This window comes from Duganella sp. CF458 (genome assembly GCF_900113115.1).
Lineage (GTDB): Bacteria > Pseudomonadota > Gammaproteobacteria > Burkholderiales > Burkholderiaceae_D > Rugamonas.
The window spans coordinates 227,051-282,874 of sequence record NZ_FOOF01000003.1 but is presented as its reverse complement, the minus strand read 5'-3'; the positions used below and the strand labels follow the sequence as shown (position 1 = coordinate 282,874).

Below are 55,824 nucleotides of genomic sequence, written 5' to 3'. Positions count from 1 at the left end.
GCCTGAAGGTCTTCTTCAGCGGCGATACCGGCTACTTCAAGGGCTTCAAGGAAATTGGCGACCGCTTCGGCCCCTTCGACCTGACCCTGATGGAAACCGGCGCCTATGACCCGAACTGGCCCGACATCCACATGCAGCCGAGGGAAACCATGCAGGCCCACATCGACCTGCGCGGCAAAGTCATGCTGCCGATCCATAACGGCACTTTCGACCTGGCCATGCATAGCTGGGACGATCCGTTCGAACAGATCAGCGCCCTGGCCGCCGCGCGTGGCCAAACCCTCGCGACGCCGATGATCGGCGAAGCACTTGATATCGCCCAGCCGCAGGCCACCAGTGCCTGGTGGAGGATGCCATGAAACCGTATCAGCAATTCTTGAAAATGTGGTCCCTGCCGCGTCCGGTGTCCTTGGCGCAGCCCGTCGATGGTGATACAGTCGGGAAATATTTACTTCCTGATAATTGGCCCGATGCGCCTATCGACCTTCCTGCCAGCCGCAGTAGCATGCCTGCTCAGTCTGCCCACACTTGCTGAGGCAGCCACCGACAAGAACCAGACTCCTCTTGGAAAGCTGACTGCCAAGCTGCAGTCTTGCCCCAAGCCGGAGTGGCCGGCCGAGTCCTTGCGGAATGGTGAGGAAGGCGCAGTGGTGCTGGCCTACCTGATCGGGATGGATGGCCGTGTCATCGAGTCCAGGGTGGAGAAATCCAGTGGCCACCCGCTGCTGGACCTGGCGGCGCAGGACGGACTCGCGAAATGCCTGTTCATGTCGCCCGAAACGATCGGCTGGCATGAACCGACATGGACCAAGATGAGCTACGTTTGGACCCTGGAAGGCGGTGAAACACCCGCTGAAGCCAAGGCTCGCCTTGAACAAACCAAGGCGCTTGCAGCGGCAGGAAATGCCGAGGCAATGTACCAGATGAGCTGGCGTTATTTTGCAGGTGATCCGGAAGTCGACAAGAATGTCCCCGAGTCGCTTCGATTGCTGCGCAAGTCCGCCGAATCGGGCTATGTGCACGCGCAAGTGGCCCTGTCGATGGTGCTGGCTGCCGGCCGGGCCGCCGACAAGGATGTGGTGCAGGCGATCGACTGGGCGAAAAAAGCAGCGGACCAGGGTAACGCAAGCGCACAACTGAACCTGGCCAAAATACTGCTTGCTGCACCGGAGGAAGCGCAGGATTACAATCTGATGTTCGACATGTTGGAACGGGCTGTCGACCAAGGTGATCCAGAAGCCAAGACCACGCTTGGAATGCTGTTGATTCATGTCCAGGAAGGTGACAAACAGCGCGGCCTGCAACTTGTGGTTGATGCAGCAGAGGCACAGAACCGCGCTGCGCAATACGACCTGGCGTATCTCTACGAGAACGGTGAGGTCTTGCAGCAGGATATGGGTAAAGCGCGAGCGTTGTATGAGCGCTCGGCCGCCGGCGGCTACGAACCGGCAAAGGATGCGCTGCTCAAGCTTCCACGTTGATCAGCTTGCCGATCGTCTGGCCGAGGCTATTCAGTGTCGGCGGCTTGGGCAGGGCGCTGGACGGGACGCGTTGTTCGATGGCGTTATCAAGGCGCGGCGCGCTCAGGGTTGGCGTGGCGGCGGCTTGGGCGCGCGCGCTGTCCTGCTGAGTCTTCAAGAGGGATTGGGTGTCGAGTTGCAATTGTGAGCGGCTGGCGTCCAGCCTGTCTTCATCCTGCGCCACCTGGTCGCGATCCTGCTGCACCTTGCGCTCGGCAAAGGCCACGGCAGTCTGCAGTGAGTTGACGGAATTCAGCGCGACCACGAATCTACCCTTGATAGTAACCTTTCACTCAGGCACCTTTGTCAGCTTAGGCGAAAAAGACGGTGAATGCTAGAGCTCCGTGCAGGCGAAAAAAAGGGCGCCGCAGCCTTGGAAAATCCTGCGACGCCCGGAGGGGAACTGCTAAGGGACTAAGGGAGGGTTACACCAATCAGAAGCGGTAGGCCAGCGACAGCTCCCAGCTGCGGCCAAACAGCGGACGGGCGTTGATCGGACCGCTGCCGCCGGTGGTCAGGCGCGAGTTGCCTTCGGTCAGGCCGAGCTCGTTGGTGATGTTGTTGCCGCTCAGGCGAATCTCGATCTTGTCGCCGATGGTATACAGCGCGCCCAGGTCCACGGTTTTATATGAAGGCAGGTATTGCAGGTTGGATTGGTCGGCCCAGCGGTCGCCCACATAGGTGTAGGTGCCGTACAGCTTGAGCGCATTGTTTTCACCCAGCGGGATGCGGTAGGTCGGCGTGAAGCGGTATTGCAGCTTTGGCTGGCGCTGCACCAGCTTGCCTTCGGTCAGCGGGTTGTCCTTGTACTTCGAATCCTGCCAGTTGCCGGACAGGCTCAGCGACAGGTCGCGGATCGGGCGCACCGCCAGTTCCACTTCCACGCCATCGCCTTTGGAACCGGATACCGAATTCAGGATGGTGCCGTTCGACAGGATCTGCTGGAAGGCGATGCCTTCAAAGTCGGTGTGGAAGTAGTTGATGTAGGCGCTGTACAACTGGCCGGCGGTCTTGAAGCCCAGTTCGTACTGCTTGATCTTTGGCGTCGGCAGGAAGCTGCGGTCGTCCACCTTGGCCTGGGTGCCGGCGTTGCGCAGGTCGTCGAAGGCGACGAAAGTGTGGCCCATATTGGCGCGCGCGAACACGCTCATGTCCTTGGCCAGCTTGTAGTTGCCGCCGATGGTAAAGCTGTTGGCCGAATCGGTGCGCTTGAGCGCCGTGTTGGATCCGGTCGGCATCGAGGTATTGTTGTTGTAGACCGTCAGCGGGTTATTGTCCGTATCGCCGCTGCTCAGGTTGGAAATTGTCGCATCGAGCTTCTGGCGCTCACGGCGAATGCCGCCGTCGATCTTGATCTTGTCGTTGACCTTCCATTCGTTGGCGAGGAACAGCGCGGTGTTGCTGCCATCGTAGGACGCGACCGGGGCATAGAACACGCTGCCATCCTTGCCGTTGTTGGAAACGATGACGCCGTTGTCCAGCTTGACGTTGATCAGGCGTGCGTTCGGCACGGCCGTCATCAGGTGGCTGCTGCCCAGGTACCACACGTCATCCGAGGAGTAGTTGGCAAAATAGCCGCCCACGGTCAGGGTGTTGTCCTTGATCCACTCCTTGCTGACGCGGATCTCGTCGGTGAAGGACTTCAGTTTCTTCTCAACCGCCCACAAGCCGGCCTGCACTACTTGCTGGTTGCCGGAGACCGGCGTGCCATCCAGGTAGGTCGCCGTGGCAGTGGTGCCGCCGTTGGCTGCCAGCGCGGCGGTGTTATAAGCGGACATGGCCAGCGGGTTGTTACCGGTGAACATGGCGATGGTGTTCAGCTCGCCATCGAAATGGTTGAACTTGTTGGAGACGTTCCAGCCATCGATGTTCTGGTCAAACTCCATGCCCAGCACGGTGGACTTCAGGCCGCGGCCATCGCCCAGGTCGTAATTCAGGGTCTTGCCTGGCGCGGCGTCCACGGTGAAGCGGCGCATCTCGTTGCTCATCAGCGTGCCCTTGAGCGGGTCGAAGCCCGGGAATTCGGTGATGGTGCGTCCTTCATTGCTGGAAACCAGCGGCACGCCGGTGTAGAAGGCGTTCTTGTCGTCGGTTCGGCGTACATAGAAGGTCGCCTCGCCCTGGTCCAGCTTGCGGGTCAGGGTCGCGGTGACCTGGCCGCCGTCATCGGAAGGGAAGCCGGAATCGCGTACGCCATGGGTGTTGCGGTAGAAACCGCCAATGGTGCCGTACCAGCCATCGGAAATCTTGCCGCCGTAGAAGACATCAATGCGGCGCAGTTCGCCGGTGCCGGTGGTGAAACGCACCGAACCCTCCGGCGTGTCGGCGCCCTTTTTCAAGATGAAGTTCATGGTGGCGCCCGGCTGGCCGCTGGAGAAGATGGTGCTCGGGCCGCCGCGCAGCACTTCCACGCGTTCAATGGTGTCGTCCAGGCGGAAGGCCGAAGAGCCCTCGAAGAAGGACAAGGTGGAAACCGGGTACAGCGGATTGCCCTGCATCTGCACCGACACGAACGGCGAATCGGAGCCGGACGGGAAGCCGCGCACCTGGATGTTGGCGCCCGACTGGCCGCCGGTCGACTCGGCAAAGGCGCCCGGCACCAGCTTCATGACGTCGGCGGTGCTGATCGGGGCGGCTTGTTTGAGTTGTTCTTCCGATGCGGTGGTGATGGAGAAGGCGGAGTCCAGCTTGCGCACGCCGCGGGCCGAGGCCACGCCGGTCACCACGACTTGCTGGATTTCTTTCTGGACGGCGGCATCTGCCGCAGCCGGGGCTGGCGCGGCTTCCGCCGTGGCTTGCTGGCCTTCCTGTTCCGCGGCCCGGGCCTGGCCGATCAAGGCCAGTACAGCGATGGAAATGGACGACAACAGGAACTTCCGATGATTTTTCATACGTGTCTCTTCTTTCGTTTTATGTGATTCGGCTTCCAAGGCCTGACCATTGAAACAAGAAATGATATCGATGTCAAACGAAATGTTATCGATGTCATTTTGTTGTTGCGTGGTTTCGAAATCTGTCATAATGCCCCGCATGGCAGTCAATAAAACTATGGAAGACCTCGCCAAGCTGGCAGGGGTTTCGAAAATTACCGTGTCGCGCGCCCTGCGTGGCAGTCCCCTCGTAACGGAAGAAACGCGGGAGAAAGTGCGCCAGATCGCGGAAGCCCAGGGCTATCGCCTGAACGTGAGCGCACGCAACCTGCGCATGGGGCGTTCGTATTCGGTGGCAGTTGTGGTGGAAATGACACCCGAGAAGGGCCGGCCGATGTCCGACCCCTACCCGCTGGAACTGCTGGGCGGGATCACGCAGGAGCTGACGACCGCCGGCTACAGCGTGGTGCTGACCTCGCGCCAGTTGCTGGATACCGCCCCGGTGCAAGGCGCCGACGGCTTGATCCTGCTGGGCCAGGGTTCGCATGGCGAAGCGGTGACCGCGCTCAAAAAGCGCAGCCAGCCGCTGGTGGTGTGGGGCGCGCCGGAGGCGGGCTCGGACACCGTGGTGGTCGGCAGCGACAACCGCAAGGGCGGTGGCAGTGTCGCCCAGCGCTTCATCGAACTGGGACGCAAGAAGGTGTTGTTCCTGGGCGACGTGGACCATGCCGAGGTGCAGGAACGCTGCGCGGGCTTCATCGACGCGCTGGGCGGGCAGGGTAGCGTGCACATCATGCGGCCGAAGGCATTTACTTTTGAAGCCGGCTTTGATTGCCTCGATTCCCTGCTGAAGAAGAAAGGCTTGTCGTTCGACGGCGTGTTTGCCGCCAGCGACTTGCTGGCGATGGGTGCGATCCGTGCATTGGCCGAGCGCGATGTGCGCGTGCCGGAACAGGTCTCGGTCATCGGTTATGACGATACGCCGGGCGCCGCGAGCTTCGTGCCGCCGCTGTCCAGCGTGCACCAATACCTGCGCGATGCGGGCGTATTGTTGGCCAAGAAGATGCTGGACTCGCTGGAGGGGCGTCCCGTGGCTTCCGAGACCCTGCCCACCGCGCTCATCGTGCGCAGTACGTAAAAATTTTTTATGCCGTATCCAAACCGGTTTGAATGAAAAAGAAGGATGAAGATGCTGCACACTTACCCCCTCGATGCCTGGTGTATCCGCGAAACGTCCTTCGATGCGGCGTCAAATTTCCTGGATGAGACCCTGTTCGCGCTGGGCAATGGCTATATCGGCCTGCGCGGAACGGCGGAAGAAGGCTACGCCGGCCCGGCCGGCACTTCCCTGGACGGTACTTACCTGAACGGCTTCTTTGAGTCGGAACCGATCCAGTACCCCGAAAATGCCTACGGCCTGGCACGCAACAACCAGTTTATGTTGAACGTGCCGAATGCCAAGGGGATCGCGCTGTGGGTTGGCGAGGAGCGTTTTGACTTGCTGCAGGGCCGGGTTGAAAGCTACGAGCGCCGCCTCGACTTGCGCACCGGGCTTCTGGAGCGCGATATCGTCTGGCAGGCGCCGTCCGGTCGCCGCGTGCAGGTGCGCAGCCGGCGCCTGGTCAGCTTCGCCAGCAAGCATCTGTTTGCGATCGAATTCACGGTGACGCCGCTTGGTTTCGATGGCGCCTTGCGGCTGGAATGCACGGTCGATGGCGTGGTGCGCAACCTGGAAGCCGGCGACGACCCGCGTGTCGGTTCCGCCACATCCGGCCCGGCGCTGGCGCTGCTTGGCACCGAATTGGCGCCGCACTTCGCCGCCCTGCAGCAGCGCACCCATAACAGCGGCTTCACGCTGGTAACAGCCGCCGCGCAGGTGATCGATGCGCAGCATATCTTTGCGCAGCGCGCTGAAGGCTCGCGCCTGGCGCAGTCATACGCTGTCGATGCGCGCGATGGCCAGGCGGTGCGCCTGGTGAAATACGGCTGCTATTACAGCTCGCGCGATTATGCCGACGACGAGCTGCTGGCGCGTTCGCGCGCCGAACTGGAAGCGGCGCGCGGTCTCGGTTTCGACAAGCTGGCCGCGCAGCAGGAAGCCTACCTGGCCGACTTCTGGGCGCAAGCCGACGTGGAAGTAGCTGGCGACGACGCGCTCCAGCAGGGCATCCGTTTCAACCAGTTCCACCTGCTGCAGTCGGTGGGCCGCGACGGCAAGACCAATATCTCCGCCAAGGGGGTGACGGGCGAGGGCTACGAAGGCCACTACTTCTGGGATACGGAGATCTACATCTTCCCGTTCTTCCTGTACAACAAGCCCGAGATTGCGCGCAAGCTGCTGGAATACCGTTACGCCGGCCTGCCAGCCGCACGCGAACGTGCACGCCAGATGTCGCATGCCAAAGGCGCCTTGTACCCCTGGCGTACCATCGCAGGCGAGGAATGCTCGGCCTATTTCCCGGCCGGCACCGCGCAGTATCACATCAACGCGGACGTGGCTTACTCCATCAAGCAGTACATGGACGCCACCGGCGACGACGCCTACCTGCTGCAATACGGCGCCGAAATCCTGCTCGAGACCGCGCGCATCTGGCTCGGCATCGGTAGCTACAACCGCGCAGGCGCATTCGTGATCAACGAAGTGACAGGACCGGACGAATACACCGCGCTGGTGAACAACAATTACTACACCAACGCGATGGCCAAGCTGCACATGCAGTTTGCCGCCACCGTGGCCGAACGTATCGCGCGCGAATACCCGCAGGACTGGGCGCGCATTGCCGCCGCCGTTGCGTGGAGCGAGGGCGAGCTGGAAGAATTCCGCCGCGCTGCTGCAGCCATGTTGCTGCCCTACGACGCTGCACTCGGCATCCACCCGCAAGACGACAGTTTCCTCGACAAGAAAGTGTGGGACTTCGCAGGAACTCCCGCCGACAAATACCCGCTGTTGCTGAACTACCATCCGATGGTGATTTACCGCCACCAGGTCTGCAAACAGGCCGACGTGGTGCTGGCCCTGATGCTGTTGAGCGAGCAGTTCACGCTGGAAGACAAGAAACGCGACTTCGATTACTACGAAGCAGTGACCACGCACGATTCCTCGCTGTCGTCCTGCATCTTCAGCATCATCGCCTCCGAAGTGGGCTACGAGGGCAAGGCCTACGACTACTTCATGGAGACCGCCCGCCTCGACCTGGATAACACCCACGGCAACACGCACTACGGCGTGCATACCGCCGCCATGGCCGGCACCTGGCTCGGGGTGGCTTACGGCTTCGGCGGCATGCGCGTGGTGGACGGCGAGGTACGCTTCACGCCGACGCTGCCGAAGCAATGGCAGCACTACCAATTCCGCATCCACCTGCATGGCAGCCTGCTGCAGGTGCGCGTGAGCCCGGGCGGCACGCAATACACCTTGCTGCGCGGCGAAACGCTGGCTTTCCAGCATCGCGGCTTGCCCGTCACCGTTACGCCGGCCGCGCCGGTCCAGGAGCTCGCATGAAAGCCGTTATCTTCGACCTCGATGGCGTGATCACCGATACCGCCCACTATCACTTCCTGGCGTGGCAAGCGCTGGCGCAGTCGCAACAGGTGCACTTCGACGAAGCCTTCAACGAAAACCTGAAGGGCATCGACCGCATGGGCTCACTGGAGCTGATACTGGCCGGGGCGCCGCGCACCTACAGCGACGCCGAGAAGCTGGCGCTGGCCGACTCCAAGAACGAGCATTACAAGACACTGATCGCCGAAATGTCGCCCGCCGACTTGCTGCCCGGCGCAGTGGCAGCACTCGACTGGTGTCGCGCGCAAGGCTTGAAGGTGGGCCTTGCGTCAGTCAGCAAAAACGCCTTCACGGTGCTGGAAAGCCTCGGCATCACTGAGAAGTTCGACTATGTCGTAGACGCGGCGACGATCGCGCGCGGCAAACCCGATCCCGAAATCTTCCTGCGCGCTGCGTCGGAACTGGGCGTAGACCCGGCCGATTGCGTTGGCGTGGAGGACGCCGTTGCCGGCGTGAGCGCCATCAAGGCGGCCGGCATGTACGCCATCGGCGTTGGCCATGCGGCCACGCTGTGGCAAGCAGACACGGTGATCCCGGGATTGGAACAATTCAAAAATATAATGGAGACACTATGCAAAACCGGCGCATCATCTGGGTCCTGTTCCTGATCTATTTCACCTTCGCCATCCTGTTGAACAGCGTTGGCACGGTGATCCTGCAGGTCATCGGCAACTACGGCGTCAGCAAATCCTCCGCCAGCGTACTGGAAGGTTTCAAGGACTTGCCGATTGCCGTGGTGTCCTTCCTGGTGGCGAGCTTCCTGCCTCGCATCGGGTACAAGAAGGCGATGCTGACCGGGCTGGTCATTGTTACGGCGGCCTGCCTGTCCATGCCGCTGCTGCCTTCCTTCCTCACTACCAAGATGTTGTTCCTGTGCGTTGGCGTGTCCTTCGCGCTGGTCAAGGTGTCGGTCTATTCCACGCTCGGCCTGGTCGCCGCCGATCGCCGCCAGCATGCAGGCATCATGAACACGCTGGAGGGCTTCTTCATGGTGGGCGTGCTGTGCGCCTACTGGGTGTTCAGCTTCTTCATCGATTCCACCAACCCGCGCTCGCAAAGCTGGCTGCATGTTTACTGGGTGCTGGCCGGCCTGTGCGCGCTGACCTTTGCGCTGCTGCTGGCAACGCCATTCGATGAACGGCTGGCGGCACCGCCGGAAGCGCGCAGCTTGGCGCAGGAATTCACCGCCATGCTCAAGCTGTTCTTCAAGCCGCTGGTATGCGTGTTCGTGCTGACCGCTTTCCTGTATGTGCTGATCGAGCAAAGTGTGGGCACCTGGCTGCCGACCTTCAATAACGAAATCTTGCACCTGCCGGCTGCCATGAGCGTGCAGGTCACCAGTATTTTCGCCGCATGCCTCGCAGTCGGCCGCCTGTCGGCCGGGGTCCTGATGCGGCGCATCAATTGGTACCCTGTGATGAACGGCTGCCTGCTCGGTATGGGCGCTGTGGTGCTGGTCGCATTACCGATGACGCATGACGTTGCGGTCCCGGTCGACGCGGGCTGGGGCGATGCACCGCTGGCTGCTTTCGTATTCCCGCTGATTGGGCTATTCATGGCACCGGTGTACCCTGGCATCAATTCGGTCATGCTCAGTTCCTTGCCCAAGCACCAGCACTCGGCGATGACCGGCCTGCTGGTGATCTTCTCGGCGCTGGGCGGCACCACGGGATCGCTGATTACCGGTTATGTGTTCGGCGCCTTCAGCGGGCATTTCGCGTTTTACCTGACGCTGGTGCCGATCGCGATCGTGCTGGTCACACTTTACTTCTTCAAGCGCGCGGTGGACGGCAGTGACGACGGGCTCGATGCACCCGCTATAATTTCGCCATGAATCTGAAGAACCTCGCCGACACACTCGGCATGTCGAAGACAACCGTCAGCCGCGCGCTGAACGGCTATCCCGAGGTCAGCGAGTTGACGCGCGAGCGCGTGTTGCGTGCCGCCCGCGAATCCGGCTATGAAGCCAATCCCATGGCGCGCAGCCTGGCCGTTGGACGCAGCAATGTGCTCGGCACCATCTACCCGCTCTTGCCGGCCGACCTGGGCGACGCCATGTTCCTGGAAGTGGTGGGCGGCATGTCGGAAGCGTTGGAGCAGAAGCGCATGAACTTCATCATCGCCCCGGTGTCGCCGTCCAACGAAATGCCATCTTATGAGCAGATGGTGCGCGGCCGCCGCGTTGATGGCCTGGTGGTGAGCCGCACGCTGGTGCAGGATGAACGCATCGCCTACCTGGCGCGCGTCGGCTTCCCCTTCATCGCCCATGGCCGCACCCAGCTCGACGCGCCCTACGCCTGGTTCGACTACGACAATGAAGCCGGGATCCGCATGGCGTCGGAGCGCTTGCTGTCGCTAGGCCACCAGCGCATCGCTATGATCAGCGCGCCGCTGGCGATGAACTTTGCCGCGCAGCGCCGCGCCAGCTTCCTCGCGACGATGTCCAGCGCAGGCCTGGCGGTCGATCCGCGCCATCTGGTCGACGACTGCATCGACCGCCGCGCCGGGCACGCCGCAGTGCAGGCGCTCCTGGCGACGACCCCGCGCCCGACTGCGATCGTGGTCGATAACCACCTGGCCGGTGTGGGCGCGGTGCGAGCCCTGCTCGACGCCGGAGTCGCGATCGGCAAGGACCTGTCCCTGATCGTATGGGGCAGCATGGCCGACACCCTGGCCGACATCGACGTCACCACGATCGACCAGCCCAACGCCCGCGCTGCCGGCGCCAAGATGGCCGACATGCTGCTGGCCCTCATCAACGGCAAACCGGCAGCAAGCCTGCAGGAGCTGTGGCAACCAGAATTGACGGCAGGTGCGACCGTTTCAGTGCCTGGAGTGCGCTCATGAGTTGGTCGATGGCAGATCGTCGGCCGGTAAATGCTGGCGTACCGTCGCCTTCAACTTTTCTGCCATCTCGTACAGGTCGTCAAGGTGGGCGAGAGGAATTTTCTCTTCCTCTCGTTTATCGTTGAATATCCCGACTGCCAGTTTTTCAGTGTTGTTGAAGCGGAGGCGGCATATTGGCTTTCGATTATTATCGTCGAGAAGAATTGCGCAATAGCTTTGCGCATCGCGCATGAAAACGCGCCGAGTGTTGACGACATCTCGCAGGATCGACCGAACGATGTGAAAACCTTCAATTTCCTCGGCTGTAGTTACGATTGTTTGATCGTTTGTGTCCTCGAATTTAAGCTCCACAGGGCTGGCTATCGATTCCGGTTCGTTAACCAATGCGCCTTTCAAACGCTCGTTAATTCTTTCTGTTAGCAACTGCTCAAAGGCGCGCTTCGTTATGCCAGTAAACTGGTCGCGAACAGCCTGCGTAAAACGCCTTCCTCCCAATAGCTCGCCAGAAAGAATCTTCACGAAATCTTCAGTTGGATTGTTGAGTAGATCGGCAATCTTATTTTGAATCGCCCGTGTATATTTAAGCTCGCTGGCAGTTGTCAGGATCGTATCGACGTCAAAAGTGGTTTTCGCAAACTTCTTTAATTCTTCTACATCGCGTTCTTTAAAATCCAGAAGATCGAACTCGAAGAACGGCTTTTCGTCCATCTTGTTCGGCTGCTCGAGGTCGGTGAAAAATCGATATACGGAACCGTTCGTGAGAACGCCGAAGCGCGCCGCGGTAACGTGAAAATATCGAAACAACTGGCCAGCATGGTTGATGCTGAGATCTCCACCAAACTTTTTGCATTCGAAGAGCATGATGGGGTGCCCGTCACGTAAAATCGCGTAGTCGACTTTTTCACCTTTTTTGGTACCAATATCGGCAACCAGTTCCGGAGTGACTTCAGTCGGGTCGAAGACGTTATAGCCTAGAAGCTGAATGAACGGCATCACCATCGCATTCTTTGTCGCTTCCTCTGTTCTAATCAGGTCTTGTGTGGAATTGATACGAGCCGCGAGTGCACGAAGATGATCGATAAAGTCCATGAACCATTCTCCTGCTAGTTAGTAGGAAAAAAACATTCACTTTTGCTTACGTGGACTTGGAATTTTGCTCCCTATCGGAAGATGGTGCCAATGGGAATAAAGTATTTACACTCGTCAGATGTTGTATTTTTGCGCTCCGCTGAACTTGCGAACCAAAAGCAAGCATTTGATTCGCATGTGGCTTTCAGAGCGTTCATTCGAGCGGCAGGATCGCCTGGCGATAAGGCTGTGCTTCATTCTCGACATACCAGTTGGCCCACAGGCGGTTGCGCGAGCGGCCGTCCACGATGCGGTCCGGCTCGAGGCTCAGGTAATTGCGCGCGCCGATGTAGCGGTGCGAGGTGCCGGGGAATTTGTACATCGCGGTCGTGATGCCGCCTTCCAGTTGTTCCACCTTGTCGCCGACGTGTTCGAGGTAGAACAGCGCCATCGCTGGCGGCGGCGGGTGGACCACGCCGGACGAAGTCAATTGGTGGATCGTGATCGGCTTGCCCTGGTACTGCTTCTGGCTCGATTCGATGGCGCCGATCGCACCCACGTGCACGTCGCCGGAGAGGATGGTGACGCGGCCGCCGCTACTTTGCGACCATTCCTGCAGGCGGTGAATCAGGCGCAGGCGCTCCCATTGGTGGGTGCGGCTTAGCCAATGGTCTTTCAGGTCGTCTTCCAGTTCCTGCTGGCCAGGCAAGGCGCACAGCAGCATTTCCAGCGTGCTGAAGTCAGGGTGCACGACGGGGATGCTGGACATGATTAGCAAGTGTTTGCAGTCCTGCTGCGCTTCCAGCCAGGTATAGGCGGCTTGCCACGATTGATCGCCCATGACGACGTCCGGCGTGCGCTCGCTGCGCAAATCCAGCACCAGCAGCCCGTATTCACCGACGCGCAATGCCTGGGTGAAGCCTGGCTGCAATGGCAGCCGCAGCGGCACATCGGCTTCCGTTGTGCTGTGCTGCTGGAACAGCAGGAAGTAGTCGCGCGCGATGTTGTAGATCGCCTTGAATACGGGCGACTGTTGGAACTTGTCCGGGTAAGAACCCCAACCATCGATGATGTCGTGATCGTCCCACATCATCACCGTCGGAACGGTGGCGAACATGCGGGCGACATGCGGATAGGCCCACACCTTAAGGTAATTCCCGAAGAAGAAATCGTCGATTTCGGTTTGCAGTGATTTGCTGACCGGCTTGTTGGCGAGTTTTTTGTCGTTCGGCGCGGCAGCCCAGTCGTTGAGGGAGGTCGTGGTCCACATCGCGTCGCTGTAGACCTGGTCGCCGCCCATCAACAGCAGGTGGTATGGACGCTGCACGTGGTTGTCGTGCATCTTGTTCCAGACCGGGTCCTGCGGGATGTCCTTCATTTTCTTGTAGTCGGAGAAGCCGTTGCAAGAGGTGTAGGCGCAGGTGGGGGCGTTGTCGCGCGCCGGCACGGTGAAAGTGAAGGCTTGGCCGTCGACGATGTATTGGACTTGCTGCTCGCGCGTGGCGTGCTGCTCGATGGTGAATCGCCAGCTTTCGACGGTATGCACGGTGCGCCTGTGCAAACGGGTGCGCAAGCGGCGGGAGGCGGTGGCCAGGGGGCGCACTGCGGCAGCCGTGCCGGGCAGCACGGCTGCGGTGACGGCGGGCGGCACGTCGCCCATCCACACTACCAGCGCGCTGACAGTCCACATGCCGTCGTCACAGCCGCAGAACTTCAAGATTGGTCCCAACACTACTGCCATTGCCGTCCTCGCATCATTATCAAATCGTTAAATGATAACTTGTTCGTCGGGCTGCGTGTGTTCCAGCTAACTGACGGCCTACGGTGCGAGTCGTAGCCTGTGACTATTGTTTAACGTCACAAGGAGGCGATCATGGGGAAGTATTTCTTGGCTTGGCTGCTGGGGGTGCCGGGGATTGTGCTGTTGCTGGTGTGGTTGTTCTTCCACTAAAACCGGTAAAGCGGTGTCAGACCCCTGGGGTCTGACACCTTCCTTCGGTTACATGTTGCGGCGATATTGGCCGCCGACTTCGAACAGCGCGGTCGTGATCTGGCCCAGCGAACAGACGCGGGCTGCGTCCATCAGCTTGGCGAACACGTTTTCGTTGTCGATGGCGGCTTTTTGCAGCGCAGCCAGGGCGGCTGGTGCCGCGTCCGCATTGCGGGCGTGGAAGTCCGCCAGGCGGGTCAGCTGCGATTGCTTTTCATCGTCGGTGGAACGGGCCAGTTCGATGGTGGCCGGGGCTTCCGAACCTTTTGGGTTGCGGAAGGTGTTCACGCCGATGATAGGCAGCGAGCCGTCGTGTTTCTTGTGCTCGTACAGCAGCGACTCTTCCTGGATCTTGCCGCGCTGGTAGCCGGTTTCCATTGCGCCCAGCACGCCGCCGCGTTCGGCGATGCGCTCGAATTCCTGCAGAACCGCTTCTTCCACCAGGTCGGTCAGTTCTTCGATGATGAAGGCGCCCTGGTTCGGGTTTTCGTTCTTCGCCAGGCCCCATTCGCGGTTGATGATCAGCTGGATCGCCAATGCGCGGCGGACGGATTCGTCGGTTGGCGTGGTGATCGCTTCATCGTAGGCGTTGGTGTGCAGCGAGTTGCAATTGTCGTAGATTGCGATCAGCGCCTGCAGCGTGGTGCGGATGTCGTTGAAGTCGATCTCCTGTGCGTGCAGCGAGCGGCCCGAAGTCTGGATGTGGTACTTCAGCTTCTGCGAGCGGTCGTTGGCACCGTATTTCTCTTTCATTGCGACGGCCCACAGGCGGCGCGCAACGCGGCCCAGCACCGTGTATTCCGGGTCCATGCCGTTGGAGAAGAAGAATGACAGGTTCGGCGCGAAATCGTCGATATGCATGCCGCGCGCCAGGTAGGCTTCCACGAAGGTGAAGCCGTTGGACAGCGTGAAGGCCAATTGTGAGATCGGGTTCGCGCCGGCTTCCGCGATGTGGTAGCCGGAGATCGACACCGAGTAGAAGTTGCGTACCTGGTGGTGCACGAAGTATTCCTGGATGTCGCCCATCACCTTCAGCGAGAACTCGGTCGAGAAGATGCAGGTGTTCTGGCCCTGGTCTTCCTTCAGGATGTCGGCCTGCACGGTGCCGCGCACGTTCATCAACACCCAGTCCTTGATCTTCTGGAATTCGTCTTCCGAAGGCTGGCGCTTGTTCTCGGCGACGAACTTCTCGACCTGCTGGTCGATGGCGGTGTTCATGAACATCGCCAGGATCGCCGGGGCAGGGCCGTTGATGGTCATCGACACCGAGGTGCTTGGGTTGCACAGGTCGAAGCCGTCGTACAGCACCTTCATGTCGTCCAGGGTCGCGATGGACACGCCGGAGTTACCGATCTTGCCGTAGATGTCAGGACGGATCGCAGGGTCGGCGCCGTACAGGGTGACGGAGTCGAATGCGGTCGACAGGCGCTTCGCATCCATGCCGGTGGACACCAGCTTGAAGCGGCGATTGGTACGGAACGCATCGCCTTCGCCCGCGAACATGCGGGTTGGGTCTTCGCCTTCACGCTTGAAGGCGAACACGCCGGCGGTGAACGGGTAGGAGCCTGGAACATTCTCCAGCATCAGCCAGCGCAGCAGCTCGCCGTGGTCTTCATACTTCGGCAGCGATACCTTGCGGATCTTGGTGCCGGACAGGGTGTGCTGCACCAGGCCGGTGCGGATTTCCTTGTCGCGGATTTTTACGACGTATTCGTCGCCGGCGTAGGCCGCCTGCATGTCCGGCCATTGGGCCAGCAGCTTCTTGGCCGCGCCGTCCATGGCGTGATCGCGTTCGATGATCAGGTCGTCGAAGTCGGCCACCGATTTGCCGGCGACAGCCATCATGCGCTTGGATTCCTGCAGCTGTTGGCGTTCGCGTGCCAGCTTGGCTTGCGCTTGCGTCTTTTTATGATAGCCGCGCACGGTGTCGGAGATCTCGGCCAGGTAGCGCGCGCGTGCCGGAGGAACGATCACGTTCTTGCCGGAGCTGAAACGCACGTCCATCGGAGCCAGCACGCCCTTGGTGGTCTTCAGGCCTTTGCCCGCCAGTACCGGCAGCAGGCCCTGGTACAGGGCTGTCACGCCGTCGTCGTTGAAGCGGGAGGCCTGGGTGCCGAATACCGGCATTTCTTCCGGACGCTTGGTCCACATTTCGCGGTTGCGCTGGTACTGCTTGGCCACGTCGCGCAGTGCATCCTGCGCGCCCTTGCGGTCGAATTTGTTGATCGCGATGAAATCGGCGAAGTCGAGCATGTCGATCTTTTCCAGCTGCGATGCGGCGCCGAATTCCGGCGTCATCACGTACATGGACACGTCGACGTGCGGCACGATCGCGGCATCGCCCTGGCCGATGCCGGAGGTTTCCACGATCACCAGGTCGAAACCGGCGACTTTGCAGGCTGCGACCACGTCAGGCAGGGCCTGGGAGATTTCGGAACCGGCTTCGCGGGTCGCCAGGGAACGCATGAAGACACGGGTCTTGCCGTTCCAAGGGTTGATCGCATTCATGCGGATACGGTCGCCCAGCAGCGCGCCGCCCGATTTGCGGCGCGACGGGTCGATCGAGATCACGGCGATGTTCAGCGCGTCGGCCTGGTCCAGGCGCACGCGGCGGATCAGTTCATCGGTCAGCGAGGATTTACCTGCGCCGCCGGTGCCGGTGATGCCCAGGGTTGGCGCGGTGACGGCCTTGGCTGCCTCCGTCAGTTCGGCGCGCAGCTTGTCGGATGCCTTGCCGTTTTCCAGTGCGGTGATCAACTGGGCCAGGGGGCGGTGGCGCTGTTCGATATCGCCGCTGCGGATGGCATCCAGCTGGGTCGGGGAGTAGGTGGACAGGTCGACGTCGCATTGCTGCACCATCCACTGGATCATGCCGACCAGGCCCATGCGCTGGCCGTCTTCCGGCGAGAAGATGCGGGTCACGCCGTAGTCGTGCAAGTCCTTGATTTCGCTTGGAACGATCACGCCGCCGCCGCCGCCGAACACCTTGATGTGCGAACCGCCGCGCTGGCGCAGCAGGTCGATCATGTACTTGAAGTATTCGACGTGGCCGCCCTGGTAGGAGGAGATGGCGATGCCTTGCACATCTTCGGTCAGCGCCGCGGTGACCACTTCGTCCACCGAGCGGTTGTGGCCCAGGTGGATCACTTCGGCGCCCTGCGATTGCAGGATGCGGCGCATGATGTTGATCGAGGCGTCGTGGCCGTCGAACAGGGACGCGGCGGTGACAAAGCGGACTTTGTTCGCGGTCTTGGCCTGCTCTGGCTCAGCGGACAGTTTCTTGGCGTTGGCGAGGTCGTTCATGTTTTGTGTTCCTTGGAACGGGGAATGTTGATTATATGACGTTTACGTTAACGTCAAGTCAAGCAAAACCGGCAGATCGGTGTCAGACCCTGCGGGTCTGACACCGGTTTACCGGTTTTCAGGCAGCGTGTGCGTGAGAGCCGTCTTTGAACACAGCCATCAACTTCGCCTTATTCACCTGATACTCGGCCACAGCCTTTTCCTTCACATGGCCAAAGCCACGAATCTTCTCCGGCAAATTGGCGAGCGCCACCGCCTGTTCATGGTTCGCAGCAGACAGCCCACCCAGCAGCTCAGCAATAACGCCGCGGAACTCGGTGATCAGCGCGCGTTCCATCTTACGCTCCTCGGTATAGCCGAAGATATCGAAAGTGCCGCCACGCAGGCCCTTGAACCTGGCCAGCAGGGTGAACGCCTTCCACATCCACGAACCATATTCCGCCTTGACCAGGTGGCCCTTGGCATCCTTCTTCGCGAACAGCGGCGGCGCCAGGTTGAATTTCAGCGAGAAATCGCCTTCAAACTGGGTCTTCAGCTGCTCGACGAAGCGGCCATCGGTGTACAGGCGCGCCACCTCATATTCATCTTTATAGGACATCAGCTTGAACAGCGACTTGGCCACCGCGGTCGACAGCTTGTTGCCCAGGCCCAGCAGGGTCTCTTTCGAACGCACTTGCTGCACCAGGTCTTCATAAGTCGCGGCGTAAGCAGCGTCCTGGTAAGCGGTCAGGAACTCAACGCGCTTCTTGATCACGTTTTCCAACGACTGTGGCATCTGCACCACGACGGCCTGGGTCGGGGTTGCGATCTTTTCCACGCGCTTGAAGTCGACAGCGGCGCGACGGCCCCACAGGAAGCTCTTCTTGTTCGACTCAACGGCCACGCCATTCAGCTCGATGGCACGCAGCAGGGCGGCTTCGCTCAGCGGAATGCGGCCCTTCTGGAAGGCGTAGCCCATCATGAACAGGTTGGACGCAATCGAGTCGCCCATCAGTGCAGTCGCCAGCTTGGTGGCGTTGATGAAGTCCACAGACTGCGCGCCGCCGACGGATTCGGTGATCAGCGCTTCCACGCTTTCAGCCGGATACTGCCAGTCGGCGTTCTGCGCGAAGGTGCCTGGCGGCTGCTCATGCTGGTTGACGATGGCGAAGGTGCGGCCCGGGCGCATCTTCGATACGGCGTCGTAGGCGCCGGAGGTCAGCATGTCGCAGCCCAGGATCAGGTCCGCTTCGCCGGTGGCGATGCGTTGCGCGCGCAGGTGGGCCGGGGTCTTCGCCACTTTGACGTGGGAAGTCACGGAGCCGTTCTTCTGCGACATGCCGGTCATGTCCAGCACCGAGGCGCCTTTACCTTCCAGGTGCGCGGCCATGCCCATCAGCGCGCCGACGGTAATCACGCCGGTACCGCCGATACCGTTGATCAGGATGTTGTATGGCTGCTCGATACTTGGCAGTACTGGTGGCGGGACATCGCCCCAGTCGTCGGTCTTCGCGGTGCCGGTCTTGGTCTTCTTCAGCGTGCCGCCTTCGACGGTGACGAAGGATGGGCAGAAGCCCTTGGTGCACGAGTAGTCCTTGTTGCAGCTCGACTGGTCGATGGTGCGCTTGCGGCCGAATTCAGTTTCCTTCGGCAGGATCGACACACAGTTGGACTGGATGCCGCAATCGCCGCAGCCTTCGCATACGGCTTCGTTGATGACCATGCGCTTGTTCGGGTCAGCGAACTCGCCCTTCTTGCGGCGGCGGCGCTTCTCGGCGGCGCAAGTCTGGTCGTAGATGATGACGGTGCAGCCAGGCAGCTCACGCAGTTCGCGCTGCACGGCATCCATCTCCTTGCGGTCATGCAGGGAAACGATGGAAGGCAGGGCGGAACGGTCGGTGTAGCGCGACAGGTCTTCAGTCACCAGCGCGATGCGTTTGATGCCTTCGGCCGCCATCTGCTGCGCGATCATCGGCACCGACACGGTGCCGTCGACCGGCTGGCCGCCGGTCATGGCCACGGCGTCGTTGTACAGGATCTTATAGGTGATGTTGACTTTCGCAGCAACGGCGGCGCGGATCGCCAGATAGCCGGAGTGGAAGTAAGTGCCGTCGCCCAGGTTCTGGAATACGTGCGGCACTTTGCTGAATGCCGCCTGGCCGATCCACGGCGTGCCTTCGCCGCCCATATGCGTGGTCAGCTTGTTCATCTCAGGGTAGATCGAAGTTGCCATCACGTGGCAGCCGATGCCGGCCAGCGCGAAGGAACCTTCCGGTACCTTGGTCGAAGTGTTGTGCGGGCAGCCGGAGCAGTAGAAAGCCGGGCGGAACGGCGTCTCGATCGCCTTCTTCAGCACGGCGTCTTTCGCTTCCAGGAAGGACAGGCGGGCCTTGATCTGGTCCTGGATCGAAGCGTCGGCGATGTAGCGCGCCACGCGGCTCGCAATCACGCGCGCCACTTGCGATACCGAGAAGTCCGCTTTCGGCGGCAACAGCCATTCGCCGCGCGGGGCAACCCACTCGCCCTTGTCGTCGAACTTGCCGATGATGTGCGGACGCACGTCGTCGCGCCAGTTGTACAGCTGTTCCTTCAGCTGGTATTCGACGAACTGGCGCTTCTCTTCCACCACCAGGATTTCGTCCAGGCCCTGTGCGAATTCACGCACCGAGTCCGGCTCCAGCGGCCATGGCATGGAGACCTTGAACAGGCGCAGGCCAACCTTGGCGGCCATGGCTTCGTCGATGCCCAGTTCTTCCAGCGCTTCCAGCACGTCCAGGTAGGACTTGCCGGAGGCGATGATGCCCAGCTTGGCGTCCTTGGAATCGATGGTGGTGTGATTCAGCTTGTTCTCGCGAGCGTAAGCCAGGGCCGCGTAGATTTTGTAGTCCTGCATCAGCGCTTCCTGGTTGCGCGCTTGCTGGCCCAGCGGGATCGAGGACAGGCGGGCATTCAGGCCGCCTTCCGGCATCACGAAGTCTTTCGGGATCTTCACCTCAACGCGGAACGGATCGGCATCGATCGAAGCGCTCGACTCCACGGTGTCCGCCAGCGCCTTGAAGGCGACGGCGCAACCGGAGAAGCGCGACATGGCCCAGCCGTGGATACCGAGGTCGATGTATTCCTGCACATTGCATGGATACAGTACCGGGATCATGCAGGCGGAAAAGATGTGGTCCGACTGGTGCGGCAGGGTGGACGAGTAAGCACCGTGGTCGTCGCCGGCCACCAGCAGGATGCCGCCGTTCTTGGACGTACCGGCATGGTTCATGTGCTTGAAGACGTCGCCGCAGCGGTCCACGCCCGGGCCCTTGCCGTACCACATCGCGAACACGCCGTCGTACTTGGCCGGGCCAATCAGGTCAACCTGCTGCGAGCCCCAGACGGCAGTCGCCGCCAGGTCCTCATTCACGCCTGGGACGAATTGCACATTGTGCTGTTCCAGGTGCTTTTGCGCCTTCCACAACGTCTCATCCAGGCCGCCCAGCGGAGAGCCGCGGTAGCCGGAGATGAAACCGCCGGTGCTCAAGCCGTCGCGCGCATCGCGCAATTGCTGCATCATTGGCAGGCGCACCAGCGCCTGGATGCCGGACAGGAAGACTTTACCGGTGGTGGAAGTGAATTTGTCGTCGAGGGTGACGTCGTTTAGTACAGGCGAGTTGCTGCCGTCTGGCATGGTGGCTGTCTCCAAAATCATGATTCGGTGCGTGCCTGGCATTGGTCGGCGCCGGGTAAGCGCGTCCTTGCCTAAGTCACAATGCCTGCGGGTGTGCAAGCCTTTTCAACTTTTAAGTTTACGGGTTACTTTACGTATACGGAAATACGGTTTGGGGATGGGGGTATAAGAAAAAATGATGGCTCGACGAACAATTCTGGTGGCGGCAGCAGTGTGCTTAGCCAGCCCGGCGCTGGCCTTGGCCGGCGTGGCGCGCAAGATGCAATTGGTAACCAGCCACTTGCCCTCGCTGGTACATGAAAGCGGCGATCAGGGCGCCTTGCAGGAGATCGTGGCGGAGTTGTGCCAGCGGGCCGGCCTGAAGCCTGCGACCCAGTTCGTACCCTGGCGCCGCGCGCAGTTCCTGGCCACCACCATGCCAGCCACCGCCATCTACCCGCTGACCCGACTATCCGAGCGTGAAGCGCACTACCGCTGGCTGGTGCCGCTGTTGGACGAGAATTATGTCTTGCTGGCCGTGCGCGGCAAGCTGCTGCCGGTGGAACAGATGAAGGGCAAGCGCATCGCCCTGCTGCGCGGCGCCGCCCAGGCCGCTATCCTGAAAGAGCAGGGTTTCACGCGCTTTGTCGAAGCCAGTTCGATCGACGAAGTGCACCGCTTCCTGCTGGGCGGCATGGCCGACGCGGCGTTTGGCGAGCGCCGCATCATCGCCGCGTCCCTGAAAGGGCACGGCTCGGATGCAGGCGACTTCGAAACCAGCGCCCCGGTACGCACCACCACGGCCTGGTTGGCAGGATCCCTGGACTTCGACGACACCGACAGCGCCCTGTTCCAGCGCGCGTTAGACAACATGCGCGCTGACGGCACCTTGCGCCGCATTCTGGCAAGACATAAGCTGACCTAACACAGCCCAGCCCGTGTCCCACCATGGGGTCACACCCGAAATGGGACACGAACCCGGCCGTAAATAATTCAGTTGGAAAGCAAACGGGCACCAGGCCAGGTATTGCGCTGGCAGAGGTCGGTCGCCACTTGTTGGGTCAGCGCGGCGATCGCGTTGGCGGCGTTGGTCAGGGGGATATTGCGGGAGGCGCACAACACCACAGTGCGACTGATGGCGGGGTTGTTGATCCGCACGCTGCGCATCTGGCCAAGTTCGATTTCCGGCAGGACCGGCGCTACCGGCAGGATGGTCGCGCCCATGCCGGCCATGATGGCGGACTTCAGGATGGCGATCGAGTTGATTTCGATGACATTTCCGATGGACAGGCCGGCGGCGCGCGCGATGGCTTCGATGCGTGGCCGCACGCCGTGTTGCAGTCCAGGCAATATTAATGTGGTGTTCAGGGCTTGCTGCAGCGTGACGCTTTCGTTGTCGCTGAACCACACCGCGTCATGGCGGCAAATGAAGCGCAGTTCTTCTTCCGCCAATGGGGTGGTGGAGAACGGAGTCAACTGGCCGTCGTCGAACAGCACGGCCAGGTTGACGCGTCCGCTTTTGAGCTGTTCTGCCAGGTTTCCGGTCAGTTCTTCGGTCAACTGCAGCGTAATGTCGGGATATTGCTCGCGGGCAGCGGTCAACAGGGGCAGCGCCAGGGCACCGGAAATACTGTGCGGCAAGCCCATGGTGACGCTGCCCGACGGGCGGGCCGACTGGGTAACGGCGGAGCGGGCGTCGGCCACCTGCTTCAAGATCGCCTGGGCATGGTCGTAAAACACTTTGCCGGCATCGGTGCTGACGACGCCTTGGGCACTGCGGTGCAAGAGCTGGGCGCCCAGTTCTTCTTCAAGCTGGCGCAATTGCTGGGTCAGGGCGGGTTGCGCAACGTGCAATACCAAGGCGGCGCGCGACAACGATCCGTGGTCGACGATTGCAACAAAATAGCGCAGTTGGCGAAGTTCCATATTCCCGTAGGATAACATTGTGTATACTTATTCTAACGTTCTTCACGGATTTATCTCGCGAGCCTCACCATGTTAAAGAAAGTCGATTCGGCGCAGTTAAAGGTCGGCATGTATATCCACGACCTGAGCTGTGACTGGATGACCCACCCGTTTGTCCGCAACCGCTTCGAGATTTCGAGCCAGGAGCAGATCCAGAAAATCATCCAGGCCGGCATCCACGACGTGGTGATCGACGCGTCCAAAGGGCTGGACGTGGAGGATGCGCCGTCGCTGGCCGAGGCCCAGGCCGCGACCGAGCGCGAAGTCGAAGCGATCGCCAAAGAGCCGTCGCGCATCATCCGGACTTCCCTGGGTGAAGAGTTGCAGCGCGCGGCACAGATCCGCACGCAGGCTGCCGGGGTGGTGCGCAATGTGATGGCCGATGCCCGTCTCGGCAAGGCAATCGAAATCGGTTCCGTGCAGCCGGTGGTGCAGAACATCACCGAATCGATCTTGCGCAACCCGGGCGCCTTGCTGGGCCTGCTGCGCATCAAGTCCAAGGACGATTACACCTTCCTGCATTCGGTCAGCGTGTGCGCCTTGTTGGTGGCGTTCGCCAATGCGCGCAACCTGGACCAGGACATCATCCGCGAAGCCGGCCTTGGCGGCTTGCTGCACGATACCGGCAAGGCCCTGGTGCCGGACGCGATCCTGAACAAGCCGGGCCCGCTGACCGATGAAGAATTCACCATCATCAAGAAGCACCCAGTGGATGGCTTCAACATCCTGAAGCAGTCCCCCGAGGTGCCGGCACTGGCGCTGGACATTACGCTGCACCACCACGAGCGGCGTGACGGCACCGGTTACCCGGACAAACTGGCGGGGGACGAAATCAGCGAAATCGCGCAGATGGCGGCAATTGTCGACGTTTACGACGCGATTACGGCAGACCGCGTCTATCACAAGGGACTGCCGGCAGCGGCCGCCCTGCGCAAGATCTACGAGTGGAGCAAGCACCATTTCAATCCGCAGCTGGTGCAGGAATTCATGCGCTGCGTCGGCATCTACCCGGTTGGTACCCTGGTGATGCTGGAATCGGGCCGTCTCGGCGTGGTGGTCGAGCCGCACGAAAGCAACTTGCTGGCGCCGAAGGTGAACGTGTTCTTCAATACGAAAAACAATGTGTACATCAAGCCGGAAACTGTCGACCTGTCGCGCGGCCTGGGTTTTGGCGGCGGCGACAAGATCGTCGGCCATGAATCGGCGGCGAAATGGCAGGTGGACCCGATGCGCTTCCTGACGCTGGCCTGAGCCTGAACCTCAGAAGAATTCGGCGGTATCGTTCGATTCGACGGTCTGCAACTGGCCGCCGCTGACCAGCTCGTCGTAATGGCACGCCATATTGCGGCCATGGCTCTTGGCGTAGTACAGCGCCTGGTCGGCACGGCCGAGGATGATTACCGGCGCTTCATAGGCGCTGATGCTGACGAAGCCGACGCTCACCGTGACCTGCCCCACTTGCGGGAACTCGTGCTGTTCCACGTTCATCCTGAAGCGTTCGATGATCTTCTTGGCGTTATCCAGGGTGGAAGAGCGCAGCAGCACCACGAATTCCTCGCCGCCGAAACGGAACACGCGGTCCTGCGCGCGGAACGAGGATTGCAGCAGGTTGGCGATCAGGATCAACACTTCATCGCCGTATAAATGCCCGAATTTGTCGTTAACTGCCTTGAAATGGTCGACATCGACCACCGCCAGCCATTGTTTTTCCTGCTCCTGCGGCGTGCGGCGCTCGTGGCCGTCCGGCGGCAGCGCTAGCACGTCGTGCTCGGCTGAGGCCTGCAGCATCTTGGCCAACTGGTCGTCGAAGGTCTTGCGGTTCAGCAGGCCCGTCAGCGAGTCGCGCTCGCTGTAATCGAGCAGGTTCTGGAAATTGCGGTACACGCTGACAATGCCGCCAATGATATGGATGGTGTCGCTGGTGTACGGGGTCGGATTGATGATTTCCAGGCAAGTGTCGGCCTTGTCGCCCATCCAGATCGGTAGCCAGAGTGTGTGCTCACCCTCGGGCGACATGTAGTCTGCGCTCGATTCATGGTGGGCCAGGCAGCGCGCCAGGGCAGGGAAGTTGCTGACCGGGTCGCCCGCAATGGCCGGGTCCATGTAGTCCTCCATGCGCGCAGGGCGGCCTTGCTCGATCACGGCGCGCGCACGTACATACAGCTGGCCTCGCACATTGACGATGCTCAGCACGCGTGCCTGCGTGGCGGACGCCAATTCCGCTACCGCCGAGATCACCGAGATGTCGAGCATCGTGTGATCGCGGTGGCCGGTCATGTCCACCATATGTTTCAGAAGGGAATCCATGTGAGTGTCCGGTAACTAGGCGCTCAGCGGCAAAGCAAGGGGCTTTCTAAAGAATAGCTGATCAGGATAAATCTTTTTTGCATTCTCGGCAATTAACTTTGCGTGGTTTCATGCAAAACGCAACCTCATTGCAACACCCCTCCCATACCTCCAGTGTGACATAGAACACCGCACAGTGAGAAAAAGTTCTGTGCGGAAAGCTTGCGCAATATCAACTTGCTCGTAGGAATGGCTCCTATAGTGAAGTCAATGATGCGCAGCCCAGGTGTCAGAGTTTTCCTAGCGAAGGAGATCATCATGAAAGCACTTTCTGCAGTGAGGCGTTTCATCAGGGATGAGCGGGGCGTGACGGCAATCGAGTATGGCCTGATCGCGTCGCTGATTGCACTGGCAGTAGGCACGGCCATGACCAGCGTCTCGACCGAGCTGACTGACGTGTTCAACCGCGTGGTCGACGCACTGACGCCTTGATGGGCTGGCTGGCGCCCGGCGGCGGCCGGGTTGCCAGCCTTTTCGCCATGAGCGGACTTGAAATCATCCTGCTGTGCCTGGTGCTCCAGGCAGCAGTATCGGACCTGGCCTGGCGCCGGATTCCCAATGTACTGGTGGCGGCGGGCCTGTTGCTGGCGCTGGCACTTCACTGGCGCCTGGGCGGCGCCAGCGCACTGCTGGCGCAGGGATTGGCCGGTGCGACAGTAGGTTTGCTGCTGTTCCTGCCTTTCTATGTACTGGGCGGCATGGCGGCGGGCGACGTCAAGCTGGCGGCCATGGCGGGCAGCTTTGTCGGGCCTTGGCAGGCGCTGCAGCTTTCCTTGTTGAGCGCGATGGCGGGCGGCGTACTGGCCCTGTGTTACCTGCAAATGGCGCGCTGGCGTGGCGGCAAGGCGGAAGGCATGCCCTATGCCGTAGCGATTGCAGCCGGCACCTTGGCCACCGTTGCGTTGGCGCATCGCTGATCTTTGCTCCGCCTCAATATCCAACTGGAAACCCATGGCTATCATCGTTTCCAACAGGAGGTCACCATGATCGATTTTGCAGACGACGAGCAGCCGCTATTGCCGACCCCGCCGCGCACGGTGCGCGACACCGGCCTGGAACCGGCCATGCTGGCCGAGCTGGCGGGCAAGGCCTTGCTGGGGGCCGGCAAATGCCATTTATCGGCGCTGACCAGCCGCCTGCGGCTGTCGATCAATGTGTTGCGCGAGGTGCTGGACACTTTGCAAGGCGAGCAACTGGTGGAGGTGGCATGGCGCGGCGATTCCGAGATCGACGTGCAGTACCAGCTGACCGGTATCGGCCGCCAGCGCGCGGCCGAGTGGCTCGACCGCGCGCCGTATGTCGGCCCGGCACCGGTCCCGCTCGAAGCCTGGCGCGCCCAGTTGCAGCGCCAGGCCCTGCAACTGCCGCCGGTGCTGGCGGCCGACGTGGCCGGCGTGTTCGCCGACGATTGCCTGCCGCCGCGCATCCATGAATTGGTGGGCGCGGCCATGCATGCGGGACGTTCGGTGTGCCTGTACGGGCCCTCCGGCAGCGGCAAGACCACGCTGGCGCGCAAGCTGGGACGCCTGCTGCAAGGCGTGGTGGCGGTGCCGTATGCGGTGGCGGTGGGCAGCGCCATCATCCAGTTGTACGACGCGGCGGTGCACCTGGCGCCGCCGCCGTTGCCGGGCCGGCCCGCCATTGCCCGCAGCGGCGATATGCGCTGGTTGCTGTGCCAGCGCCCCGTGGTGCAGCTGGGCGCCGAACTCGAAGGCGCCATGCTCGACCTGCGCCACGATGCGGCTGGCGGCTGCTACCTGGCGCCGCCCCAGCTCAAGGCTTGCCATGGCTTGCTGATCATCGACGACCTGGGACGCCAGCGCGTGCCGGCCAGTGCGCTGCTCAACCGCCTGGCGCAATTGCTCGATACCGGCACCGACCAGCTTGCACTGCCGGGCGGCCATGCCTTCAGCGTGCCGTGCCAGGCAGCGCTGGCGTTTGCCACCAACCTGGCGCCGCACACCTTGCTCGATGGGGCTGCGTTGCGCCGCATCGGTTACAAGGTCGCGCTGGGGCCCTTGCCGGAAGCCAGCTACCGCAGCCTGCTGCGCCAGCAATGCCGGGCGCGCGGCATCGAGGCCGACGAAGCGGCGCTGGCCTACCTGGTCGGCGAACTGCACCAGGGCAGCGGCCAGCCCTTGCTGGCCAGCCTGCCGCGCGAAATCGTGGCGCGCGTGGCCGAATTTGCCGGCTTCGCCGGTACCGTGCCGAGCCTGAATCCCGCCACGCTGGACCAGGCCTGGTCCAGCATGTTCGCCGATGGTGCCGTATGAAGAGCCGGCGCGCCTTGCTGATGCTGGGACTGGCGATGGTGCTGGGACTGGCCGCCGTGTTGCTGGCGTCGCGCTGGCTGCGCCAACCCGCTGCGTCCACCGTGCGCATCGCGGTGGCGGCAGTCGATGTCGGCCTGGGCCAGCGCCTGGCGCCGGAGATGGTGTCGCTGGCCGAGTGGCCGGCCGGCAGCGTGCCGACCGGCGCCCAGCGCGAACCGGCAGCGCTGGCAGGCCGCGTGCTGAAGGCCAGCGTGCAGCGCGGCGAGCCGGTGACGGAAGCCAAGCTGGCGCCGGCCGGCACGCTGGGCGGGCTGTCGGCCCTGATCGCCGAAGGCAAGCGCGCCATCACGGTGCGCGTCAACGACGTGGTGGGCGTGGCCGGCTTTGCCTTGCCGGGCAACTTCGTCGATATCCTGGTGTATGCGCCGGCGCAGAACAACGGCAGCAACGGCAGTGAAGCCGCGCTGTCGAAGATCGTGCTGGAACGCATCCTGGTCCTGGCCGTGGCGCAGGAAGTGGCGCGCGACGACACCAAGCCGCGCGTGGTCAATGCCGTCACGCTGGAAGTCACGCCCGGCCAGGCCGAGCAACTCGACCTGGCGCGCAGCGTCGGCACGCTGTCGCTGGTGCTGCGCAACCAGGTCGACCCGCAGCCCGGCGCGACGCCGGGCGCCACCCGCCACAGCGTGCTTGGCGCGGGCGCCGCTGCGGCGACCGCAACTGCCGTTGCCGCAAGCTTGCCGGCCGCGGCGCCCCCCGCCGCACCGCGCCTGGCGCGGGCCGTATTGCCACCTTCCGCCGAGCCGGCGCGCTACTGCATCGGCGTCATCGACGGCAACCGCAGCGGCAAGGAATGCTTGTGAGGAGCCGACATGCGATTCGCACCTACCTGCCTGCCGGCCGCGCTGGCCCTGTTGCTCCTCCCGGCCGCCCCGGCGCATAGCGACAGCCTGCGTTGCGCCGGAGCGCCCGCCGTTCCCGGCAAGCTGGCGCTGGAACTGGGCAAGTCCACCTTGATGCGCCTGTCCGACACCGTGAGCGGGCGCAGCATCGGCAACCCCCACGTGCTGCAGGCCACCCTGGTGGCGTCCGATACGCTTTACCTGGTCGGTGCCGAGATCGGCAGCACCAACCTGATCGTGCAAGTCAAGTCGGGCGCCTGCAGCGTCGTGGAAGTCGCGGTGGCGCTCGACGTCTCGCCGCTGCGCGCCAGCCTGGCGGAACTGCTGCCGCAGGAGCGCGGCATCAAGGTCAGTGCCGCTGCCGATGCCATCGCCCTGAGCGGCAGCGTGAGCGATGGCGCCACACTGGCGCAAGTGCTGGACCTGGCGCAAGCCTTCGTGCGCCAGGCGCCGCAGCCGCTGGCGCGCAAGGAAGGCGCGCCGGCGCAGCCGTCGGCGCCGGGCCCGCGGCTGGTCAACCTGCTGGCGGTCAGCGCGCCGCAGCAGGTCAAATTGGAGGTGAAGGTGGCCGAAGTGTCCAAGACCCTGCTCGACAAGCTGGAAGCGGGCCTGTCGCTGCGCCACGCCAGCGGCAGCTGGAGCGCCATGGTGCTGGCTGACTTCCTGAGCGGCACGCTGGGCAGCGGCCTGCGGTTGACGAAATCGAACGGCAGCAGCGTGCGGCTCGATGCGGAGCGGCAGGACGGCCAGGTGCGCATCCTGGCCGAGCCGACCGTGATGGCGCTGAGCGGGCAGGAAGGCAACTTCCTCGCCGGCGGCAAGGTGATGGTGCCGGTGGCGCAGGAGAACAACCGCATCACGCTGGAGGAGAAGGAATTCGGCGTCGGCCTGAAATTCACGCCCACCGTGCTGGCGGGCGGGCGCATCAACCTGAAAGTGGCGCCGGAAGTATCGGAGTTGTCGCGCGACGGCATCGGCGTGAGCAACGGCAGCATCAGCGGGCGCGCCATCTTCCCCCTGATCACCACGCGCCGCGCCAGCACCACGGTGCAGCTGCAGGACGGCCAGAGCTTTGCCATCGGTGGCCTGATCCGGCACACGCAGGTCAACAACATCAAGGGTGTGCCGTTTCTCAGCGAAATACCGGTGCTGGGCGCGCTGTTCCGCAGCACCGACTTCCAGAACGATCGCAGCGAACTGCTGTTCGTGATCACCGCCCACCTGGTCAAGCCGGAAGGCGACGGTGCCGGGCTGGATGGCGCGGCGGCGGCGGCGGCCCAGGCGCGCTACCGAAAATCCTTCAGCGATCCGGCAGCGGACCTGGGAGAACGCAAATGAAGCGGCAGCGCGAGCGCGGCGCGATCCTGATGCTGACGGCTTTCGTGCTGCCGCTGGCGATCGGCGTGTGCGGGCTGGCGCTGGAGCTGTCGATGGCGTTCCAGCGCCAGGGCCAGTTGCAGCAGGTCGCCGACGCGGTGGCGCTGAGCGCGGCCCAGCAACTCGATGGCACGGCCAGCGGCGTTTCGGGCGCGGTGGTGGCCGCCAGTGCCGCAGTGCTGAACCGCCGCGTGCGCGGCGTCGACCGCGTCGTGCTGAATCCCGCGGTGCTGTCGTTTGCCGCCGATCCGGCCGGCCCCTGGCTGGACTTCAGCGCAGCGCAGGGAGCCCCTGGCGGGCTGCGGTATGCGCGCGCCGACATGGCCGGGCAGGGCGACGCCTTCACTGTCCTGCCGGTGGCGTTCGGCCGCCTGCTGGGCGGCGCGGCCGCCACCATGGTCGGCGCCCGCGCCGTGGCCGGCCCGAACGGCTTGCGCGTGCTGCCGCTGGCGATCTGCGCACCGAGCAGCGTTGCCACCGCCACCCGCTTCAACGGCGCCGGCCTGGACGAGCGCATCGATTACGGCTTGCGCTTTGGCCTCACCTACAACCTGCTGGCACTGAATCCGGCGCCCGGTGCCGGCAGCGGCGAGTACTTCCTGATCGATCCGGCCAGCCCGCCCGGCAGCGCCGCGGTGCCGGCCAGCAGCGCCGACAGCCAGGTGGCGCCGTTCATGTGCGTCGGCAAACTGGCCTACCCTTCGCTGGCCGGCGCCCTGCATTTGCGCCGCAACGCAGGCTTCGGCCTGTGGCAGCAGCTCAACTCGCGCTTCGGCATATACAACGGCAGCGATGCCTGCGATCCCTACACGGCGCCGCCGGACAGCAACGTGCGCGAGTACCGCGGCACCCTGGCCAGCTGGATGAACAGCTACCCGCCGCAGGCCGCGGCGGCCGCCGGCACGCCGGCCGCCGGCAAGCCCCTGATGACAGTCGCCGACGGCGCCTATCCGCTGCCGGCCGTCGCCGCGGCGCAGTACGGCACGCTGTGGGCTTACGGGCCTGCCAGGCGGAGCAACAACAGTGCCTTCCTGTTCAGCCATTGGACCAGCCTGTATCCCGCCGCACCGGCCTTCAGCAGTACGGGCACCAACTGGCCGGCGTCGGGCGCCTACAACAACACCGGCTTCAAGACCGCGCCCACGGGCTACCCGGGCCGCAAGGACCGGCGCCTGCTGTATGTTCCCCTGCTGGCATGCCCGGTCGCGGCCGGCGCCAATGTGGATGGCACGGTGTTGGCCGTGGCGCGCTTTTTCCTGACGGCGCAGGCCACGGCCACGGAAGTGCCGGGCGAGTTCGCCGGCATCCTGAGCGCCAAGGAGCTGGCGGCGCTGGCGACCGACGTGGAACTGCTGCGATGAGGCGCCGGCGCTGCCGCGGCGTCGCCGCCATCGAGGCTGCCCTGGTGATGGCGGGGCTGGCGCCGTTGCTGGTGCTGGCACTGAACATGGGACGGCTGGCCATCAATGGCGCGGCGGTGGACCGGGCCGCCAGCAATGCGGCGCGCTTCCTGTCCACCGTGCCGCTGGAAATCCTGCGCGACGGCAGCCGGCGCACGGTGGCACTGGACAGTGCGCGTGCGCTGATCGACCAGACGCTGGCTGCGGCGGCAGTCGATGTCCAGACACTGCGCGTGGAATTCCTGTGCGACCCGGGCAATTGCAACGCGCTGCTGCTGACCGATACGCCAAGCAAGGTCGGCGTGCTGGTGAGCGTCGACAATCAGGCCATCGTGGATTTTGGCACCGTGCCGGTGACGCTGGCCGTGTATGCGGAGGTCGGCCGTGATGACTAAGCCCGGCCTCCAGCGCGGCAGCGCGACGGTGGAATTCGGCCTGGTGTGCGTGGTGTTCATGCCCTTGCTGTTCGCCATGTTCGAATACGGGCGCCTGCTGTTCCTGTGGAACACGCTGCCGGAAGTGACCCAGCGGGCGGCACGCGCCGCCGCCATCACGGACTTCAGCAACCCGGCGGCGATGCAGGCGCTGCGCCGCTCGGCGCTGTTCCGCGACGACGATGGCGCTTTGCCGCTGGCGCCGAACGTCAGCAGCGCCACTATCCGCATCGAATACCTGTGGCAGAACGCCGCCGGCGAACTGGCCCGGCTGCCCCTGCTGCCGGCCTGCCCCATGGCCAACCGCATCAATTGCGCACGCGATTCGCACGGCCCAGGCTGCATCAGCTTCGTGCGGGTCAGCCTGTGCGGCAGCGGCGCCGACTGCCCGGCACTGGCCTATGAGCCGTTGCTGCCCATGGTGCCGGTGCCGGGGGTGATGCCGTCCTCCAGCACGCTGGTGGCCGCCGAATCGCTTGGCTATACGCCGGGCCAGGCGCCTTGCCCCTGAACCTGCAAGCAAAGGAGGTCCCATGAAAGCGCTGTTGATCAGCAACGACGAACGCTTGCAGGCGGAGCTGGCGGCACAGGGCTCGGCGCGCCTGCCGGCGCTGCTGCTGGCGCATACGCGGCGCGACTTGCGCGATGCACTGGAACGGCTGCTGCCGCAGCCGCCGGAACTGGTGCTGTTCGACGCCAGCGAAGTGGCGCCGGCCCAGGCCGAGCTGCTGGAACCGTTGGCGCGCCATTATCCCGACGCCTCCTTCATCCTGCTGACGCGCGCGCCGCAACACGAGCTGCTGATCCGCGCCATGCGCGTCGGCATGCGCGAAGTGCTGCAGCTGCCGCTGGTGCACCGTGCCCTGCACGAGGCGCTGGACCGCATCGAGATCGAGCGCGGCGTGACCGCGGTGCGCGAGGGCAAGGCGCTGGCCTTCATTTCCTGCAAGGGCGGCAGCGGTGCCACCTTCCTTGCCACCAATTTCGGCTACGCACTGGCGGCGCTGGCCGGGCGCAAGGTGCTGCTGCTCGACCTGCACGGCCAGTTCGGCGATGCCACATTGTATGTGTCGGACCAGAAGCCGGCCATGACCCTGTCCGATATCTGCAGCCAGATCGGCCGGCTCGACCCTGCCTTCCTGGAATCGTGCCTGGTGCATGTGGCGCCCGGCTACGGCGTACTGGCGGCGGCCGACGACCCGGCGCTGGCCACGCAAATGAAGCCGGACCACATCGACGCCATCCTGCGCGTGGCGCGCCAGCATTACGACTACGTGCTGCTGGACGTGGGGCGCCAGATCGATGCGCTGTCGCTGCGCGCGCTGGACCAGGCCGACGCCATCTATCCGGTGCTGCAACTGGCGCTGCCCGATATCCGCGACGGGCGCCGCCTGCTCGACATCTTCCGCTCGCTGGGCTACCCGCAGGAGCGCACCCGCCTGATCGTCAACCGCTACGAAAAGGGCGGCAAGCTGCGCCTGGCCGACCTGGAACAGGCGCTGGGCGCCGACGTGCTGCACACGGTGCCCAACGATTACCTGTCCGCCACCGATTCGGTCAACCAGGGCATTCCGCTGCTGCAACTTGCCCGCAGCAGCCCGGTGGCGCGCAGCCTGGCGGAGCTGGTGGAGACGGTGACCGAGCGCCGCCTGCCCGAAAGCAAAGGCTTGTTCGACCGGCTGTTCGGCCGCGCCGAAACTTCGATGGGAGAATGACATGAGCTTGCGCGAACGCCTGGCCCTGGGCGACGATGGACAGCAGGCGCCGAGTGCCCCGGCCATGGCCGACGGCGCCTACCAGGAGCTGAAGAAGTCCATGCACCAGATGATCCTGGAGCGCATCGACCTGGAACGCCTGAAACGCCTGACACCGGAACAGTTCAAGCACGAATTGGCGCTGCTGGTGGCGCGCATCGTCGACGACGAACGCATTGTGCTGAACCAGGGCGAACGCCATAAGCTGGTGCTGGACATCCAGAACGAGATGCTGGGCTTCGGGCCGCTGGAACCACTGCTGGCCGATCCCGGCGTGTCGGACATCCTGGTCAATACCCATGCCCAGGTCTACGTTGAACGCACCGGCCGGCTGGAGCTGACCGGCATCAGCTTCCACGACAACACGCACCTGATGAAGATCATCGAGAAGATCGTCTCGCGCGTGGGCCGGCGCGTCGATGAATCGAGCCCGATGGTCGATGCCCGCCTGCCGGATGGTTCGCGCGTCAACGCCATCATTCCGCCGCTGGCGGTGGACGGACCGATCCTGTCGATCCGCCGCTTCTCGGCGCAGCCGCTGTCGATGGAAAAGCTGCTGGAGTTCAAGAGCCTGACGCCGCCCATGTCGGAAGTGCTGAAGGCGTTGGGACAGGCGCGCCTGAACGTGCTGATTTCGGGCGGTACCGGCAGCGGCAAGACCACGCTGCTCAATGTGCTGTCCGGCTTCATCCCGTCCAGTGAACGCATCGTCACGATCGAAGACGCGGCCGAGCTGCAACTGCGGCAGCCGCACATCGTGCGCCTGGAAACCCGCTTGCCGAACGTGGAGGGAAAAGGCGAAGTGACGCAGCGCGCGCTGGTGCGCAATGCGCTGCGCATGCGCCCCGACCGCATCATCCTGGGCGAAGTGCGCGGCGCCGAGGCGATCGACATGCTGCAGGCCATGAATACCGGCCACGAGGGTTCGTTCGCCACCATCCACGCCAACTCACCGCGCGATGCGTTGTCGCGGCTGGAGAGCATGGTCGGCATGGCAGGCGCCAACCTGGCGCCGCGCACCGCGCGCCAGCAGATCTGCTCCGCCATCACGGTGGTGATGCAGCTCTCGCGCCTGACCGACGGCACGCGCAAGCTGGTCAGCCTGCAGGAAGTCACCGGCATGGAAGGCGACACTGTGGCGATGCACGAGATTTTCCATTTCGAGCAGACCGGCGTGGATGCGCAGGGCAGGGTGCAGGGGCACTACTACGCCACCGGCGTGCGGCCGCGCTTTGCCGAACGCCTGCGCATGTTCGGCGTGCCGGTGCCTGACAGCGTCTTCGATCCCGGCAGGGTGTACGAATAAGGAGGCGGCCATGAATTTCGCCTGGACCGGTTTTTCCGTCCTGCTGTTCGCTGCAGTGATCTGCTTGTGCGAGGGCGTGTGGCTGTGGTGGAGCAGCACCCATGGCAACGGCGCGCAGCGTATCGCACGCCGCTTGCGGCTGATGTCGGGCCGTACCGACAGTGCCGGCGGCGGCATCAGCATCCTCAAGGAGCGCCGTTACGCCAAGTCGCCGGCCCTTGACGCGCTGCTGCGGCGCATGCCGCACATCGGCACGCTGGACCGGCTGCTGCTGCAAGCGGGACTGGGCTGGCAGGTGGCGCGCTTCCTGCAAGTGCAGGCAGCTGCTGCGTTGGCCGGCCTGCTGGTTCCAGCCGTGTTGCACTTCCCGCCGCTGCCTTCGGTCATTGCCGGCGCGCTGTCATTGACGGCACCGGCCTTCCTGCTGCTGCGCGCGCGCGCCGCCCGTGTGCGCCGCATCGAGTCGCAGTTGCCGGAAATGGCCGACTTTCTGGCGCGCGGGCTGCGCGCCGGCCACTCCTTCGCCAATGTGATGCAGATGGCGGGCGACGAAGTGGCCGATCCGCTGGGCGGCGAGTTCCGCGCCACCTACGAGGAAGTCAATTTCGGCGTCACCATGCAGGACGCCCTGCACAACCTGGCGGCGCGCGTGCCGCTGACAGACCTGCGCTACCTGGTGATCGCAGTACTGATCCAGCGCGAATCGGGCGGCAACCTGGCCGAGTTGCTGGACAATGTGTCGCGCATGACGCGCGCGCGCCTGCAGCTGTTGGCGCAAGTGCGGGTGATGTCGGCTGAAGGGCGCATGTCGGCCTGGGTCCTGACCTTGATGCCGCTCGGACTGATGGCTGCGATGCAGGTGACCAACCCGAAATACAGCGCAGTCCTGTGGCAGGACCCCAATGGGCAACGCATGCTGTGGTACGGTGCCTGCGCCATGGTGGCCGGCATGTTGTGGATGCGCCAGGTGATCAGGGTGCGCGTATGAGCGGCGCCGACCTGCGCGGCATCCTGCTCCTGCTGCTGGTGTTTGCCGTGGTGACGGGCCTGGCGCTGTGGGCGATGCTGGCCCTGTCCAGCGTGCCTTTGCGCGAGCGCCTGAAATCCTTCACCGGCTCCGCCGAAGCAACGCCCACGCCCGGCCAGGGCGAGTGGATCGAAAAGGTGGCGCGGGTGGCGGAGCCGTTCAGCCGCCTTTCGCTGCCCGAAGACGGTTGGGAGCAGTCGGCATTGCGTACCCGCTTCATGAACGCCGGCTGGCGCCATCCAGCCGCGCCAAAGCTGTATTTTGCAGCCAAGACCCTGCTCGCACTGGCCCTGCCGGCGCTGGTTGCCACGCTGGCAAACAACGCCAGCAACGGCCATCTGCTGCTGGTGTTGTTTGCCAGCGCCGCCATCGGTTACTACCTGCCGAACGGAGTCCTGGCGCGTCGCGCCGAGATGCGCCAGCGCGATATCTTCGAAAGCCTGCCGGATGCGCTCGATTTGCTGACCATCTGCGTCGAGGCAGGTTTGAGCATGGAGCGCGCGCTGGCCAAGGTCGCCGGCGAAATCCACATCAAAAGCCTGGCGCTGGCGCAGGAGTTGCAGCTCGTGCTGATGGAGATGCGCTCCGGCTTTTCCAAGGAGCGTGCGCTGCGCAACCTGGCCTTGCGCAGCGGGGTGGAGGATGTCGATGCGCTGGTGGCGATGCTGGTGCAGGCGGAGCGCTTCGGCACCAGCATGGGCGACTCTTTGCGTGTGCACGCGGATAACCTGCGCCGCAAGCGCGCCGTGGTGGCGCAGGAGGCTGCGGCCAAAGTGGCGCTGAAGCTCCTGTTTCCGCTGATCTTCTGCATTTTTCCCGCGCTGCTGATCGTGTTGCTGGGGCCAGCATCGATCCAGATGAAGGCCGTATTCCATCCTGTTGCGCAAAGCGCGCGTTAGGAGCTTGCCATGCGTAAGACGATCATTGCTGCCGGTTTGGGGATGATGGCTGCGTGCAGCATGCCGGTGCTGCCGCCGGCGCCGGCCATCGTGCCCGCCGGGGCAGCGGTAGCCGCTGCGCCAGCCCCTGCCGCGCTGGCCAGGGACGGGCGCTACGACGAAGCCATCGCTTTGCTGGAGGAGCGTGTACGGCGCACCCCTGGAGCGGCCCAGCTTGGCGACCTTGGCTACGCTTACTACCTTGGCGGATATCCGAAGCAAGCCCAGGCCGCGTTGGAACGCGCCTGCCTGCTGGCGCCATCCAACCCGGTGCCCTGGGAGCGCCTGGCGGCGCTGCTGGAGGCGACCGGCGACAGCGGCCGTGCGCTGGAAGCAATGCGCCAAGCGCGCATGTTGCGTGAACGGGAAGAAGGCGGCCCGCGCAACGACAAGCCCGGTGAAGCTGCCGGCAGCCTTTGGCCGGACGGGATGGCGCGCGTTGAAGTGCGCCAGGTCGGCGCGGGCCTGGTCGAAGTTGCGCGCGTGGAGCCGGCGGCGCGCGTGCCGCGTGCGTCCAGCGTGGCAGCAACGTCGGCGCGGCTGGAGGTCAGCAATGGCAATGGCATCCGCGGCATGGCTGCCGCGGTGGCGCAGCGCTTGCGGGCGGAAGGGATGCAGGTGGTGCGCCTGACGAACACCATCCCCTTCAATGTGCAGGAGACGCGGGTTGAAGTACGCGGCAGCGGTGAGCCGCAACTGCGCATCGTGTTGGGCAAGGACGCCGGAATAAAAAAGCCGCCCGGGGTTAGCGGGCGGCAAGCACCGTGAAACAACTCACGAGTTGGTAGGGAGACGTTGGCGTCAGTTCCAGGACACGCTGCCCAGGCCGCGTGCGGTGGACTGTCGGTTGGCCGGATTGCCGTACACTGTTGCCGAACCCATGCCGGAGAGGCGCAGGTTGGCGGAAGTCTTTGCGTTGAAGGTGGCGCTGCCAAGGCCGGTCATGTCGGCGTCCACGCTTTCGCTTTGCAGTTGCTTCGCATCGAGGCTGCCGATGCCGCCCAACTTGGCGTTCAGCTGCTTGCTCTGACCGGAGATCGCAATCTGGCCGGCACCTTTCAGGTTCAGGTCCACCACGTCAGCTTTGGTATCGCTGACGGTCATGCTGCCCACGCCGGTCAGGCGCGCGTCGACCCTCTTGTAGCGCGATGCCATGCTCACGGCACCGGCGCCTTCCAGGGAGAGGCGAACTTCATCGCCGTCGAATCCCTTCACTTCGGCCGAGCCCACGCCGGCGGAAACCAGTTCGCGCAGTTGCGGCAGCGTCAGTTCCGCTTTCAGGTTGCGCGGGCCGATGTGGATGCCGCGCATGTTTTCAGTACCGATGCGGATGGTGTCGCCGTTCTGCGTCACCGTAATCTTTTGCAGGAAGCGCTTGTCGCCCGAGAGTACCAGGGCCGGTGCGCCTTGTTTCAGCTTCAGGTCTACCACGCCATCCAGGACTACTTTCACAGGGCGGCCGTCAACTGCGCGCACCTCGGTGATGATCTCGTCCGCGCGGGCGGCGCTGCCGGCGGCGAACATCATTGCGGTCATCATCGTGGCGGTGAAGAACTTTTTCATGTTGAGGCTCCGTGAAGTGTCGGTGTGTTTGCGTTACAGCGCGGCTTTTTCAGCAGCGGTCAGGCGCTTGGCGGTGACGGTCACCACCGGCATTGCCTTGGTTTCCGCCTTGGCGACTACGGCTGCCGGTGCGCTGTGTTTCAGCGGGGTGGCGGCGGTGGCGAAGCCGGTTGCGCTGATGACGGCAACTGCTGCGAGGAAGATGTATTCCATGTTTTTGGCGATGTTCATTTTGCTCTCCATTCGGTTGGGTTAAGTTCATTTCGCGTTTCGTTGATTGAACTATAGATATGTGCGGTGTCCAGCACTACCGGTGTGCGACGAAATGCAGAAATGGCGACCTGAAATGCAGGAAAGCCGGTGTGACGAAGGCGGATGCCCGTGTGACGGGGGACGTCGGGCCCGATGGAAAGCCCCGGTATACTGTCCAGCCATGAGAACCTTGCATTTCCTACGTATCCTCGGCATCAGCCTGCTGGCATGGAGCGTCATCTGCCTGACCGGAGCCGCATCTTCCTACGGCGCGCTGCTGCAGCGGGGCGCCAATCCCTCGTATTGGGAGCTGCTCGGCGAATGGGGCAGTGCGCATGCCCTGATGGTGGTGTTCAGCGCCGTGTTGTACCTCGCCCTGCAGCGCTGGCCGCAGTCGCTGGCCAGCCCGCGCGGTATCGCGCGTACCTACCTGCTCGTGCTGGTCCTGTTCCTGCCGCTGGAATGCGCCTTCGTCTCGCTGCAGCAGGACCGGAGCTGGTTCGCCATCTTCCTCGAACTGACCTGGACCACCTTCACCTTCGTGACGGTGGCCGGCATCCGCATCTGGCAGATCCAGCGCGCACGCGAGACCGACAACCTGACCTTGCGCCTGGAACTGGAACAGCAGCGCCTGGCGGCACTGCGTGGGCAACTTGAGCCGCATTTCCTGTTCAACGCCCTGAATGCGGTCAGCGCCCTGGTACGCATGGACGACAAGGGCGCGACACTGAGCGCCATCAGTCGCCTGAGCGGTTTGCTGCGCTACGCCCAGGCAGCCAGTTCGCGCGATTGGGTCACGCTGGCCGAAGAACTGCAGTTCGTGCGCGATTACCTGTCGCTGCAAGCGATGCGTTACGGCGACCGGCTGCACGTGTCCATCGAAGGCGACAGCGGTGCGGTGCTGGCCGCCGACTGCCCGCCCTTGCTGCTGCAGCCCCTGGTGGAGAACGCGTTGCGGCATGACCTCGATTGCCATGATGGCGACAGCGATATCAAGCTGCGCTTTTCGGAGCAGGGTGCCATGCTGCATATCCATATCAGCAATTCCGTGCGCGATGTGCCCTCCAATCCCGGCATGGGAATGGGCTTGCATAATATCGAAGCGCGCCTGCGCATTGCCTGCGGCAGCGGCGCCGGATTGCGCACCGCGCGTGCCGATGGGCGCTTTGTCGCCGAAATCACCATGCCGATGTACTTCGCCGCATGAAGATCCGCGCCCTGATCGTCGACGACGAAGAACCCGGCCGCATCAACCTGCGTTACGGGCTTGCACCGCATGAGGGCTGGCAGCTCGTCGGGGAATGCGCCAGCGCCGCGGCCGCGCGCGCCGTCCTGGCCGGGCAGGAGGTGGATGTCATCTTCCTCGACATCCAGATGCCGCAGGAGACCGGCCTGGCACTGGCGCGCGAACTGGCGCAGCGCGAAGAGCCGCCACTGGTGATTTTTGCCACCGCCTATAACGAGCACGCCATCGAAGCCTTTGAAGTGCATGCACTGGATTACCTGCTCAAGCCCTTCGACGACCAGCGCCTGGCGCAAGCCCTGGAGCGGGCCGCCGCCATGCTGGAGCAACGCCAGCGTGCCGCCTATGCGCGCGCCATGCGCGCTTTTGCAGAGCCGGCGGGGCAGGAATATATGCAGCAGTTGAACGTGCGCTCGGTGGGCCGGATCGAATGCGTGCAGGTGTCTGAAGTGCTGTGGATCGAAGCGGCGGGGAATTACGTCGAGCTGCGCCTGGCGCAGCGGCGTGTGCTGCATCGCGTACCGCTGGCGCGGCTGGAGCAGCACCTGGATCCAGCCAGCTTCCTGCGCGTGCACCGGCGCGCGCTGGTGCGGCTGAGCGAGGTGGCGTCGCTGGAGCGCGACACCGAGGGTGCCAGCCAACTCGTCCTGCGCTGCGGCGACCGGGTACCGGTCAGCGAGCGTCACTTGCCGGCCGTGAAGGCCGTGCTGGGTGCCTAAACCAGGGCGGCGATAGCCTTGCCCATTTCGGTGGTGGAGGCAATGCCGCCCATGTCCGGCGTGCGCGGGCCTTGTACCAGCACGGTTTCGATCGCGCGCATGATGGTGTCGTGCGCCTGCGTGTAGCGGGCGTCGCCATCGCCGAGGAAGTCGAGCATCATGGCGCCGGACCAGATCATGGCGACCGGATTGGCGATGTTCCTGCCGTAGATATCCGGCGCCGAGCCATGCACCGGCTCGAACAGCGAGGGCAGGGTGCGTTCGGGATTCAGGTTGGCCGACGGCGCGATGCCGATGGTACCGGCGCAGGCGGGGCCAAGGTCGCTCAGGATGTCGCCGAACAGGTTGGACGCCACCACCACGTCGAATCGCTCAGGGCTCAGTACGAAGCGCGCCGCCAGGATGTCCACGTGGTACTGGTCCCAGCGCACGCCAGGGTAGTTGGCGGACATGGCTTTCACGCGCTCGTCCCAGTACGGCATGCTGATCGCGATGCCGTTCGACTTGGTGGCGGACGTCAGGTGCTTCTTCGGGCGCGATTGCGCCAGGTCGAAGGCGAACTGCAGGATGCGGTCGACGCCCTTGCGGGTGAACACGGCTTCCTGCAGCACGACCTCGCGCTCGGTATTTTCGAACAGGCGGCCGCCGACGGAGGAATATTCGCCCTCGGTGTTTTCACGCACCACATAGAAATCGATGTCGCCCGGCTTTTTTCCCGCCAGCGGACAAGGCACGCCCGGCATCAGGCGTACCGGGCGCAGGTTCACATACTGGTCGAACTCGCGGCGGAACTTGATCAGCGAGCCCCACAGGGAAATGTGGTCGGGCACCGCATCGGGCCAGCCGACCGCACCGAAGTAGATCGCATCGAAGCCTTTGAGCTGGTCGAACCAGTCGGCCGGCATCATCTGGCCGTGCTGCATGTAGTAGTCGCAGTTGGCCCACTCGAAGGCGGTGAATTCCAGCGGCAGGCCGAAACGCGCTGCGGCGGCCTGCAGGGTGCGCAAGCCTTCCGGCATCACTTCCTTGCCGATGCCGTCGCCGGCGATGACTGCGATGCGATGGTTGCTCACGCTGCCTCCTGTTCTTCGACCGGGGCGGCACGCATCCACTGCACCAGCGGCCAGGCGTCCTTGAAGGCGCCGATGATCATGCCCTGCAGCTCATCCGGCTTGTTCAGCGGCAGCTTCACTTCCTGGTAGACGAAGAAGCTTTTCAGCTTGATGAATTCAATGTGCTCATGCTCCGGGTCGAAGCCTTTCGGCGGTCGTTGCAGCTTGTGTTCTTCGGTGATCGAGCCGTAGCGCGCCTTGAGCGCCTTGTTGGCCAAGGCCTTCTTGAAGCCGGCGGCATCGTTGACCATGTGGTTGCGCAGCGCTTTCAGGCGGTGCGGCGGCGGGATGTATTCGCCGGCGCCGATGCCCAGCACGCCGTCGGGACTGATCTGGAAATACCAGGTCGGGCCACCTGCCATGCTGGGCCGGCGCATATCGTTGGGCGCGATGGCGGCCGAGAAGTGGGTCTTGTAGGGACTTTTGTCGTGGGCGAAGCGCACGTCGCGGTTGATGCGGAACATGGCCTTCTTCGGATTGCAGAACTTGACCTGGGCATCGAACTTGCCCAGCTCCGCGATCACCTGGGTCACCAGTTCCAGGAATTCCTCGCGCAGGATGTCGTAGCGCGGTTTGTTCATCACGAACCAAGGGCGGTTATTGTTATCGGACAGTTCCGTCAGGTAGCGGGTGAGGTCGCGCAGGTGCATATTATTTCTTGGCTGGGGGGCGTTTGCCCACGGTGAGTTGGAGATCGCTTTCGCGGCTCTTGCGCAGGATGCGCATGGTCGACTGGCCGCCGGGCGAGAGCTGGGCGATCAGGTTCAGCATTTCATTGGTGTCCTTGACCGCCTTGCCGTCCACCGACAGCAGGATGTCGCCCGGCTTGATGCCGGCCTTGTCGGCCGGGCCGTTGCGCACCACGCCGGCGATGATGGCGCCCGAATCTCGGTCCAGGCCGAAGCTGTGCGCCAGTTCCGGCGTGATCTCCTGCGATTCGACGCCGATCCAGCCGCGTACCACGTGGCCATCCTTGATAATCGCGTCCAGCACATTGCGCGCCGTGCTGACCGGGATCGCAAAGCCGATGCCGACCGAGCCGCCGGTCTGGGAGTAAATCGCCGAATTAATGCCCAGCAGGTTGCCCTGGGTATCGATCAGGGCGCCGCCCGAGTTGCCGAAATTGATGGCAGCGTCGGTCTGGATGAAGTTTTCGAAGTGGTTGATGTGCAGGTTGTTGCGGCCCAAGGCGGAGATGATGCCCATGGTGACGGTCTGGCCGACGCCAAACGGGTTGCCGATGGCCAGGACCACGTCGCCCACCTTGGCCTGTTCGACCTGGCCCAGGTTGACGACCGGCAGCTTGTCGAGCTCGATGCGGACCACGGCCAAGTCGGTTTCCGGGTCGGTGCCGACCATCCTGGCGGCAGCCTTGCGGCCATCCGGCAACACCACCTGGATCTCGTCGGCCGCTTCCACCACGTGGTAATTGGTCAGGATATAGCCTTGCGGGCTGACGATGACGCCGGAACCGAGGCTGTTCTGGTCGTCTTCCTCGTCACGGTCGCCGAAAAAGCGTTTGAAGAACGGGTCGCGCGACAGCGGATGGCGCTTGCGCACCGCCTTGGTGGTCAGGATATTCACGACGGCCGGCATGGCGCGGCCGGCCGCGGCGCGGTAAGACCCGGGGGATGGCGGGGCGCTGGCGTCGGCCAGCACTGCCGTGTGGGCGGCGAGCGGCACCGGCTTGGGGAGCACGGACGGCCGCTGCACGGCCGTGTATACAAAGAACAGTGCCAATGCGATGGTCACCGTTTGTGCAAACAATAACCAGAGTCTTCGCATGGCGGTATTGCTACAAAATGGGCGTTAACTCCTATTTTCGCAAAGAATCGCGAATTTCGCGCAGGAGCACAATATCTTCTGAAGGCGGCGCGGGTTCTGCCGGAGCGGCAGCCGGCGCTTCCTCGCGTCGCAATTTCGCCACCAGGCGTACCATCTGGAAGATCACGAAGGCCAGGATGACGAAATTCAGCAGGATGGTGAAGAAATTGCCATAGGCGATGACCGCGCCCAGCTTCTTCGCTTCGGCCAGGGCCAGGTTGTGCGCCTGTCCGTTGAGAGGAATGTAATAGTTGGCGAAATCGAGACCGCCCAGCAGCATGCCGATCGGCGGCATGATGACGTCGGCCACCAGGGAATCGACGATTTTGCCGAAGGCTGCGCCAATGATGACACCGACCGCCAGGTCGATCACATTGCCCTTCATGGCAAATTCTTTAAAGTCTTGCATCATTCCCATAACACATTCCCCCCAAAAATTTATGGATTTGTATCAACTTTGCTGCAAATTCATCGAACACGCAAGGGGCGCAACATTGGGATGGATTGGTTAATTGCAAGGTTTTGCTTTAAATCGCATCTTCACTACTTTATAATTTAAGGTTGCTAGAAGCTTTGTTAACAATAAAGATTTTGGATTTTTGACTGATTGGGGTTTGTATGAGTAACGAGAAGCAGGTCGATTCGAGCCGTCGCGGTCTCCTCGTCGCAACATGTGCGGCAGGTGGTGTGGTCGGTTTGGGTGCAACTGGCGCCCTGGTAAGCACGTTCCAGCCGTCCGAGCGCGCGAAGGCAGCTGGTGCACCGGTGGAAGTGGATATCTCTACGCTGCAGCCGGGCGAAATGAAAACTGTCGAATGGCGCGGCAAGCCAGTCTGGATCCTGAAGCGTACCCCGGAAATGGTGGCAACGCTGGCGAAAGACGAGGCTGAACTGGCCGATCCGAAATCCGAGCGAACCCCCGACGACCTGACGCCGGAATACGCCCGCAACCAACATCGCTCGATCAAGCCCGAAATCCTGGTCGCCGTGGGCATCTGCTCCCACCTCGGCTGCTCCCCGTCGACGAAATTCGCCCCAGGCGCCCAGCCTTCGCTGCCGGACGACTGGCTCGGCGGCTTCCTGTGCCCATGCCACGGCTCGACCTTCGACCTGGCCGGCCGCGTATTCAAGAACAAGCCTGCTCCGGACAACCTGCAAGTGCCGCGCCATATGTTCCTGGGCGACAGCAAGCTGATCATCGGTAAAGACGAGAAAGGCGAGGCATAATCCATGGGCGCATTCAAGGAAACCAAATTCCCCGCCGACGCACCTGCAGCGAAGAAGCTGATGGGCTGGGTCGACGACCGCTTCCCTGCCACCAAGCTGTGGAACGACCAATGGGGCAAATACTACGCTCCGAAAAACTTCAACTTCTGGTACATCTTCGGTTCGCTGGCCATGCTGGTGCTGGTGCTGCAGATCGTCACCGGCATCTTCCTGACCATGCACTACAAGCCGGACGCCGGCCTGGCGTTCGCATCGGTGGAATACATCATGCGCGAAGTGCCATGGGGCTGGCTGGTGCGTTATATGCACTCGACCGGCGCCTCGGCCTTCTTCATCATCGTGTACCTGCACATGACCCGCGGCCTGATGTACGGTTCCTACCGCAAGCCACGTGAGCTGATCTGGCTGTTCGGTTTCGCCATCTTCCTGTGCCTGATGGCCGAGGCCTTCTTCGGCTACCTGCTGCCATGGGGCCAGATGTCGTACTGGGGCGCCCAGGTGATCGTCAACCTGTTCGGTGCGATCCCCCTGATCGGCCCGGACCTGTCGCTGTGGATCCGCGGCGACTACGTGGTGTCCGACGCGACCCTGAACCGCTTCTTCGCCTTCCACGTGATCGCCATCCCGCTGGTCCTGCTGGGCCTGGTGGCTGCCCACCTGATCGCGCTGCACGAAGTGGGCTCGTCCAACCCGGACGGCATCGAAGTGAAAGAAAACCTGGGTCCGGACGGCCACCCGGTCGATTCCATCCCTTCGCACCCGTACTACACCGTGCACGACCTGTTCGGCGTGTCCGTGTTCCTGACCATTTTCTCGGCGGTGGTGTTCTTCGCGCCTGAGATGGGCGGCTACTTCCTGGAGTACAACAACTTCCTGCCGGGCGATTCGATGAAGACCCCGCCGCACATTGCGCCGACCTGGTACTTCACCGCGTTCTACTCGGTGCTGCGTGCCACCACGTCGGACTTCCTGTGGGTGCTGATGGTGGGCATCGCCGCCTACACCGCCTTCCTGTGGATGAAGTCCAAGCTGTCGAGCATGGTCAAGATCGCTGTCAGCGTGATCGCGCTGGCCATGATCGTCGGCATGGTGCCGGGCGCGCTGGACGCGAAGTTCTGGGGTGTGGTGTTCTTCGGCGGTTCCGTGGTGATCCTGGCCTTCCTGCCATGGCTGGACCACTCGCCGGTGAAATCGATCCGTTATCGTCCTGATTGGCACAAGTATGTGTACGCCGGCCTGGCCGTTTCCTTCGTCGCCCTGGGCTACCTGGGCACCCAGCCGCCAAGCCCAATCGGCACGATCATCGCGCAGATTGCAACCCTGTACTACTTCGGCTTCTTCCTGCTGATGCCATGGTGGAGCGAGATGGGTACGTTCAAGAAGGTGCCGGACCGCGTTGTGTTCCACGCGCACTAATCGGACGACCAGAACGCTAAGCAAAGGACTAATAAATGATCTTTTCGAAGAAACTGCTGGCCCTCCTGGCCCTGGTACCGGCGCTCGCCTTCGCTAATGAAGGCGGCTTCCCGCTGGAGAAGGCCCCGGACCGCTCGCACAATATGGCTGCCCTGCAAAACGGCGCCAAGCTGTTCGTGAACTACTGCCTGAACTGTCACAATGCGTCGTCCATGCGTTACAACCGCCTGCGCGACCTGGGCTTGAGCGAAGACCAGATCAAGAACAACCTGTTGTTCACCGGCGAGAAAGTGGGCGAAATGATGACCACCGCCATGCCGGCCAAGGACGCCAAGGCCTGGTTCGGCACCGTGCCGCCTGACTTGTCCGTGATCGCGCGCGCCAAGGCCACGCCGTCCAACACCGGCAGCGACTACCTGTACACTTACCTGCGTACCTTCTACAAGGACGACACCCGCCCAACCGGCTTCAACAACATGGTGCTGCCGAATGCGGCCATGCCACACGTGCTGTGGGAGTTGCAGGGCGTGCAGGCTGCCAAGTTTGAAGAAGTGGCCGACCCGCACAATCACGGCAAGAAGGTGCACAAGTTCGTCGGCTTCGAGCCAGTCACGAAGGGCAGCATGAACAAGCTGGAATACGACACTGCCGTGGCCGACATCGTTGGCTACATGGAGTGGATGGCCGAGCCAGCCGCACAGAAGCGTAAGCAGCTGGGCGTATGGGTCCTGATCTTCATGACTATCTTCGCTACCCTGGCATGGCGCCTCAACGCGTCGTACTGGAAAGAAGTCAAATAATCGCTTGCGCCGGTGATCCGGCGCGTGTTTGCGCCGCCTGCTTGGTGCGGGCGGCCCAACTGGGGTGAACCGTTCGCGGTCTCGCCCCCTTTGTTTCTAAGGAACTAGGAAAATGATGGTTCTCTATTCGGGCACGACCTGCCCATTCTCCCAGCGCTGCCGCCTGGTCCTGTTTGAAAAAGGCATGGACTTTGAAGTGCGCGATGTTGACCTGTTCAACAAGCCGGAAGACATTTCGACCATGAACCCGTACGGCCAGGTACCCATCCTGGTCGAGCGCGAACTGATTTTGTACGAATCGAACATCATCAATGAGTACATCGACGAGCGCTTCCCGCACCCGCAGCTGATGCCGGCCGACCCGCTGATGCGCGCCCGTGCCCGCCTGATGCTGTTCAACTTCGAGAAAGAGCTGTTCGTTCACGTGCACACGCTGGAAAGCGAGCGCAACAAGACGAACGACAAGAGCCACGACAAGGCCCGCGCAGAAATCCGTGACCGCCTGACCACGCTGGCTCCACTGTTCTTGAAGAACAAGTACATGCTGGGCGACGAGTTCTCCATGCTGGACGTGGCAGTGGCTCCGCTGCTGTGGCGCCTGGACCACTACGGCATCGAGTTGTCGAAGACCGCAGCTCCGCTGATGAAGTACGCCGAGCGTATCTTCTCGCGCCCTGCCTACATCGAAGCGCTGACTCCGTCGGAGAAAGTAATGCGCCGTTAATTACGGCCCCGGCGGCGCGCCTTTGCTTGCAATGAGCGCGCCGCACCATATAGTTTGAACATGTCAGAAATCTCCACCAAGCCCTACATGCTGCGCGCCATCTACGAATGGTGCACCGATTGCGGCTATACCCCCTACCTGGCGGTCAAGGTCGACGCAGCAACCCAGGTACCGATGGAATACGTGCGGAAGGGCGAGATCGTCCTGAATATCAGCTTCGGCGCCACTTCCGGCCTGAAGATGGATAACGACGCCATCCACTTCCACGCCCGTTTCGGCGGCGTATCGCGCGAGATCTACGTGCCGGTCAATAACGTGATGGCGATCTACGCCAACGAAAACGGCCAGGGCATGGCGTTCGAACCGTTGCTGGACCAGGCGCCCGTAGCGAAAACGCCTGCGCAAGTCGAAGACATTGCGCCCGTTCCGACCTTGTCTTCCGTGCCCAGCGCCCCGGCGCCACGCAACGATGACGAGAATGGACCGGACGATGGCGGCGAACCGCCCAAGAAAGGTGGCCGTCCAACACTGACGCGCATCAAGTAATCCCAACTTGTCTTCAGTCAATGGCTTACGTGGTCTACCCGTAAGCCATTTGTCATTTTGTGGCACACTAAGACCAGTCGATCAATTTTCATTCAAGGGGGGGCGCAATGGCATATTCAGCAATGGCTGTGGCAAACGCCTTCATCAAGCGTGCCCAAGAAGGTAAGCTGCGCGACCTGACTCCGATGAAGCTGCAAAAGCTCCTATTCTTTGCACAATCATGGTGCCTGGCCAAGGAGCAGGAGCCGTTGATGGATGACGTGTTCTGCCGTTGGCAATATGGTCCCGTCATCCCTTCGCTTTATCACGAGTTCAAAGAGTACGGCGCAAGACCGATTGCTGCGCTGGGCGGACACCTTGTCGAGCGCGACGGCAAGCTGCTGAAGGTGACGCCGTATGTCGGCGCTGATGACAAGGAAAGCTGGGCGCTGGTCGACGAGATCATCCGTGTCTACGGGGAGTATTCTGGCGCGCAGCTATCGTATATCACGCACCAGGAAGACTCGGCTTGGTTTAGGACCGGCGGAGCCGACGGTGGCCCCATGCAAAACGAAGAATTGGCGCAGCATATTCATCAGGATCCACACTTTGCCTTTGAGGCCGCGCGTTGAGCGATCAAGCGGGCAAACCACTGCCGCCCTGCAAGCCGCTATACCGGTGAGCGAAGACGCTCCTCCACCCAATGTACCGGGAGCTGCCGTTCCAGCCGCTGCGGCGATTCCGAAGGACGTGGTCGAAGCAACGCAGCAAGCCCCGCGCCGCAAAGCTGACCTGTTCGAGACGGAAGAGGTGCGAGACAAGCGCGCCAACCGCCAGCTACGTGATATTTACGCCGCCAAAGCATATGAGTTGGCCGCGGACTGCATTCATTTCTGGATTTTCCTCATCCTGGCGAATGGCTTGATCGCCGCAATGCTTGGCAAGCAGGTTATCAGCGATGCCGCTTTGATCGCGATCACGACGGGCGTCACGGTCAATGTGCTGGCGGCCTTCCTCGGCGTGATACGCGGTTTGTTCCGCACCGAGACGGCCAGCAAGGCCGAATCGCTGGAAAAATCCGAAGTCAGCAAAAAGTAGCGTATAATTCGCGGCGAAAGTTTCACAGCCGGCTTAGCTCATCAGGTAGAGCAGTTGATTTGTAATCATCAGGTGGCGGGTTCGAGTCCTGCAGCCGGCACCAGCATTTTGAAAGCCCAGCCCTCACCGGCTGGGCTTTTTCTTTTAGCCCATGATCGCCGCACCACAGCGCCAGGAAAGCCCTGGCATCCTCGACTGTCATGGAATTCATCGCTTCAACAGCTGGTCCAGTGAGAGTTTTCCACCCCCTTGGGCGATCAGGGGCAGCAGCAGGGCGGCCCAGCTCAGATGGGTAGGCCAGGCTTGGGGGTAGACGAAGATTTCGATGACGGCTGTCATAGCCAGTAGGCCGAGAGCGGCAAAGCGGGTGAACAGGCCTGCGACCAGCAACAGCGGCAGGGCGTGTTCGGCGAAGGTGGCCATCGGCGCCGCAATCTCGGGCGGGATCAGCGGCAGCATGTATTCGTAGCGGAACAGGTCGATTGTCGAATCCTTCAGCGTGAACCAGCCCTCGACTTTGGTGCGGCCTGAGAGGAAGAAGATTGCGGCGATGCCCAAGCGGGCGGCCAGCAATTGCACGGAGGCGGGCAGCAGGCGCGCGGCCAGTGCGTGAAGCGCTGCGATGCGGGTTGACACGATGCCCGCGGCGGGACGTGCGGTGGCTGGGGATGGGGCGAAATTGGTGTTCATGCTGGTCTCCGTGTAGTCAGGTGTCAGGTGCGCCATTTACCCTGGCGCGCGAGTGTGATGGCGGCGTCGGCAATCTGTTGCGCCGAGGCGCCGGCGGCGAGGCCGATGGTGGGGACGGACGTTGGCGCCGCGCCGGAGTCTGACAATACGAGCCCGATGACGCGCGTGCGGCGATGCGTGGCGGCGGCACGTGCTGCTTGCGCGCCATGGCCGCTGCCGACGAAGACGGCTTCCGGAATGTGCAGGCTGTCGATGAACGCGAGCAGGTCCTGGCCGGGCACGGCGGCATCCGCTTCGCGTAACGTAGGCAGCAAAACGAAGTAGCCTTGCGCCGCCAATAGGGATGCGATCTCAGTGTAGTGGTCGATGGCTTCACCGGCGCTGCGGGCGAGCACGATGGGGCGGCCATCGTCCGGGCCGGCGGCGTGGTAGCTGAGCGCCGGTTGTGCGGCCGCTACGGCGCGCAGGACTTCGGTGGCGCTGCGGATCGGCAGCGCGGCTCCGGCGAGCGCCGGGGCGAAGGCGAGGCTTGCGGTTCCTGCCAGCCCGGTGAGGGCGGAGAGCAGGAACAGGCGGCGGGTTTCATTCATTTTCAACTCCGGTAATGAGTTCACTGCCAAGCCAGTCGGCCAGCATGGCGCCGGCGCTGGCAATGCCTTGCTCTTCGCCGACACGTTCTACCAGCAGCGCGCACAGGCCGGCGAAGCTGCCATCGCGCTGGACTTGCGTCAGCGCGGCGAATTCGATGGCGTCCAGCGCGCGCAGGCAGGAAACGAAGCCGCGGCGCCACACCAGCAGGCCGCCAGGCGCGGGAAGCATCTCGCCTTCGACGTTGCCGCTGCCGTCGCGCAGGGCGAACCACAAGTCGGCGGCGTTGGTGGTGGCGATACGCAATTGCAGTGTTGGCGTCAGCGTCAGGCGGGCGTGCTCCCAGTCGGTGGCGGCCAGTGCTTCGGCGGCGGCAGGTGCGGCATCCGGGCCGATGAACGCCTGGCTCAGCGCGTGCTCGATCCAGGCCAGTTCGTGCAAATCGGGATTGTCGGGAAACAGGGCCTGCAGCGTGTCGCAGAAATCATCGGCGTAGGCGTCCAGCGTCCAGGCGTGGGGAGGGCTGCGCTTGATATGCGTGGCTGCGGCGTGCAAAAAGGCTTCTTCGCCGATGAAGGTGCGCAGTTGCGGGTAGCTCTCTTCGAGGCAGCCGACCAGTTGTGCGCGGTAGTTGTTCTGGTACACCGCGCGGCCCGGACCGGCCGGCACGCCGGCAACTGGCGCGGAGGCCGCCAGCATGGCGCGGAAGTCGCCCTGGAGGTCGGCGAGGTTCATGCTGCCTCCCTGTGCGTTGCGAGACGGCGTGCGGTATCGAGTTCGGCCAGCAGGTCGGCCAGCGGCGGAATATCGCCATCGCGCTCGATCATGGTGGCAACGGGGCCGCAGCGTGCGATCGTCTGCTGGTACAGCGACCACACAGCGTCGTTGACGGCGCTGTCGTGGGTGTCGATCAGCAGGCCGTCGCCCTGGCTATGGCCGGCGAGGTGGATCTGGCATACCCGGTTCATGGGCACGCCGCGCAGGAAGTCGAGCGGGTCGAAACCATGGTTGCTGGCGCTGACGAAGACGTTGTTCACATCCAGCAGCAGGCCGCAGCCGGTGCGCTTGGCCATTGCGGAGATGAATTCCCATTCCGTCATGGTGGATTCGGCATATGCCAGGTAGCTCGAGGGATTTTCGACCAGCATGGTGCGTCCCAGCGCTTCCTGCGCCTGGTCGATGTTGTTGCAGATGATGTCGAGCGCCTCCTGCGTGTAAGGCAGCGGCAGCAGGTCGTGTGAGTTGAAACCGGCGATGCGCGACCAGCTCAGGTGATCGGAGACGAACATCGGCTCGATCTCCTCCACCAGGGCGCACAGGCGGGCCAGGTAGTCCCGCCGCAAGCCGTCGGCTGAACCGAGCGACATCGACACACCATGCAGCACCACGGGATGCTTTTCCCTCACGCGGCGCAGGATGTCGCGTGGCTGGCCGCCGGCGACCATGAAATTCTCCGAGATCACTTCGACGAAATCCACCTCAACGTCGCCTTCGAGGAAATCGCGGTAGTGTTCGCGGCGCAGGCCGAGGCCAAAGCGGTGGGCGTGCATGGTGTGTCTCCGTCGAGTCTTACTTGGCTTCGGTCAGGGTGCCGCCCAGTGCCTTGCACTCGGTCGGGGTTTTTACCAGCACGCCTTGGCCCTTGCACTGGTTCAGGCCTTTGCAGTCGTTCTTGGCGGTGGCGCACAGGCTGGTGCCCTTGCAGGTGTTGATGCCGTAGCAGCGGCCTGGTTCTTCCTTCGCTTTTTCCGCAGCGAAGCTTGGTGCCGACAGGGAAGCCAGTGCGATCAGGGCGGCGGCGCCGGCCAGGCCAGCGCGGGTTTTGGTAGCGATGCTCATGATGAATCTCCTTTGGTTGGGGTGGGACTTACAGGACGCTAAGGGCAGCGTCTTCGATGACTTTCGCAACCGCTTCCGGCTGCGATACTTGTAATGCATGGCTTGCTGCGATTTCGGTGATCTTGGCGCCGGCGCGCTGGTACATCCAGCGCTGCAGCTCCGGGTTCACCAGGCGGTCTTGCGTGGCGACGATGCCGAAGCTCGGCTTCTGGTGCCATGTGGCGAACCAGCTCGGCGTCCCCATCAGCACATTGCTGACCGGGACTTGCGAGGCCGCCATGAAGCCGACGCGGTTCGGCGTCAGGTCGGCTGCCAGGTCGGCGTGGAAACGCGCGGCGTCGTAGTACTGGAAGCCCGCGCGGTCCGGCCTCACGCCTTCGCCGGCGCCGGGCATCGACGACAGCAGTTGCTGGGAGGTTTCGCCGACTTCAGGCATCAGGGCTGCGACATACACCAGTGCTTTCACCTTGTCGCCGGTGGCCACGTTCGACATCACCGCGCCGCCGATCCCATTGCCGACCACGACCACGTTGCCGACCTGCTGGAAGATCGCCTTGCGGGCGATGGCAATGTCGTCATCGAGCGAGGTGTGCGGCAATTGGGCGACGGTGACGTTGAAGCCTTTCAGGCGCAGCGTGTCGTGCACCACGCGCCAGCTGGAGGCGTCAATGAAGGCGCCCGGCACGATCACAATGTTTTTCGCGGCCGGCTGGGCGGCTGGAGCGGCGGCCTGTGCCGCGCCGGCAAGGCCTGCGGCCAGCGCGATCGCGGATGCAGTGGCACGCTTCATCACTTCGCTTTCAGCGAGCCGTAGCCCTTGGGGGTTTTGATGGAGGTGCAGGTGCCTTTTTCTACCAGCACCCAGGCGTCGCCCTGGTAGTCGACTTTGGAGGTTGCGGCGCACGAGGTGCCCGGCCCTGCGGCGCAGTCGTTATGGCCGGCTTTCGCCACGCCATAGCACTTCTCCATTTCTTTCTTGGGTTCTGCGGCATGTGCGGCGGAGGTGCACAGTGCGATAGCCAGGGTGGCTGCGAGTCCTGCGTAAGTGGTTTTCATAATCTTGGTCTCCTTGGTTAAGGTGTGACCAGATTAAGGGGGCAGTGTGTATCGCTTGTGTCGGTGGCGTGGGGCGATTCCGCAAGTTGTGTATCTGGCATGGCGCCAGATACACTGGGATACAAAAATCTCTACGGCAGGGTGCTGACATCCACCGTTGGGGCCTGTCCCGTTGCCGGGCGAGCGAAGTTCTGCTTGATCGGCACGTGCGGGCTAAAGAAACCGCCATTGCGCAGATAGAATCTGCCGTTCTGCAAGCCTCCCGCGTAGTCCATGCGCTGGGCGTTGGCAGCAGTGGCATCGCCGGTGAAGCGTGCGTTCACCACTTCGCTCCAGGCTCCGCCAGTGCTGCGTGCCCATTGGTTGTTGAACTGTACGCTGCGGCCAAGGTAGCCGTTGCTGTCGATGAAGTTCTCCAGGAAGGAATACACGCCGGCATGGTAAGTGGTGGTGGCGGGGCGCTTCCAGGTGGCGATGAAGCGCCAGGCGTTGGTTTCCGGGGCGTAGAACCAGGCTGAGAAGTCGGTCCCGCCTGCGCCGTCCGGCAGCGTGCGGGTGATGAAGCGGTAGGTATTGCCGGCTACCCAGTTGTACAGCAGGTAGGACTGGCCGCCGGTGCCTTCGCCGCCGAACGTGTTGTCGACCACGTTCGGGCCCTTGCGCACCAGCGTGGTCTTGGCGCCGCTGTCGGCATCCCAGATCGAGAACAGCACGCGGCGTTCGGTCGGCGAATTGACCTGGATGCCGAAGTAGCCGCCGTTGAATCCGTTTGCCATGAAGTAGGAGCCGATCTTGTCTTCGCCGAGCGGCACCGTCACCTCGTTGTAGAAGTACTCGGTGTTGGCCGGCACCGCATAGCCCATGTGGACCGACGGGCCGCGGCGCGACCAGTAGTAGTTGGCGGCGTCGTCGGCGTAGTCCAGTGCTGTGCTGGTGTTGACGCGCAGCGCTGCCACGTCGCCGAAGTAAGAGCCGGACTTGCTGATGCCCTGCAGGTCAACCCGCACATAGCCGGCGGCAGGCACGTTGATGGTGCCGACCGCGTAGGTCTTGGTCCTGCCCTTGGTGAGGGTGATGGCGAACGGGGTGCCGTTGGCGGTGACGCGGATCTTGCTGGATTTGCTGCCGGCCAGGCTGGCGTCCAAGGACAGCGTGGCATTGCCTGCGGCGGCCATGCGGAACCAGACGCTGGTGACGGTGCTGGCGCTGGTCCAGTTGGCCAGGCCGTTGTTGTTGATGACTTCCGTCGAGCCGGAACCGGTGCGGGTGATAAAGCCGTTGCCAGCCAGGGCGACGACCGCGTCTCCGCTTGCGGCCGGCTGGCCCGCCAAGGCCGTCATGGCGGAAAACGCAAGGATTAACAGCGAAATTCTTCGTTTCATCTCCGTATCCTTTCAGATTGTTTGCAATGCGAAAGGTAAGCTACGATGAATCGAAAGTAAACGCAACTGGTTTCACGAGCGCTGGCTTAGTTGCGCAGGGCGCTAATGGCTTGTTGCACGCGCACGCCGTCCACGCGCTTGGCCAGCTTGCGGCCCTGCTCGCGCATGCGTTCGAATGCTTCATCGAGTTCGGTCGCGCTGGGCTGCAGCGGCGCCAGCGAGCGGGCCAGCTTGGGCAGGATGGCCCGGACCAGGAAGCGTTCTCCCATCTGGCTCAATTGCCAGGCCACGGCGCCCAGGCTGAGGAAGAAGGCGATGATGAAACCGTTATCCATGTTTTCCGGCGCCTGCTGGCGCAGCGCCATAAGCACCAGGGCGCAGAATGCGAATGCGCCGCCGATGGTCCACCAGACCTCGCGGTCAAGGCGCGTGGTTGCCTCGAATTCGTCGAGCGCATCGGCTTGCAGGCGCAGTGCGGCATCGATCTGGCGCCGGCGTTCCGATTCATCGAGCAGTAATGGCGCCTCGCGCAGGCGCGCAGCAGCGGCCAGTGCGTCGGCGTGGCGGATCGATAAATGGGGATTGGTGGCTTGCTCCAGCTGCACCAGCGGAAGCTGTTCGGCGCTCAACCGGGTGTAATGGCCGACTTCCATTGGCAGCACCATGCCGCAATCGCAGCACGTGCGCTGGTATCCGGCCAGCTCGCCTTTGGAAACGGTGACATAGTAGACATGCCAGGCCATGCCGATGCGCTGCACGGAGAACGCACGGCTTGCCCGGCATACGGGGCAGAAGTCTGCGACGTAGCCGGCGTGGGTATAGACCGCCTTCCTGCCCCAGACGAAAATCATGCGTGCTTGTGGTGAGTGGTTGCCTTCGCGGCCTTATGATGCGCGGCGGCCTTCTTTTTTGCCACGTGGTGCTTGCTGCTGGTCGAGCTTGCCTTGTGGTGGCTCGTGGTGGTTTTGGCGTGCGTGGTACTTGCAAAGGCCGGCACGGTCAGTGCGAGCGCCAGGCTTGCTACGATCAGTTGTTTCATGCGGAATCTCCGAGGGCGGCAAAGGCGTGCCGGTTCGCCCAGCCATTATAGGCGCCGTTACCCGGGATGTTCCATAGGCACAAACCGTAAGGGAAGCCCTTTAAGTGTTGGTTAAAGCTTGCGGCGCGCGCGGCGCCGCTGGCTTATGCGGCGGCTTTTTCTTCGATCGGCGCTTCGCGTAGTTCGCGCCGCAGGATCTTGCCGACGTTGGACT

The 55,824-nt window shown here is 62.9% G+C and carries 56 protein-coding genes and 1 tRNA gene (2 of these 57 only partly in view); 32 read left to right on the top strand and 25 right to left on the bottom strand.

The features are described 5' to 3' along the window. Both BM269_RS06485 and BM269_RS06480 read left to right on the top strand, forming a co-directional pair. On the top strand, window positions 1–359 hold the 3' end of the coding sequence (locus tag BM269_RS06485; protein WP_373994384.1) for an MBL fold metallo-hydrolase. Its footprint begins 637 nt before the window's first position; the window shows 359 of its 996 coding nt (coding positions 638–996); the start codon falls outside the window, past its left edge; it ends in the stop codon at window positions 357–359. A 66-nt stretch (window positions 360–425) separates the two neighbouring features. Continuing rightward, window positions 426–1,481 (top strand): TonB family protein, encoded by a 1,056-nt coding sequence (locus BM269_RS06480; protein WP_090436191.1) that lies wholly within the window; start codon window positions 426–428, stop codon window positions 1,479–1,481. Here the strand turns inward: BM269_RS06480 and BM269_RS06475 are convergent. Together BM269_RS06475 and BM269_RS06470 are read right to left on the bottom strand one after the other, a co-directional pair. After that, on the bottom strand, window positions 1,465–1,785 hold the full coding sequence (locus BM269_RS06475) for a hypothetical protein (protein ID WP_090436190.1): 321 nt from the start codon (window positions 1,783–1,785) through the stop codon (window positions 1,465–1,467). The two genes, BM269_RS06480 and BM269_RS06475, sit on opposite strands and share 17 nt — an antisense overlap. Window positions 1,786–1,954: 169 nt before the next feature. Beyond that, entirely contained in the window at window positions 1,955–4,411 is a 2,457-nt protein-coding gene (locus BM269_RS06470; protein ID WP_090436300.1) for a TonB-dependent receptor, read from the bottom strand. A gap of 139 nt (window positions 4,412–4,550) precedes the next feature. Between BM269_RS06470 and BM269_RS06465 the strand changes: the two genes are divergently transcribed. The 5 genes from BM269_RS06465 to BM269_RS06445 are packed head-to-tail and all read left to right on the top strand — an operon-like array spanning window position 4,551 to window position 10,799. Next, entirely contained in the window at window positions 4,551–5,528 is a 978-nt protein-coding gene (locus tag BM269_RS06465) for a LacI family DNA-binding transcriptional regulator (protein ID WP_229204520.1), read from the top strand. Window positions 5,529–5,579: 51 nt separating this feature from the next. Further along, window positions 5,580–7,892 carry a glycoside hydrolase family 65 protein gene (locus BM269_RS06460; protein ID WP_090436299.1) on the top strand — a complete coding sequence of 771 codons (2,313 nt, stop codon included), beginning with the start codon at window positions 5,580–5,582 and terminating at the stop codon, window positions 7,890–7,892. After that, window positions 7,889–8,560 carry a beta-phosphoglucomutase gene (pgmB, locus tag BM269_RS06455; RefSeq protein ID WP_090436188.1) on the top strand — a complete coding sequence of 224 codons (672 nt, stop codon included), beginning with the start codon at window positions 7,889–7,891 and terminating at the stop codon, window positions 8,558–8,560. Before BM269_RS06460 ends, pgmB begins: the two co-directional genes overlap by 4 nt. Next, window positions 8,524–9,786 (top strand): MFS transporter, encoded by a 1,263-nt coding sequence (locus BM269_RS06450; RefSeq protein ID WP_090436187.1) that lies wholly within the window; start codon window positions 8,524–8,526, stop codon window positions 9,784–9,786. The genes pgmB and BM269_RS06450 overlap by 37 nt, the downstream gene beginning before the upstream one ends. Then, window positions 9,783–10,799, top strand: coding sequence for a substrate-binding domain-containing protein (locus BM269_RS06445; protein ID WP_090436186.1), 1,017 nt, complete (start codon window positions 9,783–9,785; stop codon window positions 10,797–10,799). The genes BM269_RS06450 and BM269_RS06445 overlap by 4 nt, the downstream gene beginning before the upstream one ends. On the opposite strand, the gene BM269_RS06440 is transcribed toward BM269_RS06445, so the two are convergent. The 4 genes from BM269_RS06440 to BM269_RS06425 form a co-directional block, all read right to left on the bottom strand. Further along, window positions 10,794–11,888, bottom strand: a complete 1,095-nt coding sequence (locus BM269_RS06440; RefSeq protein ID WP_090436185.1) for a type I restriction endonuclease — start codon at window positions 11,886–11,888, stop codon at window positions 10,794–10,796. The two genes, BM269_RS06445 and BM269_RS06440, sit on opposite strands and share 6 nt — an antisense overlap. A 193-nt stretch (window positions 11,889–12,081) precedes the next feature. Further along, window positions 12,082–13,608, bottom strand: a complete 1,527-nt coding sequence (locus tag BM269_RS06435; RefSeq protein ID WP_090436184.1) for an alkaline phosphatase D family protein — start codon at window positions 13,606–13,608, stop codon at window positions 12,082–12,084. Between the two features lie 258 nt (window positions 13,609–13,866). Beyond that, the gene (gene icmF, locus BM269_RS06430) at window positions 13,867–17,160 is read right to left on the bottom strand and encodes a fused isobutyryl-CoA mutase/GTPase IcmF (RefSeq protein WP_090436183.1); all 3,294 of its coding nucleotides are present in this window, start codon (window positions 17,158–17,160) and stop codon (window positions 13,867–13,869) included. Window positions 17,161–17,278: 118 nt separating this feature from the next. Continuing rightward, window positions 17,279–20,812: an indolepyruvate ferredoxin oxidoreductase family protein gene (locus BM269_RS06425; protein WP_229204519.1), complete on the bottom strand. Its 3,534-nt coding sequence runs from the start codon at window positions 20,810–20,812 to the stop codon at window positions 17,279–17,281. Between the two features lie 175 nt (window positions 20,813–20,987). Between BM269_RS06425 and BM269_RS06420 the strand changes: the two genes are divergently transcribed. Further along, complete coding sequence (locus BM269_RS06420; protein WP_229204518.1) at window positions 20,988–21,716, top strand: substrate-binding periplasmic protein; 729 nt, start codon at window positions 20,988–20,990, stop codon at window positions 21,714–21,716. A gap of 68 nt (window positions 21,717–21,784) precedes the next feature. On the opposite strand, the gene BM269_RS06415 is transcribed toward BM269_RS06420, so the two are convergent. After that, window positions 21,785–22,717 (bottom strand): LysR substrate-binding domain-containing protein, encoded by a 933-nt coding sequence (locus BM269_RS06415; RefSeq protein WP_090436182.1) that lies wholly within the window; start codon window positions 22,715–22,717, stop codon window positions 21,785–21,787. Window positions 22,718–22,786: 69 nt separating this feature from the next. Here BM269_RS06415 and BM269_RS06410 point away from each other — a divergent pair, with 69 nt between their 5' ends. Beyond that, the gene (locus BM269_RS06410) at window positions 22,787–24,007 is read left to right on the top strand and encodes an HD-GYP domain-containing protein (RefSeq protein ID WP_090436181.1); all 1,221 of its coding nucleotides are present in this window, start codon (window positions 22,787–22,789) and stop codon (window positions 24,005–24,007) included. 9 nt (window positions 24,008–24,016) lie between these two features. Here BM269_RS06410 and BM269_RS06405 read toward each other — a convergent pair whose 3' ends face one another. Continuing rightward, the gene (locus tag BM269_RS06405) at window positions 24,017–25,063 is read right to left on the bottom strand and encodes a GGDEF domain-containing protein (RefSeq protein ID WP_090436180.1); all 1,047 of its coding nucleotides are present in this window, start codon (window positions 25,061–25,063) and stop codon (window positions 24,017–24,019) included. Window positions 25,064–25,360: 297 nt separating this feature from the next. On the opposite strand from BM269_RS06405, the gene BM269_RS06400 reads away from it, so the two are divergent. From BM269_RS06400 to BM269_RS06340, 13 genes are all read left to right on the top strand, one after another. Continuing rightward, complete coding sequence (locus BM269_RS06400) at window positions 25,361–25,534, top strand: Flp family type IVb pilin (RefSeq protein WP_090436179.1); 174 nt, start codon at window positions 25,361–25,363, stop codon at window positions 25,532–25,534. 47 nt (window positions 25,535–25,581) lie between these two features. Then, a complete protein-coding gene (locus BM269_RS06395) occupies window positions 25,582–26,019 on the top strand; it encodes an A24 family peptidase (protein WP_090436296.1) in 438 nt (145 codons plus the stop codon). Window positions 26,020–26,085: 66 nt separating this feature from the next. Then, window positions 26,086–27,375, top strand: a complete 1,290-nt coding sequence (locus BM269_RS06390; RefSeq protein WP_090436295.1) for an ATPase — start codon at window positions 26,086–26,088, stop codon at window positions 27,373–27,375. Then, entirely contained in the window at window positions 27,372–28,238 is an 867-nt protein-coding gene (gene cpaB / locus BM269_RS06385; protein ID WP_090436178.1) for a Flp pilus assembly protein CpaB, read from the top strand. Before BM269_RS06390 ends, cpaB begins: the two co-directional genes overlap by 4 nt. Before the next feature lie 9 nt (window positions 28,239–28,247). Continuing rightward, entirely contained in the window at window positions 28,248–29,615 is a 1,368-nt protein-coding gene (locus BM269_RS06380; protein ID WP_090436177.1) for a type II and III secretion system protein family protein, read from the top strand. Then, entirely contained in the window at window positions 29,612–31,015 is a 1,404-nt protein-coding gene (locus BM269_RS06375) for a pilus assembly protein TadG-related protein (RefSeq protein ID WP_090436176.1), read from the top strand. Before BM269_RS06380 ends, BM269_RS06375 begins: the two co-directional genes overlap by 4 nt. Beyond that, a complete protein-coding gene (locus tag BM269_RS06370) occupies window positions 31,012–31,449 on the top strand; it encodes a hypothetical protein (RefSeq protein ID WP_090436175.1) in 438 nt (145 codons plus the stop codon). The genes BM269_RS06375 and BM269_RS06370 overlap by 4 nt, the downstream gene beginning before the upstream one ends. Beyond that, window positions 31,442–31,999, top strand: coding sequence for a TadE/TadG family type IV pilus assembly protein (locus BM269_RS06365; RefSeq protein ID WP_229204526.1), 558 nt, complete (start codon window positions 31,442–31,444; stop codon window positions 31,997–31,999). The genes BM269_RS06370 and BM269_RS06365 overlap by 8 nt, the downstream gene beginning before the upstream one ends. 22 nt (window positions 32,000–32,021) lie before the next feature. Next, a complete protein-coding gene (locus BM269_RS06360; protein WP_090436173.1) occupies window positions 32,022–33,203 on the top strand; it encodes a CpaE/TadZ family protein in 1,182 nt (393 codons plus the stop codon). Between the two features lies 1 nt (window position 33,204). Next, entirely contained in the window at window positions 33,205–34,548 is a 1,344-nt protein-coding gene (locus BM269_RS06355; protein WP_090436172.1) for a TadA family conjugal transfer-associated ATPase, read from the top strand. Between the two features lie 10 nt (window positions 34,549–34,558). Then, window positions 34,559–35,536, top strand: a complete 978-nt coding sequence (locus tag BM269_RS06350; protein ID WP_090436171.1) for a type II secretion system F family protein — start codon at window positions 34,559–34,561, stop codon at window positions 35,534–35,536. Beyond that, on the top strand, window positions 35,533–36,474 hold the full coding sequence (locus tag BM269_RS06345; RefSeq protein WP_090436170.1) for a type II secretion system F family protein: 942 nt from the start codon (window positions 35,533–35,535) through the stop codon (window positions 36,472–36,474). The genes BM269_RS06350 and BM269_RS06345 overlap by 4 nt, the downstream gene beginning before the upstream one ends. A gap of 9 nt (window positions 36,475–36,483) precedes the next feature. After that, a complete protein-coding gene (locus BM269_RS06340) occupies window positions 36,484–37,281 on the top strand; it encodes a LytR C-terminal domain-containing protein (RefSeq protein ID WP_090436169.1) in 798 nt (265 codons plus the stop codon). A 33-nt stretch (window positions 37,282–37,314) separates the two neighbouring features. On the opposite strand, the gene BM269_RS06335 is transcribed toward BM269_RS06340, so the two are convergent. Beyond that, entirely contained in the window at window positions 37,315–38,076 is a 762-nt protein-coding gene (locus BM269_RS06335) for a GIN domain-containing protein (RefSeq protein ID WP_090436168.1), read from the bottom strand. Between the two features lie 33 nt (window positions 38,077–38,109). Then, window positions 38,110–38,307 carry a hypothetical protein gene (locus BM269_RS06330; protein ID WP_090436167.1) on the bottom strand — a complete coding sequence of 66 codons (198 nt, stop codon included), beginning with the start codon at window positions 38,305–38,307 and terminating at the stop codon, window positions 38,110–38,112. A 211-nt stretch (window positions 38,308–38,518) separates the two neighbouring features. Here BM269_RS06330 and BM269_RS06325 point away from each other — a divergent pair, with 211 nt between their 5' ends. Then, window positions 38,519–39,535, top strand: coding sequence for a sensor histidine kinase (locus tag BM269_RS06325; protein ID WP_229204517.1), 1,017 nt, complete (start codon window positions 38,519–38,521; stop codon window positions 39,533–39,535). Then, window positions 39,532–40,290, top strand: a complete 759-nt coding sequence (locus tag BM269_RS06320; protein ID WP_090436165.1) for a LytR/AlgR family response regulator transcription factor — start codon at window positions 39,532–39,534, stop codon at window positions 40,288–40,290. Before BM269_RS06325 ends, BM269_RS06320 begins: the two co-directional genes overlap by 4 nt. On the opposite strand, the gene BM269_RS06315 is transcribed toward BM269_RS06320, so the two are convergent. From BM269_RS06315 to mscL, 4 genes are read right to left on the bottom strand one after another with little or no spacing between them, the layout of a single operon-like run. Beyond that, a complete protein-coding gene (locus BM269_RS06315; protein WP_090436164.1) occupies window positions 40,287–41,363 on the bottom strand; it encodes a tartrate dehydrogenase in 1,077 nt (358 codons plus the stop codon). The two genes, BM269_RS06320 and BM269_RS06315, sit on opposite strands and share 4 nt — an antisense overlap. Next, window positions 41,360–42,052 carry a DUF2461 domain-containing protein gene (locus BM269_RS06310; protein WP_090436163.1) on the bottom strand — a complete coding sequence of 231 codons (693 nt, stop codon included), beginning with the start codon at window positions 42,050–42,052 and terminating at the stop codon, window positions 41,360–41,362. The genes BM269_RS06315 and BM269_RS06310 overlap by 4 nt, the downstream gene beginning before the upstream one ends. 1 nt (window position 42,053) lies before the next feature. After that, on the bottom strand, window positions 42,054–43,187 hold the full coding sequence (locus BM269_RS06305; RefSeq protein ID WP_090436162.1) for a trypsin-like peptidase domain-containing protein: 1,134 nt from the start codon (window positions 43,185–43,187) through the stop codon (window positions 42,054–42,056). Between the two features lie 31 nt (window positions 43,188–43,218). Further along, window positions 43,219–43,644, bottom strand: coding sequence for a large conductance mechanosensitive channel protein MscL (gene mscL, locus BM269_RS06300; RefSeq protein WP_090436161.1), 426 nt, complete (start codon window positions 43,642–43,644; stop codon window positions 43,219–43,221). A gap of 200 nt (window positions 43,645–43,844) precedes the next feature. Between mscL and petA the strand changes: the two genes are divergently transcribed. From petA to BM269_RS06260, 8 genes are all read left to right on the top strand, one after another. Next, window positions 43,845–44,453, top strand: coding sequence for a ubiquinol-cytochrome c reductase iron-sulfur subunit (gene petA / locus BM269_RS06295; RefSeq protein WP_090436160.1), 609 nt, complete (start codon window positions 43,845–43,847; stop codon window positions 44,451–44,453). 3 nt (window positions 44,454–44,456) lie between these two features. Next, window positions 44,457–45,869: a cytochrome b gene (locus tag BM269_RS06290; protein WP_090436159.1), complete on the top strand. Its 1,413-nt coding sequence runs from the start codon at window positions 44,457–44,459 to the stop codon at window positions 45,867–45,869. A 35-nt stretch (window positions 45,870–45,904) separates the two neighbouring features. After that, window positions 45,905–46,669 (top strand): cytochrome c1, encoded by a 765-nt coding sequence (locus tag BM269_RS06285; protein WP_090436158.1) that lies wholly within the window; start codon window positions 45,905–45,907, stop codon window positions 46,667–46,669. 112 nt (window positions 46,670–46,781) lie between these two features. Beyond that, a complete protein-coding gene (locus tag BM269_RS06280) occupies window positions 46,782–47,393 on the top strand; it encodes a glutathione S-transferase N-terminal domain-containing protein (RefSeq protein ID WP_090436157.1) in 612 nt (203 codons plus the stop codon). 60 nt (window positions 47,394–47,453) lie between these two features. Continuing rightward, window positions 47,454–47,939, top strand: a complete 486-nt coding sequence (locus tag BM269_RS06275; RefSeq protein ID WP_090436156.1) for a ClpXP protease specificity-enhancing factor — start codon at window positions 47,454–47,456, stop codon at window positions 47,937–47,939. A 107-nt stretch (window positions 47,940–48,046) separates the two neighbouring features. Continuing rightward, a complete protein-coding gene (locus tag BM269_RS06270) occupies window positions 48,047–48,550 on the top strand; it encodes a Panacea domain-containing protein (protein ID WP_090436155.1) in 504 nt (167 codons plus the stop codon). Between the two features lie 46 nt (window positions 48,551–48,596). Then, the gene (locus tag BM269_RS06265) at window positions 48,597–49,016 is read left to right on the top strand and encodes a hypothetical protein (RefSeq protein ID WP_139232678.1); all 420 of its coding nucleotides are present in this window, start codon (window positions 48,597–48,599) and stop codon (window positions 49,014–49,016) included. 27 nt (window positions 49,017–49,043) lie between these two features. Continuing rightward, window positions 49,044–49,119 (top strand) — tRNA-Thr (locus BM269_RS06260). 104 nt (window positions 49,120–49,223) lie between these two features. Here the strand turns inward: BM269_RS06260 and BM269_RS06255 are convergent. From BM269_RS06255 to BM269_RS06205, 11 genes are all read right to left on the bottom strand, one after another. Beyond that, the gene (locus tag BM269_RS06255) at window positions 49,224–49,706 is read right to left on the bottom strand and encodes a DoxX family protein (RefSeq protein WP_090436294.1); all 483 of its coding nucleotides are present in this window, start codon (window positions 49,704–49,706) and stop codon (window positions 49,224–49,226) included. A 23-nt stretch (window positions 49,707–49,729) separates the two neighbouring features. Next, on the bottom strand, window positions 49,730–50,320 hold the full coding sequence (locus BM269_RS06250) for a hypothetical protein (RefSeq protein WP_139232677.1): 591 nt from the start codon (window positions 50,318–50,320) through the stop codon (window positions 49,730–49,732). Next, the gene (locus BM269_RS06245; RefSeq protein ID WP_090436152.1) at window positions 50,289–51,029 is read right to left on the bottom strand and encodes an HvfC/BufC N-terminal domain-containing protein; all 741 of its coding nucleotides are present in this window, start codon (window positions 51,027–51,029) and stop codon (window positions 50,289–50,291) included. Before BM269_RS06245 ends, BM269_RS06250 begins: the two co-directional genes overlap by 32 nt. Continuing rightward, complete coding sequence (locus BM269_RS06240; protein WP_090436151.1) at window positions 51,026–51,844, bottom strand: MNIO family bufferin maturase; 819 nt, start codon at window positions 51,842–51,844, stop codon at window positions 51,026–51,028. Before BM269_RS06240 ends, BM269_RS06245 begins: the two co-directional genes overlap by 4 nt. Window positions 51,845–51,863: 19 nt before the next feature. After that, window positions 51,864–52,133, bottom strand: coding sequence for a BufA2 family periplasmic bufferin-type metallophore (locus tag BM269_RS06235; protein ID WP_090436150.1), 270 nt, complete (start codon window positions 52,131–52,133; stop codon window positions 51,864–51,866). 28 nt (window positions 52,134–52,161) lie between these two features. Next, window positions 52,162–52,923, bottom strand: a complete 762-nt coding sequence (locus tag BM269_RS06230; RefSeq protein WP_090436149.1) for an alpha/beta fold hydrolase — start codon at window positions 52,921–52,923, stop codon at window positions 52,162–52,164. After that, the gene (locus BM269_RS06225) at window positions 52,923–53,189 is read right to left on the bottom strand and encodes a BufA1 family periplasmic bufferin-type metallophore (RefSeq protein WP_090436148.1); all 267 of its coding nucleotides are present in this window, start codon (window positions 53,187–53,189) and stop codon (window positions 52,923–52,925) included. Before BM269_RS06225 ends, BM269_RS06230 begins: the two co-directional genes overlap by 1 nt. A 131-nt stretch (window positions 53,190–53,320) precedes the next feature. After that, the gene (locus BM269_RS06220; protein WP_090436147.1) at window positions 53,321–54,571 is read right to left on the bottom strand and encodes a DUF3472 domain-containing protein; all 1,251 of its coding nucleotides are present in this window, start codon (window positions 54,569–54,571) and stop codon (window positions 53,321–53,323) included. Window positions 54,572–54,657: 86 nt separating this feature from the next. Next, window positions 54,658–55,422, bottom strand: coding sequence for a hypothetical protein (locus BM269_RS06215; protein WP_090436146.1), 765 nt, complete (start codon window positions 55,420–55,422; stop codon window positions 54,658–54,660). Continuing rightward, window positions 55,419–55,610, bottom strand: a complete 192-nt coding sequence (locus BM269_RS06210; RefSeq protein WP_090436145.1) for a hypothetical protein — start codon at window positions 55,608–55,610, stop codon at window positions 55,419–55,421. Before BM269_RS06210 ends, BM269_RS06215 begins: the two co-directional genes overlap by 4 nt. A gap of 143 nt (window positions 55,611–55,753) precedes the next feature. Continuing rightward, window positions 55,754–55,824, bottom strand: the end of a protein-coding gene (locus BM269_RS06205) for a long-chain-fatty-acid--CoA ligase (RefSeq protein WP_090436144.1). It continues 1,630 nt past the right edge of the window; only the last 71 of its 1,701 coding nucleotides appear in the window; its start codon lies beyond the right edge, outside the window; its stop codon occupies window positions 55,754–55,756.

Coding starts and splice junctions, on each gene's coding strand:
- pgmB (WP_090436188.1), top strand. CDS start 7,889: ATGAAAGCCGTTATCTTCGACCTCGATGGCGTGATCACCGATACCGCC.
- BM269_RS06330 (WP_090436167.1), bottom strand. CDS start 38,307: ATGAACATCGCCAAAAACATGGAATACATCTTCCTCGCAGCAGTTGCC.
- BM269_RS06425 (WP_229204519.1), bottom strand. CDS start 20,812: ATGCCAGACGGCAGCAACTCGCCTGTACTAAACGACGTCACCCTCGAC.
- BM269_RS06360 (WP_090436173.1), top strand. CDS start 32,022: ATGAAAGCGCTGTTGATCAGCAACGACGAACGCTTGCAGGCGGAGCTG.
- BM269_RS06460 (WP_090436299.1), top strand. CDS start 5,580: ATGCTGCACACTTACCCCCTCGATGCCTGGTGTATCCGCGAAACGTCC.
- BM269_RS06350 (WP_090436171.1), top strand. CDS start 34,559: ATGAATTTCGCCTGGACCGGTTTTTCCGTCCTGCTGTTCGCTGCAGTG.
- BM269_RS06380 (WP_090436177.1), top strand. CDS start 28,248: ATGCGATTCGCACCTACCTGCCTGCCGGCCGCGCTGGCCCTGTTGCTC.
- BM269_RS06370 (WP_090436175.1), top strand. CDS start 31,012: ATGAGGCGCCGGCGCTGCCGCGGCGTCGCCGCCATCGAGGCTGCCCTG.
- BM269_RS06435 (WP_090436184.1), bottom strand. CDS start 13,608: ATGGCAGTAGTGTTGGGACCAATCTTGAAGTTCTGCGGCTGTGACGAC.
- BM269_RS06365 (WP_229204526.1), top strand. CDS start 31,442: ATGACTAAGCCCGGCCTCCAGCGCGGCAGCGCGACGGTGGAATTCGGC.
- BM269_RS06470 (WP_090436300.1), bottom strand. CDS start 4,411: ATGAAAAATCATCGGAAGTTCCTGTTGTCGTCCATTTCCATCGCTGTA.
- BM269_RS06280 (WP_090436157.1), top strand. CDS start 46,782: ATGATGGTTCTCTATTCGGGCACGACCTGCCCATTCTCCCAGCGCTGC.
- BM269_RS06400 (WP_090436179.1), top strand. CDS start 25,361: ATGAAAGCACTTTCTGCAGTGAGGCGTTTCATCAGGGATGAGCGGGGC.
- BM269_RS06255 (WP_090436294.1), bottom strand. CDS start 49,706: ATGAACACCAATTTCGCCCCATCCCCAGCCACCGCACGTCCCGCCGCG.
- BM269_RS06290 (WP_090436159.1), top strand. CDS start 44,457: ATGGGCGCATTCAAGGAAACCAAATTCCCCGCCGACGCACCTGCAGCG.
- BM269_RS06215 (WP_090436146.1), bottom strand. CDS start 55,422: ATGATTTTCGTCTGGGGCAGGAAGGCGGTCTATACCCACGCCGGCTAC.
- BM269_RS06320 (WP_090436165.1), top strand. CDS start 39,532: ATGAAGATCCGCGCCCTGATCGTCGACGACGAAGAACCCGGCCGCATC.
- BM269_RS06395 (WP_090436296.1), top strand. CDS start 25,582: ATGAGCGGACTTGAAATCATCCTGCTGTGCCTGGTGCTCCAGGCAGCA.
- BM269_RS06375 (WP_090436176.1), top strand. CDS start 29,612: ATGAAGCGGCAGCGCGAGCGCGGCGCGATCCTGATGCTGACGGCTTTC.
- BM269_RS06345 (WP_090436170.1), top strand. CDS start 35,533: ATGAGCGGCGCCGACCTGCGCGGCATCCTGCTCCTGCTGCTGGTGTTT.
- BM269_RS06440 (WP_090436185.1), bottom strand. CDS start 11,888: ATGGACTTTATCGATCATCTTCGTGCACTCGCGGCTCGTATCAATTCC.
- BM269_RS06480 (WP_090436191.1), top strand. CDS start 426: ATGGTGATACAGTCGGGAAATATTTACTTCCTGATAATTGGCCCGATG.
- BM269_RS06235 (WP_090436150.1), bottom strand. CDS start 52,133: ATGAGCATCGCTACCAAAACCCGCGCTGGCCTGGCCGGCGCCGCCGCC.
- BM269_RS06410 (WP_090436181.1), top strand. CDS start 22,787: ATGTTAAAGAAAGTCGATTCGGCGCAGTTAAAGGTCGGCATGTATATC.
- BM269_RS06335 (WP_090436168.1), bottom strand. CDS start 38,076: ATGAAAAAGTTCTTCACCGCCACGATGATGACCGCAATGATGTTCGCC.
- BM269_RS06275 (WP_090436156.1), top strand. CDS start 47,454: ATGTCAGAAATCTCCACCAAGCCCTACATGCTGCGCGCCATCTACGAA.
- icmF (WP_090436183.1), bottom strand. CDS start 17,160: ATGAACGACCTCGCCAACGCCAAGAAACTGTCCGCTGAGCCAGAGCAG.
- BM269_RS06390 (WP_090436295.1), top strand. CDS start 26,086: ATGATCGATTTTGCAGACGACGAGCAGCCGCTATTGCCGACCCCGCCG.
- BM269_RS06445 (WP_090436186.1), top strand. CDS start 9,783: ATGAATCTGAAGAACCTCGCCGACACACTCGGCATGTCGAAGACAACC.
- BM269_RS06240 (WP_090436151.1), bottom strand. CDS start 51,844: ATGCACGCCCACCGCTTTGGCCTCGGCCTGCGCCGCGAACACTACCGC.
- BM269_RS06450 (WP_090436187.1), top strand. CDS start 8,524: ATGCAAAACCGGCGCATCATCTGGGTCCTGTTCCTGATCTATTTCACC.
- BM269_RS06465 (WP_229204520.1), top strand. CDS start 4,551: ATGGCAGTCAATAAAACTATGGAAGACCTCGCCAAGCTGGCAGGGGTT.
- BM269_RS06355 (WP_090436172.1), top strand. CDS start 33,205: ATGAGCTTGCGCGAACGCCTGGCCCTGGGCGACGATGGACAGCAGGCG.
- mscL (WP_090436161.1), bottom strand. CDS start 43,644: ATGGGAATGATGCAAGACTTTAAAGAATTTGCCATGAAGGGCAATGTG.
- BM269_RS06405 (WP_090436180.1), bottom strand. CDS start 25,063: ATGGATTCCCTTCTGAAACATATGGTGGACATGACCGGCCACCGCGAT.
- BM269_RS06230 (WP_090436149.1), bottom strand. CDS start 52,923: ATGAAGCGTGCCACTGCATCCGCGATCGCGCTGGCCGCAGGCCTTGCC.
- BM269_RS06310 (WP_090436163.1), bottom strand. CDS start 42,052: ATGCACCTGCGCGACCTCACCCGCTACCTGACGGAACTGTCCGATAAC.
- BM269_RS06305 (WP_090436162.1), bottom strand. CDS start 43,187: ATGCGAAGACTCTGGTTATTGTTTGCACAAACGGTGACCATCGCATTG.
- BM269_RS06245 (WP_090436152.1), bottom strand. CDS start 51,029: ATGAACCTCGCCGACCTCCAGGGCGACTTCCGCGCCATGCTGGCGGCC.
- BM269_RS06210 (WP_090436145.1), bottom strand. CDS start 55,610: ATGAAACAACTGATCGTAGCAAGCCTGGCGCTCGCACTGACCGTGCCG.
- BM269_RS06415 (WP_090436182.1), bottom strand. CDS start 22,717: ATGGAACTTCGCCAACTGCGCTATTTTGTTGCAATCGTCGACCACGGA.
- BM269_RS06225 (WP_090436148.1), bottom strand. CDS start 53,189: ATGAAAACCACTTACGCAGGACTCGCAGCCACCCTGGCTATCGCACTG.
- cpaB (WP_090436178.1), top strand. CDS start 27,372: ATGAAGAGCCGGCGCGCCTTGCTGATGCTGGGACTGGCGATGGTGCTG.
- BM269_RS06340 (WP_090436169.1), top strand. CDS start 36,484: ATGCGTAAGACGATCATTGCTGCCGGTTTGGGGATGATGGCTGCGTGC.
- BM269_RS06420 (WP_229204518.1), top strand. CDS start 20,988: ATGATGGCTCGACGAACAATTCTGGTGGCGGCAGCAGTGTGCTTAGCC.
- BM269_RS06220 (WP_090436147.1), bottom strand. CDS start 54,571: ATGAAACGAAGAATTTCGCTGTTAATCCTTGCGTTTTCCGCCATGACG.
- petA (WP_090436160.1), top strand. CDS start 43,845: ATGAGTAACGAGAAGCAGGTCGATTCGAGCCGTCGCGGTCTCCTCGTC.
- BM269_RS06285 (WP_090436158.1), top strand. CDS start 45,905: ATGATCTTTTCGAAGAAACTGCTGGCCCTCCTGGCCCTGGTACCGGCG.
- BM269_RS06270 (WP_090436155.1), top strand. CDS start 48,047: ATGGCATATTCAGCAATGGCTGTGGCAAACGCCTTCATCAAGCGTGCC.